This window comes from Psychromonas aquimarina ATCC BAA-1526 (genome assembly GCF_000428725.1).
GTDB lineage: Bacteria > Pseudomonadota > Gammaproteobacteria > Enterobacterales > Psychromonadaceae > Psychromonas > Psychromonas aquimarina.
The window spans coordinates 1-50,813 of sequence record NZ_AUAM01000034.1; the positions used below are offsets into that span (position 1 = coordinate 1).

At 41.1% G+C, this 50,813-nt stretch carries 46 protein-coding genes and 1 tRNA gene; 25 read left to right on the top strand and 22 right to left on the bottom strand.

Annotated elements, in window-relative coordinates:
- Positions 1 to 1,373: transketolase (gene tkt / locus G337_RS0113205; protein ID WP_028864310.1), on the bottom strand; the 1,373-nt coding region annotated here is incomplete at its 3' end.
- A gap of 216 nt (positions 1,374 to 1,589) precedes the next feature.
- Here tkt and G337_RS0113210 point away from each other — a divergent pair.
- Positions 1,590 to 2,846, top strand: coding sequence for a chloride channel protein (locus tag G337_RS0113210; protein WP_084605383.1), 1,257 nt, complete (start codon positions 1,590 to 1,592; stop codon positions 2,844 to 2,846).
- A gap of 9 nt (positions 2,847 to 2,855) precedes the next feature.
- Here the strand turns inward: G337_RS0113210 and G337_RS0113215 are convergent, their stop codons facing one another.
- Together G337_RS0113215 and glpE are read right to left on the bottom strand one after the other, a co-directional pair.
- On the bottom strand, positions 2,856 to 3,206 hold the full coding sequence (locus G337_RS0113215; protein WP_028864312.1) for a DUF6572 domain-containing protein: 351 nt from the start codon (positions 3,204 to 3,206) through the stop codon (positions 2,856 to 2,858).
- 62 nt (positions 3,207 to 3,268) lie between these two features.
- Positions 3,269 to 3,580 (bottom strand): thiosulfate sulfurtransferase GlpE, encoded by a 312-nt coding sequence (gene glpE / locus G337_RS0113220; RefSeq protein WP_028864313.1) that lies wholly within the window; start codon positions 3,578 to 3,580, stop codon positions 3,269 to 3,271.
- Positions 3,581 to 3,798: 218 nt separating this feature from the next.
- Here glpE and rfaD point away from each other — a divergent pair, with 218 nt between their 5' ends.
- The 3 genes from rfaD to waaF all read left to right on the top strand — a co-directional run bounded on the left by rfaD (position 3,799) and on the right by waaF (position 7,836).
- Positions 3,799 to 4,734 carry an ADP-glyceromanno-heptose 6-epimerase gene (gene rfaD / locus G337_RS0113225; protein ID WP_028864314.1) on the top strand — a complete coding sequence of 312 codons (936 nt, stop codon included), beginning with the start codon at positions 3,799 to 3,801 and terminating at the stop codon, positions 4,732 to 4,734.
- 79 nt (positions 4,735 to 4,813) lie between these two features.
- Positions 4,814 to 6,580 carry a bifunctional glycosyltransferase family 4 protein/polysaccharide deacetylase gene (locus tag G337_RS0113230; RefSeq protein WP_028864315.1) on the top strand — a complete coding sequence of 589 codons (1,767 nt, stop codon included), beginning with the start codon at positions 4,814 to 4,816 and terminating at the stop codon, positions 6,578 to 6,580.
- A gap of 206 nt (positions 6,581 to 6,786) precedes the next feature.
- Positions 6,787 to 7,836: a lipopolysaccharide heptosyltransferase II gene (gene waaF / locus G337_RS0113240; RefSeq protein WP_028864317.1), complete on the top strand. Its 1,050-nt coding sequence runs from the start codon at positions 6,787 to 6,789 to the stop codon at positions 7,834 to 7,836.
- Between the two features lie 284 nt (positions 7,837 to 8,120).
- Here the strand turns inward: waaF and G337_RS0113245 are convergent, their stop codons facing one another.
- Genes G337_RS0113245 through G337_RS0113255 form a run of 3 tightly spaced genes read right to left on the bottom strand, consistent with a single transcriptional unit; the run spans position 8,121 to position 10,975 of the window.
- On the bottom strand, positions 8,121 to 8,945 hold the full coding sequence (locus G337_RS0113245) for a glycosyltransferase (RefSeq protein WP_037027483.1): 825 nt from the start codon (positions 8,943 to 8,945) through the stop codon (positions 8,121 to 8,123).
- A 4-nt stretch (positions 8,946 to 8,949) separates the two neighbouring features.
- A complete protein-coding gene (locus tag G337_RS0113250; protein ID WP_028864319.1) occupies positions 8,950 to 9,768 on the bottom strand; it encodes a glycosyltransferase in 819 nt (272 codons plus the stop codon).
- The gene (locus G337_RS0113255) at positions 9,761 to 10,975 is read right to left on the bottom strand and encodes an O-antigen ligase family protein (RefSeq protein WP_028864320.1); all 1,215 of its coding nucleotides are present in this window, start codon (positions 10,973 to 10,975) and stop codon (positions 9,761 to 9,763) included. The genes G337_RS0113250 and G337_RS0113255 overlap by 8 nt, the downstream gene beginning before the upstream one ends.
- 490 nt (positions 10,976 to 11,465) lie before the next feature.
- Here G337_RS0113255 and waaA point away from each other — a divergent pair, with 490 nt between their 5' ends.
- Positions 11,466 to 12,731 (top strand): lipid IV(A) 3-deoxy-D-manno-octulosonic acid transferase, encoded by a 1,266-nt coding sequence (waaA, locus tag G337_RS0113260; RefSeq protein WP_211235808.1) that lies wholly within the window; start codon positions 11,466 to 11,468, stop codon positions 12,729 to 12,731.
- Positions 12,732 to 12,744: 13 nt separating this feature from the next.
- Here waaA and G337_RS0113265 read toward each other — a convergent pair whose 3' ends face one another.
- Positions 12,745 to 13,446 (bottom strand): 3-deoxy-D-manno-octulosonic acid kinase, encoded by a 702-nt coding sequence (locus G337_RS0113265; protein ID WP_028864322.1) that lies wholly within the window; start codon positions 13,444 to 13,446, stop codon positions 12,745 to 12,747.
- A 106-nt stretch (positions 13,447 to 13,552) separates the two neighbouring features.
- Between G337_RS0113265 and G337_RS0113270 the strand changes: the two genes are divergently transcribed.
- The gene (locus tag G337_RS0113270) at positions 13,553 to 14,599 is read left to right on the top strand and encodes a glycosyltransferase family 9 protein (RefSeq protein ID WP_028864323.1); all 1,047 of its coding nucleotides are present in this window, start codon (positions 13,553 to 13,555) and stop codon (positions 14,597 to 14,599) included.
- 4 nt (positions 14,600 to 14,603) lie between these two features.
- A complete protein-coding gene (locus tag G337_RS0113275; protein WP_028864324.1) occupies positions 14,604 to 15,383 on the top strand; it encodes a glycosyltransferase family 2 protein in 780 nt (259 codons plus the stop codon).
- Positions 15,384 to 15,468: 85 nt separating this feature from the next.
- On the opposite strand, the gene G337_RS0113280 is transcribed toward G337_RS0113275, so the two are convergent.
- Complete coding sequence (locus tag G337_RS0113280; RefSeq protein ID WP_028864325.1) at positions 15,469 to 16,494, bottom strand: glycosyltransferase family 9 protein; 1,026 nt, start codon at positions 16,492 to 16,494, stop codon at positions 15,469 to 15,471.
- Between the two features lie 234 nt (positions 16,495 to 16,728).
- On the opposite strand from G337_RS0113280, the gene G337_RS0113285 reads away from it, so the two are divergent.
- Positions 16,729 to 17,769 (top strand): glycosyltransferase family 9 protein, encoded by a 1,041-nt coding sequence (locus tag G337_RS0113285; RefSeq protein WP_028864326.1) that lies wholly within the window; start codon positions 16,729 to 16,731, stop codon positions 17,767 to 17,769.
- Between the two features lie 96 nt (positions 17,770 to 17,865).
- Here G337_RS0113285 and pgi read toward each other — a convergent pair whose 3' ends face one another.
- Positions 17,866 to 19,518, bottom strand: coding sequence for a glucose-6-phosphate isomerase (pgi, locus tag G337_RS0113290; protein WP_028864327.1), 1,653 nt, complete (start codon positions 19,516 to 19,518; stop codon positions 17,866 to 17,868).
- Between the two features lie 290 nt (positions 19,519 to 19,808).
- Here pgi and ubiE point away from each other — a divergent pair, with 290 nt between their 5' ends.
- The 8 genes from ubiE (at position 19,809) to hemB (ending at position 26,306) form a co-directional block, all read left to right on the top strand.
- A complete protein-coding gene (gene ubiE / locus G337_RS0113300; protein ID WP_019615992.1) occupies positions 19,809 to 20,564 on the top strand; it encodes a bifunctional demethylmenaquinone methyltransferase/2-methoxy-6-polyprenyl-1,4-benzoquinol methylase UbiE in 756 nt (251 codons plus the stop codon).
- A gap of 27 nt (positions 20,565 to 20,591) precedes the next feature.
- The gene (locus tag G337_RS0113305; protein ID WP_028864328.1) at positions 20,592 to 21,197 is read left to right on the top strand and encodes a ubiquinone biosynthesis accessory factor UbiJ; all 606 of its coding nucleotides are present in this window, start codon (positions 20,592 to 20,594) and stop codon (positions 21,195 to 21,197) included.
- Positions 21,198 to 21,244: 47 nt separating this feature from the next.
- Positions 21,245 to 22,885, top strand: a complete 1,641-nt coding sequence (ubiB, locus tag G337_RS0113310; protein WP_037027486.1) for a ubiquinone biosynthesis regulatory protein kinase UbiB — start codon at positions 21,245 to 21,247, stop codon at positions 22,883 to 22,885.
- A 68-nt stretch (positions 22,886 to 22,953) separates the two neighbouring features.
- Complete coding sequence (tatA, locus tag G337_RS0113315) at positions 22,954 to 23,187, top strand: Sec-independent protein translocase subunit TatA (protein ID WP_028864330.1); 234 nt, start codon at positions 22,954 to 22,956, stop codon at positions 23,185 to 23,187.
- Positions 23,188 to 23,213: 26 nt separating this feature from the next.
- A complete protein-coding gene (gene tatB, locus G337_RS0113320) occupies positions 23,214 to 23,612 on the top strand; it encodes a Sec-independent protein translocase protein TatB (RefSeq protein WP_028864331.1) in 399 nt (132 codons plus the stop codon).
- Complete coding sequence (tatC, locus tag G337_RS0113325; protein WP_028864332.1) at positions 23,609 to 24,391, top strand: twin-arginine translocase subunit TatC; 783 nt, start codon at positions 23,609 to 23,611, stop codon at positions 24,389 to 24,391. The genes tatB and tatC overlap by 4 nt, the downstream gene beginning before the upstream one ends.
- Before the next feature lie 27 nt (positions 24,392 to 24,418).
- Positions 24,419 to 25,198 carry a TatD family hydrolase gene (locus tag G337_RS0113330; RefSeq protein WP_028864333.1) on the top strand — a complete coding sequence of 260 codons (780 nt, stop codon included), beginning with the start codon at positions 24,419 to 24,421 and terminating at the stop codon, positions 25,196 to 25,198.
- Positions 25,199 to 25,298: 100 nt separating this feature from the next.
- Positions 25,299 to 26,306, top strand: a complete 1,008-nt coding sequence (gene hemB / locus G337_RS0113335; protein WP_037027488.1) for a porphobilinogen synthase — start codon at positions 25,299 to 25,301, stop codon at positions 26,304 to 26,306.
- Positions 26,307 to 26,495: 189 nt separating this feature from the next.
- Here the strand turns inward: hemB and tsaD are convergent, their stop codons facing one another.
- On the bottom strand, positions 26,496 to 27,515 hold the full coding sequence (gene tsaD, locus G337_RS0113340) for a tRNA (adenosine(37)-N6)-threonylcarbamoyltransferase complex transferase subunit TsaD (protein ID WP_028864335.1): 1,020 nt from the start codon (positions 27,513 to 27,515) through the stop codon (positions 26,496 to 26,498).
- 270 nt (positions 27,516 to 27,785) lie between these two features.
- Here tsaD and rpsU point away from each other — a divergent pair, with 270 nt between their 5' ends.
- The 5 genes from rpsU (at position 27,786) to G337_RS0113365 (ending at position 32,577) form a co-directional block, all read left to right on the top strand.
- Positions 27,786 to 28,001: a 30S ribosomal protein S21 gene (gene rpsU, locus G337_RS0113345; protein WP_015464331.1), complete on the top strand. Its 216-nt coding sequence runs from the start codon at positions 27,786 to 27,788 to the stop codon at positions 27,999 to 28,001.
- A gap of 20 nt (positions 28,002 to 28,021) precedes the next feature.
- Positions 28,022 to 28,465, top strand: coding sequence for a GatB/YqeY domain-containing protein (locus tag G337_RS0113350; protein WP_028864336.1), 444 nt, complete (start codon positions 28,022 to 28,024; stop codon positions 28,463 to 28,465).
- Between the two features lie 129 nt (positions 28,466 to 28,594).
- Complete coding sequence (dnaG, locus tag G337_RS0113355; protein ID WP_028864337.1) at positions 28,595 to 30,346, top strand: DNA primase; 1,752 nt, start codon at positions 28,595 to 28,597, stop codon at positions 30,344 to 30,346.
- 95 nt (positions 30,347 to 30,441) lie between these two features.
- Entirely contained in the window at positions 30,442 to 32,292 is a 1,851-nt protein-coding gene (gene rpoD / locus G337_RS0113360; protein WP_028864338.1) for an RNA polymerase sigma factor RpoD, read from the top strand.
- A gap of 208 nt (positions 32,293 to 32,500) precedes the next feature.
- Positions 32,501 to 32,577 (top strand) — tRNA-Ile (locus tag G337_RS0113365).
- A 76-nt stretch (positions 32,578 to 32,653) separates the two neighbouring features.
- Here the strand turns inward: G337_RS0113365 and glgC are convergent.
- From glgC to G337_RS0113390, 5 genes are all read right to left on the bottom strand, one after another.
- Positions 32,654 to 33,928, bottom strand: coding sequence for a glucose-1-phosphate adenylyltransferase (gene glgC, locus G337_RS0113370; RefSeq protein ID WP_028864339.1), 1,275 nt, complete (start codon positions 33,926 to 33,928; stop codon positions 32,654 to 32,656).
- Between the two features lie 294 nt (positions 33,929 to 34,222).
- Positions 34,223 to 35,641 (bottom strand): siroheme synthase CysG, encoded by a 1,419-nt coding sequence (cysG, locus tag G337_RS0113375; protein ID WP_028864340.1) that lies wholly within the window; start codon positions 35,639 to 35,641, stop codon positions 34,223 to 34,225.
- A gap of 142 nt (positions 35,642 to 35,783) precedes the next feature.
- Entirely contained in the window at positions 35,784 to 36,191 is a 408-nt protein-coding gene (locus tag G337_RS0113380) for a CBS domain-containing protein (RefSeq protein WP_028864341.1), read from the bottom strand.
- A 90-nt stretch (positions 36,192 to 36,281) separates the two neighbouring features.
- Entirely contained in the window at positions 36,282 to 37,235 is a 954-nt protein-coding gene (mdh, locus tag G337_RS0113385) for a malate dehydrogenase (protein ID WP_028864342.1), read from the bottom strand.
- Between the two features lie 164 nt (positions 37,236 to 37,399).
- The gene (locus G337_RS0113390; protein WP_028864343.1) at positions 37,400 to 38,155 is read right to left on the bottom strand and encodes a transporter substrate-binding domain-containing protein; all 756 of its coding nucleotides are present in this window, start codon (positions 38,153 to 38,155) and stop codon (positions 37,400 to 37,402) included.
- Positions 38,156 to 38,394: 239 nt separating this feature from the next.
- On the opposite strand from G337_RS0113390, the gene argR reads away from it, so the two are divergent.
- Positions 38,395 to 38,847 carry a transcriptional regulator ArgR gene (argR, locus tag G337_RS0113395; protein ID WP_028864344.1) on the top strand — a complete coding sequence of 151 codons (453 nt, stop codon included), beginning with the start codon at positions 38,395 to 38,397 and terminating at the stop codon, positions 38,845 to 38,847.
- A gap of 418 nt (positions 38,848 to 39,265) precedes the next feature.
- Complete coding sequence (locus G337_RS0113405) at positions 39,266 to 39,664, top strand: type IV pilin protein (protein WP_028864345.1); 399 nt, start codon at positions 39,266 to 39,268, stop codon at positions 39,662 to 39,664.
- Between the two features lie 34 nt (positions 39,665 to 39,698).
- Here G337_RS0113405 and G337_RS0113410 read toward each other — a convergent pair whose 3' ends face one another.
- From G337_RS0113410 to G337_RS0113430, 5 genes are read right to left on the bottom strand one after another with little or no spacing between them, the layout of a single operon-like run.
- Complete coding sequence (locus G337_RS0113410; RefSeq protein WP_028864346.1) at positions 39,699 to 41,624, bottom strand: transglycosylase SLT domain-containing protein; 1,926 nt, start codon at positions 41,622 to 41,624, stop codon at positions 39,699 to 39,701.
- 38 nt (positions 41,625 to 41,662) lie between these two features.
- The gene (locus tag G337_RS0113415; protein ID WP_028864347.1) at positions 41,663 to 43,255 is read right to left on the bottom strand and encodes an ABC transporter ATP-binding protein; all 1,593 of its coding nucleotides are present in this window, start codon (positions 43,253 to 43,255) and stop codon (positions 41,663 to 41,665) included.
- Positions 43,252 to 44,301: an ABC transporter permease gene (locus G337_RS0113420; protein ID WP_028864348.1), complete on the bottom strand. Its 1,050-nt coding sequence runs from the start codon at positions 44,299 to 44,301 to the stop codon at positions 43,252 to 43,254. Before G337_RS0113420 ends, G337_RS0113415 begins: the two co-directional genes overlap by 4 nt.
- Positions 44,301 to 45,392, bottom strand: coding sequence for a microcin C ABC transporter permease YejB (locus G337_RS0113425; protein WP_028864349.1), 1,092 nt, complete (start codon positions 45,390 to 45,392; stop codon positions 44,301 to 44,303). Before G337_RS0113425 ends, G337_RS0113420 begins: the two co-directional genes overlap by 1 nt.
- A complete protein-coding gene (locus G337_RS0113430; RefSeq protein ID WP_028864350.1) occupies positions 45,392 to 47,107 on the bottom strand; it encodes an extracellular solute-binding protein in 1,716 nt (571 codons plus the stop codon). Before G337_RS0113430 ends, G337_RS0113425 begins: the two co-directional genes overlap by 1 nt.
- A gap of 421 nt (positions 47,108 to 47,528) precedes the next feature.
- Between G337_RS0113430 and hpf the strand changes: the two genes are divergently transcribed.
- On the top strand, positions 47,529 to 47,939 hold the full coding sequence (hpf, locus tag G337_RS0113435; RefSeq protein ID WP_028864351.1) for a ribosome hibernation-promoting factor, HPF/YfiA family: 411 nt from the start codon (positions 47,529 to 47,531) through the stop codon (positions 47,937 to 47,939).
- 74 nt (positions 47,940 to 48,013) lie between these two features.
- On the opposite strand, the gene tyrA is transcribed toward hpf, so the two are convergent.
- Both tyrA and G337_RS0113445 read right to left on the bottom strand, forming a co-directional pair.
- A complete protein-coding gene (gene tyrA / locus G337_RS0113440; RefSeq protein WP_028864352.1) occupies positions 48,014 to 49,141 on the bottom strand; it encodes a bifunctional chorismate mutase/prephenate dehydrogenase in 1,128 nt (375 codons plus the stop codon).
- 9 nt (positions 49,142 to 49,150) lie between these two features.
- Positions 49,151 to 50,218 (bottom strand): 3-deoxy-7-phosphoheptulonate synthase, encoded by a 1,068-nt coding sequence (locus tag G337_RS0113445; RefSeq protein ID WP_028864353.1) that lies wholly within the window; start codon positions 50,216 to 50,218, stop codon positions 49,151 to 49,153.
- Positions 50,219 to 50,592: 374 nt separating this feature from the next.
- On the opposite strand from G337_RS0113445, the gene G337_RS28220 reads away from it, so the two are divergent.
- The coding region (locus G337_RS28220) for a helix-turn-helix domain-containing protein (protein WP_157619314.1) at positions 50,593 to 50,813 on the top strand (221 nt) is incomplete at its 3' end.

Genomic DNA, 50,813 nt, shown 5'->3' on the forward strand with positions numbered 1-50,813 from the left:
ACCTGAATAGCACGCTGCTTCATTAATGCAGACATACGTAAACCGTTACGTGCGTATTCCATAAACATCAGGAATGTTGCGCCGTAAGGAACAAAACCTTTATGCAGTGCCATACCATTAATGATTGCTGACATAGCAAACTCACGTACACCGTAATGCAGGTAGTTACCAGATGCATCATCAGCTGTAATGGCTTTAGTACCAGACCACATAGTTAAGTTAGACGGAGCTAAATCCGCAGAGCCGCCAAGTAGTTCCGGCAGCATAGGTGCAAATGCTTCGATACAGTTTTGTGATGCTTTACGTGTTGCGATATTTGCTGAATCAGCTTGTAAATCAGCAATGTACTGAGTTGATTTTTCAGCCCAGTCGCTTGGCATTTCACTGTTAATACGGCGCTTGTATTCAGATGCTAACTCAGGGAAAGCAGATGCATAAGCGGCAAATTTCTCATCCCAAGATGTTTCAGCAGCCTGACCGCCTTTTTTATTATCCCAGTCAGCGTAAATATCAGCAGGAATTTCAAAATCACCGTAGTTCCAGCCTAATGCTTTACGTGTTGCAAGAATTTCATCTGCGCCTAATGGAGCACCGTGACAGTCATGCGTGCCCTGCTTATTAGGTGAACCAAAGCCGATAGTTGTTTTACAACAGATAATCGTTGGTTTAGTTGTTTCAGCTTTAGCTGCGGTAATTGCAGCTTTAATTTCTTCGCTGTTATGGCCGTCAACAGCAATAACATGCCAGCCGTATGCTTTGAAACGTGCCGGAGTATCATCAGTGAACCAGCCTTCAACTTCACCGTCGATAGAGATGCCGTTGTCATCCCAGAATGCAATCAGTTTACCAAGACCTAGAGTACCCGCTAAAGAACAAGCTTCGTGCGAAATACCTTCCATCAGACAGCCGTCGCCTAAGAAAGTATAAGTATGGTGATCAACAATATCGTGACCTTCACGGTTGAACTGCGCAGCTAAAGATTTTTCAGCAATCGCCATACCAACAGCGTTAGTAACACCTTGCCCTAGAGGACCGGTTGTTGTTTCTACACCTGGTGTGTAGTCATATTCCGGGTGACCCGGTGTTTTAGAATGCAGCTGACGGAAAGATTTAAGATCGTCAATTGACAGCTCGTAACCCGATAAATGTAATAGAGAATAGATCAGCATTGAACCGTGTCCGTTAGACAGAACAAAGCGGTCGCGATCTGCCCACTGCGGGTTAGTAGGGTTATGCTTTAAGAAATCACGCCATAGGACTTCAGCGATATCAGCCATGCCCATTGGTGCGCCTGGGTGACCTGAATTGGCTTTTTGAACGGCATCCATACTTAAGGCTCGAATTGCGTTAGCTAGCTCTTGACGAGAAGGCATCTGTATCTCCTGATTTGGTTTAGTTACGTATTAACAGCGGGTATTAAGTGCGCGAGATTATCCCAAATGAACAGGGGCAGATGCAATGAAAAAATTGCAAATACATCACATATTTTTACAAATATAAGCTCATTTTCCAGCTAACAGCTAAACTAGCTCTTTGTTCAGCAGATAGTGTCCTATCTTTAGCGTAAGACTCCTTAAAAATAAAAAATCATGAGCCATCCGCAATACACAGTCACTAAATTATTACCCTTGGTGTTATTAAGCACCTGTTTCAGTATGGCCAGTGTTTACGGCTTCCGCTTAATTGTACTTAACCCTGTTTATCCGGATATGCACAGTTTAAGCAGCGAACTGCTGCCTCCGCTGTCAGGTGCCGTGTTATTAATCATTCTTTTTTACCTGTTTGCTAAGCATCTAAAATCCGGCCTGCCGCATGTTGTTTTAGAGTTTCATATCGGCCTGGGGAGACTGCCTTTTTTAAATCTTCTTTTCCAATTTCTAAGTGCCAGTGTCGCTTTAGTGACCGGCTTTGCTATCGGAGCAATTGGTCCGGCAGTGCATATCGGTGCAGCTAGTTCAAATCTGGTCGGACAGTTTTTCATGGTTCGTTCCCACACACTGCGGGTATTAACAGCCTGCGGTGCGGCTGTCGGCATCACAGTTATGCTTGATACACCATTTATGGCGATATTATTTACCTATGAAACAATCATTCGTCAGTTTAGATGGCGGACTTTACTGCTGGTCACAGCGGCCACACTGTTTGCACAGTGGTCTGCACACCAGCTGGGCATTTACGCCTTTATTATTACAGTAGTGCCTTTTTCTCTTTCTTTATTACTGCTGGCAAAAATGCTGCTGTTTGGTGCGCTCTGCGGCCTGCTTTCCTCTTCATTTTTAAACTGCATCGATCTCTTAACCCGGAAAATCCGCGGCAGCTACTGGCAGAAACTACTGCTGGCCGGACTCATAACCGCAATATTCTCCTGGTTCTCCCCGGAAACTATCGGACTGGGCTATGGATTATTAAAAGATCTGTTTTATGAACCGCAGACACTCACACTTATCACACTCTGGCTGATTATTCGTTTTATCAGCTCAGCTGCAGTCATCGCCTTAGCGGTACCAGGGGGGGCGCTGGGGCCAAGCCTTATTTTAGGGGCTTTATGCGGTGCTCTGTTCTGCAAATTATTTGCAGTAAACGATAGTCAGCTTTTTATTATTGTCGGTATGGGGGCACTGTTAGGCGCTGTATTGCATGTACCGCTGGCGGGTATTTTATTTGTTTTGGAAAGCACTAATGACTTAAACCTGTTACTGCCTTGCTTAGCAGCCGGTTACAGCGCTTATTTTATCCACCAGCATTTTAGTAAACAGAACAGTTTAATCGAGTTATTATTAGTCCGGCAGAATGTTATTCTGCGCAGCGGTTCCTTAAAGAAAAAGCGGCTAACGTCGCCCCTTTAAAAGCAGCGGTTAACTCTGCTGCTCTGCATAACCTGTTTCTTTATTCGGTCCGAACACAAAAACAATGCCTTTATCCAGCAGAATCTGCGAGGTTTTATCAAAAAAACTGACCGCTTCTTCACTTGGCATATGTTTTAAAATCAACTCAATGGCAATATCAAAACCCTCTGCATCCGGCAGCGCTTTAATTAACTCTCCTGATTCAATAAAAAACAGATAAGTGTTTATCTTCTCCTGCAGAGTATAAAGATGTACATTTTGATCATCCCAGGCCAGCGCATCAATAATACTTAAAAATACACGGCGCGCTTGTTTTTCCAAACCGATAGCATCAATACTATCTGTATCAATTACACTCATTTTTTCCCTTATAATATATTGAAAGCAAATAAACCGGCAGAGCTTTGGCTGCGCCCTGATAATTATTCATGCGGATGTACAATTCGCCAGTCAGTGAAACCGCCCTCAATACTGTAGACATCTAAATATCCCTGATCACAAAGATACTGCGCAACACCTTTACTGCTGTTGCCATGATAACAGATTACAAATATAGGGGTATTTACATCTACTTCCTTCATAAACTTAGCCACACTGGCATTAGTCAGATGAAAAGATCCTTCAACATGATCTGCCTTGAATGATTTATCATCACGAATATCAACTATCTTCACATCTTCATTTAAAGAGCGCTGCTTTGCATCATGTGCATTAATTAAATGGAACGTCGGCATAATATTTCCTTATTAGATATCGCCTTTCCCCCCTCAATTTAGCAAACACATTTGAATTTATGCAACATTTCATTTACGTATTGATAAATATTTAACCGCCGGATGCTGAAATAAAAAGTTAGCACCGAAGCGGACTCTAGGCGTATAATCGCGCGTAGCAGCTGATTAATATTCAGCAATACTCATTTTAATATCGTATCTATTTTAGAGGTGAATGCATGTTTATAGTTACAGGCGGCGCAGGTTTTATCGGAAGTAATATCGTCAAATCACTTAATGAGCGCGGCATTACAGATATTCTGGTTGTTGATGATCTTACTGACGGCACCAAATTTGTAAACTTAGTTGATCTGCAGATTACTGATTACATGGACAAAGATGACTTTATTACGCAGATCGTATCCGGCCAGGATTTTGGTCAGATAGAAGCTGTTTTCCACGAAGGTGCCTGCTCTGCAACCACTGAGTGGGACGGTAAATTCATGATGGAAAATAATTATGAATATTCAAAAGACCTGCTTCATTACTGTATCGAGCGTAATATTCCGTTTCTATACGCCTCTTCTGCAGCCACTTACGGCGGCAATGATACTTTTAAAGAAGAGCTTAAATATGAAAAACCGTTAAATGTCTACGGCTACTCCAAATTTCAGTTTGACCAGTACGTACGTGGTATCTGGAAGGATGCTGAAGAGCATGGCGAAAAACTGCCGCAGATTGTCGGCTTCCGTTACTTCAATGTTTACGGGCCGCGCGAGCAGCACAAAGGAAGCATGGCAAGTGTTGCTTTCCACCTGAATAATCAGCTTAATGCCGGTGAAAATGCCAAGTTATTTGAAGGTGAACACAAACGTGATTTTGTTTATGTGGGTGATGTCTGTAAAGTAAACCTATGGTTCTTCGATAATAATGTTTCAGGAATTTTTAACCTGGGTACCGGTCAGGCAGAATCATTTCTTGAAGTGGGCAAAGCAGTTGTTGCATACCATCAGAAAGGTGAAATTCAGCGCATCCCCTTCCCGGACCATTTAAAAGGCCGCTACCAGAGCTTCACTGAAGCCGATTTAACTAACCTGCGCGCAGCCGGATATGATGCTGAGTTCAAAACAGTTGCACAGGGCACGGTAGAATATATGGCAATTATTAACAAATAAAGCCGTTACCTTAACCGTTGAAAAAGCAGTAATGAGTTATTACTGCTTTTTTATTTTAATTTCTAAATGAGATAGTTAGATGAATATATTGATGGCGCTTTCGCAGCTTGAAGTAACAGGTGCGGAGGTTTATGCAACAACCGTTGGCAACCAGCTAAGCCGGAGAGGACATCAAATTTTTTATGTCTCAGATACATTAACTAAAAAGCATAACGGCCCTTTTTTTAAACTGCGCTTTAATAAACGCAGTGTGCCGAGACGCTTCTGGCATGTTTTTTACTTAATCTATCTTATTAAAAAACACAATATTCAACTGGTACATGCACACTCCCGCGCCTCAAGCTGGAGCTGCCACCTTGCCTGTAAACTAACCGGCACTCCTATGGTCACGACGGTACACGGGCGCCAGCCTGTACATTCATCAAGTAAAAAATTCCATGCCATGGGCGACAAAGTTATTTGTGTCTGCGAATCGATTCAGCAGCAGATAGTAACTGAACTTGGTGTCGATATGCAGAAAACGGTGGTCAGCCGTAACGGTATTGAATGTAACGATTTTAAGGTACAGGCAGCACCAGATAATAAGAAAAAGATAATCTCTATTATCGGACGGTTAAGCGGTCCTAAAGGTGATGTTTGTTATCAGCTGCTTAATCAGTGTATCGATTTAGATAAATACCAGGTACGCATTATCAGCGGTACACAAGTGGATAAACGTTTTGAACCGTTTAAAAAGCAAGTAGAATTCAGCGGCTACAGTAATGATGTGCAGACTATTATCGCGCAGTCCGATTTAGTTATTGGTGCCGGCCGTGTTGCTATGGAATCCCTGCTTTGCGGGCGCCCTACTTTTGCCATCGGCGAAGCAAGCTCTATTGGTGATGTCACCCAGGATAATATCCAGCAGGCGATGGCCACTAATTTCGGCGATATAGGTAAAAAAGGACTCAATGTAGACTTCTCTCTATTAAAACCGCAGATAGAAAAAGCACTGCAGCAGACAAGCTGCGCACCTGCAGTGACTGAAGTAATTAAACAAAATTATGATTTAGAGAAAATTGTCGATCAGCTTGAAGTGATTTATCAGGACACCTACGTTGAAAAGCGTTCTCAGGAAATCCCAATTATTATGTATCACCGTTTTATTAAAGACGAATCTGAAAAAGGGGTACACGGGACTTATCTTGATATCAAGATGCTGGAAAAACATTTCAAATTATTAAAGCGTTTAAATATCGAAACCTTAACCTTTGCAGATTTAAAAGAAGCAGGCACTGTGTCTAGGCTACAGCCGGGGAAACGTTATGTTATTATCACCGTTGATGACGGTTATAAAGATAACTATGAATTACTGTTACCTCTACTGAAAAAGTATAACTTTAAAGCCGTAGTGTACGCAGTTACCGGTGAATCATTTAACCGCTGGGATGTTGAACAAACAGAGAATCCGGAAAAGTCTGTAGAATTAATGTCAGCAAAGCAGTTAAAAGTATTAAGCGAGTCCGGCTATGTTGAAATCGGCGGGCATACTTTAACTCATCCCAAGCTGGATACTTTATCCTATGAACAGCAGTTCAAAGAGATCAGTGAAAACAAAAAACAACTGGAAGCCATTACCGGTAAACCGTTAATCTCCTTTGCTTATCCCTTTGGCATTCACAATCAAGATTCAAAAGATATCGCAAAAGAATTAGGTTATGATTTTGCACTGGCAACTAACAGCGGTCCGCTGGCCATGCATCAGGATTTATACCAGATCAGGCGTATAGCGATTTTCCCGCGCACCGATGTTTTCGGATTATGGCGCAAGATTCGCGGTAATTATGTATTTAGAAAAGCCAAGTAATATAAATAAAATGAGTGTTTCAGCAAAAGACAAAAGCAGGTTAAGTGATTTATTCTCTTTAAGCGAAGTATTATTACAAGCTAATTTTATCAGTGCTTTTTATACATTTATGCAGGCTCGATTGATGGCTTTAGCTATTAGTTATCAGAAACAGAAGCCAGCACTATGACTCCTATTTTCCCATCTCTGCAGCAGGATACTAAATAATGAAGATATTCATTGTCAGCCCGTCATGGGTCGGTGATATGGTAATGACCCAGTCATTATACATCACTCTAAAAGAACAATACCCAGAGTGCACCATTGATGCATTAGCTCCCAAATGGTGTCTGCCTATCTTAGAAAAAATGCCACAGATAAACAAAGCCATTGAGATGCCTTTAGGACATGGAGACCTTGATTTTAAGCTTCGCTACCAGTTAGGAAAATCATTACGAAATGAAAATTATGATATAGCCTACATTTTGCCTAATTCAGCTAAATCAGCGCTTATCCCATTCTTTGCTAAAATCCCCAAACGAATCGGCTGGAAAGGTGAAATGCGTTATGGTTTATTAAACGACTTACGCAATAATAAAAAATCATTTCAATATATGGTTGAGCGTTATGTATCCCTTGCTTACCCTAAACATGAAATGACAGGCTCAGGCTGTTTGGGAGAGATACATTCTTTACCAAAGCCAAAGCTGGAAATTAATGAGCAGATCAAAAACACCATTTTAGAGAAGTTTAACCTGTCACTAAATTCGCCAATAATCGGCCTTTGTCCCGGCGCCGAATTTGGCCCGGCAAAACGCTGGCCCGAGGAGCACTACGGCACTATTGCTCAGGAGCTCATCAGTTTAGGATATCAAGTATGGTTATTCGGCTCAGCAAAAGACAGAGTGACAACCGACAAAATAGCATCTCTGGTTGATGAAGCGGCTCAAGACAGGATTATTAATCTCGCTGGTGATACCAGTTTAAATGAAGCTGTTGACTTACTGTCCTGCTGCCATACGGTTGTCAGTAATGACTCTGGATTAATGCATGTTGCGGCAGCTGTCGGCTGTAATATTGTAGGTATTTACGGCTCAAGCTCACCTCAATATACACCGCCGTTATCTAAGCATGTTGAAATAGTGCACACCGATATTGAATGCCGCCCCTGCTTTAAAAAAGAATGTCCATATCAGCACCTAAAATGCCTTAAAGATCTAAAGCCAGATACGGTAATGCAGCGTATTCAAAACTTTATCAAAAAAGAGAAAACATAGTGACTAAATATCATATGAAGCATCTATTCATACCGAACAGATGCTCTTATGTTAGTCTTTCCGGAAGCCAAATTTAGTGTAAGCTGAATTTTCCTGCCTTACTTGATCAAATAAAGCCTTGAAGATCTTTAACTGCATCGTTAAAGTTAAATTTACTTGCCATGTGTCATTCCTGTTTTGCTATATTTTACTGAAATGACACAGATTTTTGAAAATCTACCTTATAAAAAACGTTCAGTGTCGTTTGCCGGACGCTTACATATCGACAGCTTTTAGATTGGAGTTTATTTTAGGTATTTATCAATACCGTTTAGTGTGTAAAATTGCTTATTCTTAAGTGATTCAGCAGTAATTTCCTTGTTTTTCTCAGAACCTTGACGGTTGACTTTATGATTAAGATGATAGGTTGGGGTTATGAATTTTACACTTTTCTCTGATTTCCCCATTGCTCTTAATCGGATTGCTAAATCATCATCCTCGGCTCCCGGACCGACCAGGTTTTCATCATAACCGTTTACATCCAACATATCCTGCATTGACAGAGAGAAATTACAGCCGACGATGCTGACATGCCGGTGCTTGGCTCTTTTATGGAGAAGATAACTTCGCAGCCCCAATTCGTAACATTTTACTTTGTCGAGGTGTAAAGGAATGATAGCTAAAAGATAAAGGAAACGGTTTTCAATATAATTTAAGATATCCGGATTCTGTCTAGTCCACTTTGAGAAAAATGGCCCTAGATAAACGCGTCTGCCGGTTAGGATCTTACCTGGCTCTTGCTGTGCTAGATGTGTCTCAACATGACGGCTATGGGGAATGCAGTCACCATCAAGGAAAATAAGGTATTCAGACTCTGCTTTGGCGACAGCTTTATTAACAGCGGACATTTTTCGCCAGCCGTTATCTTCCTGTGTAGTGTGTTTTATCTTTAAAGATGGGAATGGTGTAACTCTCAGATATTCGGCAACTTCGCTACTCTCACCATCTTCAGCAATAATAACCTCAAAGTTTTTTTCTGTTTGTACATTCAAACGTGAGAGAATAGCATTTAAAGCGACAGTATCTTTGTATATTGAAATTATGATTGATGCTTTGCAAAAGGGGATCATTTATTTATCCTTTAGTGATGCCGTATGGCGTGAAATACTGTTGCTGTTCTTGTACTTGACGAAATAAAGACACATTAAATTCAGAACGGGGTAATTCCTTATGATAAAGATGGATTTGGTTGGCCATAAAGAAAATATTATTTATTTGAATATCAGCCTGACGTAGACGAAATTCAATATCACTATCTTCTCCGATTCCAGGGGCTTCATAACGTTCATCAAAACCATTGATCTTTAATATATCTTCTTTATGAGCTGAAAAATTACAGCCAACTAGTCCTTTGTCTTTACGGTTGAGGAATTTTGAAAGTGGAAGCCAAGTGATACGCAGTCCCTTTTCAATATTTTTACCTCGACTTAATGCGTAATCGGCTAAGATCGCCAGCATATGTGACTTGAACAGATTATTAGGGTGAGGCGTATTTTCTTGACGAATAATATCGCTAACCTTTGGTGATAGATCGGCTCTACGCCCATTGAGGCAAACATTTTTTTCTGCATGAGTCAGGTGGTCGACGACAAACTGATCTTGAGGGATACAATCACCATCAATAAAAATTAGGTACTCATTGCTTGCCGCCATAATGGCTTTATTGAGGATCTTGTTTTTCCTAAACCCCTTATCCTCATGCCAAACATGATGAATATCAAAGTTGTAATCTCTGGAAAGCGCCTCTACTTGGGTAACGTTCTCTTCTGCCGAACCATCATCAGCAATAACAACCTCAAAGTTATTTTCATATTGATTATTCAAAGCGGTTAATATCATCTTTAAACTTGTTACATTATTATAAAAAGCAATAATTATGCTGGCTTTAAGCATGAGCTTTCTCCTGCAGGCTTGGTAGGGAAATAGATATAAAATAGAAAAAACAAATGGTTTGATACTCAAGCTGATTAGTATAGAACATACCAATAATGAAAAAGGCAACGATGACACTTAACCCCGAATATTTTATGTTGGGGCTAGCTTTCATAATTTGTCTAGTGATGAGTACTATTAGTACTAAGAACATTAATTCATAGACAATACCAAGTTTATTTGTCGCATCCAGAATACCATTGTGGTTATCGCGAAAAGAAAAGTCAGGATAGTCACTCAGTATATTATCATTTAAACTATTGATATATATACTGTACTCTCTTTCGAAATCAATAAGCCCAGTGCCAAAGAAGAAGGTGGTTGGATTATTTTTCAGGTTATCAACAGCAAATAAATAGCCGGACTCCCACATTTTAATTCGTGCTGAGTTAGATCCATCTGTTGTTGTATTTGCGATACTTGCTATTCTGCCTTCTACGACATTGACTGTTGATGGAAAGATAAACATCAATAGTGGCAATACGATTAATAAAATTGCGGATAACTTCAATAACACATATCGTTTGTAAATGACAAGGTATAATACCGTTACGATGACAGTAGCCAGCATCCCACCTCGTGAGCCACTTAGGATAAGACAGGCATATCCAATGATTATCAATAATAGGTATAGAATTCTTTTCTGTTTTTTCTCCTTGGCATCTAATAGTAGAGGTAATAGAAAGACTAGGAAGTAGGTAAGCATTTCTGACCAGCGACCAAGATCAAAAAAGCTAGTGACTCTTTCTCCATGCCAGGCACCAAGGTGATATGCCTGATAAGCAACATTAACAGCAGCTACCATAAATCCGGCACATACTGAATTTATTGCTAGGCTCTTGTTCTCTGCATCCATGTTGAGTATAAACAGACAAGGAATGACTAATAAAAAAGCAGCTTTACGGGCAAAATAAATCGTATCCGCTAAGTTAGAGGGGTAGACGAGCGTTGACAGCAGACCAATAATATACAACGAAATAGATAAAAGAAAGATCTTGTTATTCGCCATTTGTGTCCAATAATTTTTATCACTAATGAGCTGATAAAAAAAGAGGATAAAGAGCAGTACGACTGATATATTCAGCCCCGCTTTTGACGTAAAGACAGAAAAACCAAAGAAAATAATAATGGCTTTTTCAAGACTCTTGATTTTTATTAGGTGTTTCATTGCTTTTTATGTGCCTTCGTGAGTTTTTCTAGACTGTCAGCATGCATCTCTGCACTAAAGTGAGACTCGTCCTATCTTTTAAACCTTGTGCCAGCAAGCTGAAATCTTTGAATATCATTATCAGCTTGATAATTTGATACAAAATGTCCTTTATGTTGAACGCTGAACATAGAGTATTGATAATCATATCTTCAATTTCCCACCATACCTTGAAAACAATTGATTTGACATTAAATTAATCAACAATATTATTCAGGGAAAGAATATCACAACTATCCATAAGAGTACTTTCTTTGCAGTCCTATTAGCATTTTCCAAAAGCTAACCTTTTCAGAGACATTGTATCCTGAAAAACTCAGATAATCTCGCCTGTAAACTTATTCGTTATATTCTCCCTTTTAAGTCGTAGATAAAATCCATTTAAACAGTAAAATAAAATATATAAAAAACAGGTATACTACTGCTATACAGCTTGAAATGGTTAATTTTTATGTTTTTTATTTACAATCTACTGCTTACTTTAATATCTCCCATATTTATCTACACCTTATATCGACCAAAAGAAGGCAAACCACCCTTCGGGCCACGCTGGAAAGAGCACTTTGGTTTTTCCTCGCCTTTAAACTCAGCTGCCCCACCGGTCTGGATCCACACAGTATCTGTTGGAGAGGTTATTGCGGCTACTCCCCTGATAAAAAAAATCAAAGATGCACATCCCGAGCTGAGTATATTAGTCACCACGACCACCAGCACCGGTGCAGAGCAGGCTGCTAAATTAGGCTCGTTAGTCGAACATAGATATATGCCACTGGATTTTAGCTTTGCAGTAAAACGTTTTATCAAAATAATACAGCCTCAGCAGCTTCTTATTATGGAAACAGAGCTATGGCCGAATACACTTAGTGCGGCGGCAGAAGCCGGCATTCCAATTACTATTGTCAATGCACGATTATCCGAGCGCTCCTGTTCCCGTTACGCCAAAGTACAAGGGGTTTTTAACTTATTATCAAAAGATATTACTCAGATTTTGTGTCAGACAAAAGATGATTCTTTACGTTTTCAAAAATTGGGTATTGAAAGCAGTAGAATCAAAATCACCGGCTCTATCAAGTTTGATATCAGCATCTCAAAGGAAGATATAAATAAAGGCTTTGAACTTAGAAAACAGATCGGCAGTACACGGCCGGTATGGATTGCGGCAAGCACTCACCCGGGTGAAGATGAACAACTCTTCAATGCGCATAAATCATTATTAACTACACAGCCTGAAGCACTGCTTATTCTTGTCCCAAGACACCCAGAACGTTTTACTTCGATGTTTAAGCTAAGTGAAGAAAGCGGCTTTAATACCGTCTGCCGTTCAAATAATGAGCCTGTAGAAAAAGTAACACAGGTTTATCTAGGTGATACAATGGGCGAGATGCTGAGCTTAATTCAAGCTGCCGATATCTGTTTTATGGCGGGCAGTTTAATCGGAGATAAAGTCGGCGGACATAATGTTCTTGAACCCGCCGCACTGGCAAAACCAATATTGACCGGCCCGAGTTATTATAATTTCACCGATATTACCAGGGAGCTTGTTAACAATAAAGCCTGTACAATCTGCGCAGACAGCGGGCAAATAACAGCCCAACTGCAGAAACTATTTAGCGCTCCAGAATTACGAATGCAGCAGGGAGAAGCTGCTGTTCATGTGGTTAACAGCAACAAAGGCGCCATCAAAAAATCGATTGAATTTTTACCCGCCTTTGTTTGAAGAAAAAACACCATTAAGACTGGCTCTGATACCCCTGCATTAAAGTCATCCAGTCTGTTTCCTGCCAGTTTAAAGTGTTGTTAATATTTTTCTCTTTACGAAACGAACGTAACAAACGCTCCAGTGTTTGATGTTTCCAGCCCCCGTTTTTCCGTTGTTCGCATTTATCAAAATCAATTAACCAGACTTTATCTGAATTATCCAGCATAATATTGTGGCTGTTCATATCGCTGTGGTAAATATTATTATCATGAAATAAACGAATTACCCGGCCGATTTCTAACCACTGCAACTCACTGATTACTTGTCGACTTAAAACAGCAACTAAATCCTCTGCACCTTCAATCAGTTCAATAATCAAATCCGCCTGATAAAACAGGGCTTTTTTTGTAATACGGCCGGCATAGGGTAATGGGATAGGTAAACCTAATTGCGACATCTTTTCTAATAAAGAGAACTCTTTATAAGCACGTGTATTTTTCAAACCGCAATACAGGAAATTATCCGGATTAATTCTGCCGATTAAACCGCCGCGATAATAATGGCGTAACACATACTTTTTCTGTTGGTGCTGAAAAAACCAGGTTGTACCGCGTCCGACAGAACTGCCTGTTATCAGATTATTAGCCTGCAGGTAATCATGTTCAAAAAGCGAAGCAGAAAAAGTATCGTCGTTAAAAAAACAGGTTTGTTTGTTTAATTTATTAATTTTCACATTTATGACTTTATTTGGATAAATGAAGGTCTGTTATTTTACATTAGCAATCGTCCTTTGCATAATGTCGCACTTGTTCCTCATATTTTCTTTTAATAGGTTTTTTATGCCCTTATTCACCTCCGCACCTAAATCAATCTGCATTTTGCGCCTTAGTGCAATTGGGGATGTTTGTCATGCAGTTGCCTGTGTGCAGGCAATTCAAAGACAATGGCCGGAAACTAAAATAACCTGGGTAACGGGAAAATTAGAAGCACAGTTACTGCAAAACCTCGCAAATATTGAAGTGATCAGTTTTGATAAGAAATTAGGCTGGAAAGCTTATTTTCAGTTACGAAAACAGTTAAAAAATCATCGCTTTGACGCCCTGCTGCATATGCAGGCGGCTTTACGTTCCAGCCTAGTCAGTTTAATGATTAAAGCTAAGATTAAACTTGGATTTGATAAAGCACGAGCGAAAGATAGTCAGTGGTTGTTTACTAACAAAAAAATCGATACAGCTAAATCATCGCATGTACTGGATGGTTTTATGGCTTTTGCTGAAAAACTTGGTGTACAGGATTTAACGGTAAAATGGGAACTGCAGTTACCGCCAGAAAGTAAACAAAAAGCGGCGCACCTTATTAATAATAAACCGACCTTTATTATCAGCCCGGCAGCCAGTAAAGCTTATAAAAACTGGACAGTTGAGGGTTACAGCGCGGCTGCAAACCATGCGCTCAAGCAGGGGTATCAGGTTTTAATCTGCGGAGCACCAACTGCACTGGAAAAAACATTAGCAGAGCAGATTGTTAATAATACTCAGCAGCAGGCTAAAAACTTAATCGGCCAAACCACCTTGATTGAGCTTGTTGCATTAATCAGACAGGCAGATATTTTACTGGCGCCGGATACCGGCCCTACTCATATGGCAACCATGGTTAATACCCCGGTTATTGGTTTATACGCCCACCACAACCCTAAACGTACCGGCCCCTACACACAGTTAAATCATGTTGTCAGTGTTTATGAGGAGCTGATCACCAGACAGACCGGTAAAACCATTAGTGAGCTTCCATGGCGGGCACGGGTAAAAGATGCAGATGCAATGCAGCTGATATCCATTGAGTCAGTTACCAGAATGTTTGATCAGATAATTACAGAGCAGGAATAGATAAATGTCAGAAAATAAAATCAGCGCGATTATCATCACTAAAAATGAACAAAACAACCTTCCCACATGTTTAGATTCTTTAACCTGGGTTGATGAGATTATTATTGTCGACTCGGGAAGCCGCGATCAGACAGAAAATATTGCTGAAAAGTACGGTGCTAAATTTTACTCTCATACAAACTGGCAGGGTTTTGGTAAACAAAAACAGCTTGCGCAAAATTATGCCAGCAGCAAATGGATTTTAGCCATTGATGCCGACGAAGTTGTTTCACCGCAATTACAGCAGTCAATTCAGCAGCAGATCAGCAAAGCTGATACGAACACTGTTTTCAAAATACAGCGTAAAACCTGGGTCTTCGGGCGCTTTCTAGAGCACTCCGGCTGGGTTGACAAAATCATCCGCGTTTATCCGAAAAATATCGCACGCTATAACGATGCGCTTGTTCACGAAAAAATTGTCACAAATGATAATGTAAAAACAGTTCAATTAGACGGCGATCTTTTTCATTACTCCTACGGTGACATGGAAAATTACTTAGTTAAATCAGCCAGTTACGGAAAAGCCTGGGCAGACGGACGACAAGCAAGAGGAAAAAAATCCAGCCTGACACAAGGTTTTACCCATGCGCTAGGCTGTTTTGTAAAGATGTATCTGTTAAAACGCGGCTTTTTAGACGGTAAACAAGGTTTACTGATTGCTATACTTTCAGCGCACTCTACCTTTATCAAATACGCAGATCTTTGGATTCGCAATAACGATTCAAGAGCAGATAAAAACAACTAGCCCAGCATATATACTGTTACCAGTCGAAATGCATTTTGAATGATAACGGGTATAAAGGGAGCATTTCAGTATGCTCCCATCTAGATTAGTTAAAACTATGGCCTTGTAAGAAAACTGATAACTCTTTCATTACCAGATTAATATCAATCGACTGCATATTCTCCTGACTTTTATCATTACTGGCAGGAATAAAAGCGATATGCCGCCCTTCACCATTTAAAGGTTTCCAGCGAAGCGGTGTCGCGCTGCGTTTAGCCGGGAAGAAACCAGCCGTTAATACATCGGCCGCTCCGGCAATATGCAACGGCCCCGTAGAGCCTGCAATAAACAGATCTGCACAGCTGATTGTCTGACAGAATGAAGTTAAACCTAAAGTAGACTGATACGGATAAGAAGGTATATCTGCTTTTAGTAAATTCTGCAGTTGTCCGGCCTGCTCTTCTTCTCCCGGTCCGGCAGTTAATATAAAGCCGATACCCGAGAACTTTTCATGCAGCAGCTGAATTAACTGCGCATACTGCTGCAGCGACAAGTTATTTGCACTGCCACCGCTGCCCGCATGAATAAAACACAACTTATTAACTGTTGCGGGTAATTTTTCTAACAGTGAGTTTCTTAACTCTTCTTTTAACTGCAGGTCAGTATTTAAAAATGGAGCATCACCTTCTACTGGAGAGATATTCTTTTTTTGCAAAAAGTGGCGAATAAGATCCAGGTTATACTCGGACTCCGGCTTTGCCGACTGTGAACGGCGCTGCTTTAAGCGATCGGTAAATAAAAACTGCGCCCATTTTGTCGCAGGCGCCAGGCGATAGGAAATTCCAGCTTTTCGCCCTAACTGTGCATTACGGGTAGTGGAAAAGAGGCAGATATAATCACTGTAGTTTTCAGCTTTTATCTCTTTTATCAGTCTGCTTTGTTGTGATTTACAGGCATCATCAATAATCACATTATCTATCCACGGACAAAGCTCTGCTAAGGGTTTTGTATAAGCAGGCACTAAAGCATCAATCTGCATATCGGGCATCGACTTTTTAAGCATGGCAAAACTTGGCCATGCCAGCATAAAATCACCGATTTTATCATTGCGTACAACAAGTATTTTAGACATCACTTATTCTATTTCTCCTTAATTAGCTATACATTGTACTGTATTTTTAAGATTCTTGAAATTAGCTGTGAAGACAAGCGCTTTATTGACGACTGCATTACGAATATGTTTGTACATAAAATAAAAGAGACTTAAACTGCATGGTTGATATTCATTAATGAGTGAACATTAGAGTTATTAAATTCAATTGATCGTCATTTAATGAAATTGGCTATTTTAATTCAAAGGTACTCAATGAAGGTCTTAATAATTCGCTCAGGCGCACTTGGTGATACTGTTTTTGCAAGTGCAGCGATATCAGCAATTCAACAAAATTTACCTAAAAGTACGCAGATTAACTGGCTGGGAACACCTTTAGCTCACTCTCTTTTTAAACATGATCCGCGGATTCATGATGTCTATTCAATCAAACATAAAAAAATCCCCACTTTATTCAACTCTGATAAAAAGCGTATCATTTCCGACAGCCAGTCCAGCCCATATGATCTTATTATCAACTTAGAAAACAGCCCGTATTTTTTCTCTTTAATGAAGAAAATAAATGCTCAACATAAAGTTGGACTACCATATACCGAAGGTCCTGTAGAACAAAATAATGAACATGCTGTCCAGGCAATGCTGCGTATTGTTAAATTAGGACTAGGTAAACTCAAATCTAATTGTAATGTTGAACAATCAGCACCAACTTTAACCGGCAGTGATTTTCCTCCTTTACAAAAAAAATTCAATTTAACAAGACCTTATATTGTACTACACCCTGGGAACAGCCATGTAGGGCGTTCAAATCCAATAAACTACCGAGCCTGGCCGTCCAGTCATTGGCAGACTCTAGCTAAAAGCTTAACTGCCCAATACAAAGAAACGCATCAAATTATTTTAATCGGCAGCCCAGAAGAAAAAAACTTAGCTGATGGGATTGAAAAAGAAGCGAACAATAATAACGCACTGAATTTATGTGGAAAAACCACTATTAGTGAACTGATCACACTGATCGAGCATGCCGATTGCGTAATAACAACAGATACCGGTCCATCACATATAGCATCGGCAGTGAATACCCCGGTATTCGCTATTATTGGTCCAAATGATTATCGACAAACAGGGCCCTATGCACATTCAGACAACCAGGTTGAAATAATTTCACTAGCTCTTCCATGCAGCCCATGTTTACCAGACGGCAGTATTAAACAATGTACAAATAATATCTGCATGCAGAAACTACAACCTGAACTAGTCATGCAGAAAATAAGCAGACAGCTCGATGAGTCTAAATAGAAATTTTATTTACAATAAGCATTAAGACTCACATACAAAAAAGCAGCTGATAAACAGCTGCTTTTTTATGCCAGCAATAAATTATTTGTTAATAACTTATTTCCAGGCTTTCCACGCATTGATCAGACCGTTTGTTGAACTGTCATGGCTTGCTACCGCTTCATCATTAGTTAGCTCAGGTAAGATTTGACCAGCAAGCTGCTTACCAAGTTCAACGCCCCACTGATCGAAGCTGAAAATGTTCCAGATAATGCCCTGAGCAAAGATTTTCTGTTCATACATAGCAACCATCTGACCTAATGTTTTCGGCGTGATTTTATTAACTAAAATCGAGTTAGTTGGTTTATTACCAGCAAACACTTTAAACGCTACTAAAGCCTCCATCTCTTCTGCTGTTTTACCAACAGCAGTGAACTCAGCTTCAACCTGCTCTTTGCTTTTACCAAATGCTAACGCTTCAGTCTGTGCAAAGAAGTTAGACAGCAGTTTAGCATGGTGATCGCCGGCTGGATTATGACTTACAGCAGGTGCGATAAAGTCACAAGGGATCAGTTTAGTACCCTGGTGAATCAGCTGGTAAAACGCATGCTGACCATTTGTTCCCGGCTCACCCCAGATAATTGGACCAGTCTGGTAGTCAACTAGATCGCCGTTACGGTCTACACATTTACCGTTTGATTCCATATTGCCCTGCTGGAAATATGCAGGGAAACGGTGCATATACTGATCATAAGGTAAAATAGCTTCTGACTCTGCGCCGTAAAAGTTGTTATACCAGATACCGATAACCGCTAAAATAACAGGGATGTTATCGGCAAATTCAGTTTCCGCAAAATGTTTATCCATTTCGTGCGCACCTTCAAGCAGCGCTTCAAAGTTATCGTAACCAACAGTTAGTGCAATTGATAAACCAATAGCAGACCAGATTGAATAACGGCCGCCTACCCAGTCCCAGAATTCAAACATGTTTTCTACATCGATACCAAACTCAGCAACTGATTCGGCATTGGTTGATAAAGCAGCAAAGTGTTTTGCAACATGCGCTTGATCTTGTGCAAAATTCAGGAACCAGTCACGCGCGCTATGAGCGTTAGTCATTGTTTCCTGTGTAGTGAATGTTTTTGATGCGATTAAGAACAACGTAGTTTCAGGATCAACTTTAGCTAACGTTTCAACAACATGTGTACCGTCAACATTAGAAACAAAGTGTGTTTCAATGCCTTCAACTTTATAAGCACCTAATGCTTCAGTCACCATGTACGGGCCAAGATCTGAACCACCGATACCGATATTCACGATATCTGTAATACGTTTACCAGTGTAACCTTTCCATTCACCCGAATGTACTTTGGCACAGAATGCTTTCATCTGTTCCTGTACTTTATTAATTTTCGGCATAACATCTTCGCCGTCAACCATCACCGGAGTATTACTGCGGTTACGCAATGCACTATGTAATACCGCACGGTTTTCAGTAACATTAATCGTTTCACCGGCAAACTGCGCTTTAATTGCACCTTTTAAATCAACTTGTTCTGCTAACTGTAGAAGCTTATCGAAAATTTCTTGAGTAATTAAATTTTTAGAAAAATCGATTAACAGATCATCATTAAATGAGCGAGAGAACTGCTTAAAACGCTCCGGGTTACTGCTGAAAAGTGTAGATAATTCCATATCAGCATGAGTATCAAACAAAGCCTGTAGTTCAGACCAGGCTGCAGTTTGCGTAGGATTGATATTTTTTAGCATAGATAGTTTCCAGAAGGTAAGGTTTAAAATACTAAATTGTTATATTTTATAAACAATAACGGACTTAACAAACGGATGTTAGCCCGCTTTAAAAGAGCTGTGATCGTTCGCAAAATTTTATTTTTTATTAAAGGAATTCTAAAGTAAAGTCAGCAATTCTACCGTAACAAAAAGTAACATAAACAAATTTTACACAATCACTTGTTTGCCGAATAAGATTAATGATCCTATTTTCAACAAAATCAGGTATTATCTCCGCTCTCATTTTTACCACAAACAAAGAGAAAACCATGAGTAATGCATTAGAAAATACCACACATTTTGGCTTTAAAACCGTAGAAGAAGATAAAAAAGCAGATTTAGTTGCCGAAGTTTTTCACTCTGTAGCGGCTAAATATGATGTGATGAATGATGTATTGTCTATGGGTATTCACCGAATCTGGAAGCGCTTTACGATTGACTGTTCAGGTATTCGTAAAGGCCAGAAAGCACTGGACCTTGCCGGCGGTACCGGTGATTTAACCGCAAAATTCTCTCGCGTAGTGGGTAAAACCGGTCATGTTGTTTTGGCCGACATCAACGATTCAATGCTTAAAGTAGGCCGCAGCAAGCTCCGCGATATGGGCATCGCCGGCAACGTCGATTACGTCCAGGCAAATGCTGAAGAACTGCCTTTTCCAGATAATCACTTTGATTTAGTAACCATTGCTTTTGGTTTACGTAATGTCACCGATAAAGATAAAGCCTTAGCCTCTATTTATCGTGTTTTAAAACCCGGCGGGCGTTTATTAGTATTAGAGTTTTCAAAACCTCTTTATCAGCCGGTGAGTAAATTTTACGACTTTTACTCATTTAACATTCTGCCTAAACTGGGCAAGATCATTGCAAATGACAGCGAAAGTTATCAGTATCTGGCTGAAAGTATCCGCATGCACCCTTGTCAGGACACATTAAAAGGGATGATGGATAATGTCGGTTTTGAAGGGACAGAATACTTCAACCTCAGCGCCGGCATTGTGGCGTTACACCGTGGTTATAAATACTAATTAACCATTAATTAAATAGAGAAAATTATGCCATTAGACAACCTGCTTTGCGGCTTACTTGAAAGCGGAGTGAATAAACTACATCAGCTGGATACAAGTGCACAACAAAGACGTAAACAACTTGACGGTCTGATTATTAGTGTGACCTTAAAAGAAATTAACAAACCACTCTATTTTGTAATCAGTACACAGCAGATTGATATTCTGGCCAAATATGAAGGCCAGTCGGACTGCTTTATCCGTCTAAATATCTCAGCTTTAAAAGAGCTGCAGAATAATCATCAGCTCACTCGTCTGATCAAAACAGAACAGCTTGAAATTGATGGTGATATCCAGATAGTACAGCAGTTTGCACAGCTGCTGACTGAAATGGAGATTGACTGGGAAGAGCAGCTTTCAGCAAAAATCGGCGATGTATTAGCCCATAAGTTCTGCTATCACCTTAAGCAGTGCCACAAAGGTACTGTCAAACAGCTCCATAAAATTGAAAAACACAGCGCAGAGTACATTACAGAAGAGCTAAGACTTGCACCGGGCCCATTAGAGGTGATGTACTTCTGTGAACAGGTAAATGATCTGCACAAACAAACTCAAGCATTAGAAAAACGAATTGAGCAGCGCTTCAGCAGCTGACTCTAAAAGCATTTTAAGCACCTTTATAAGTTCACGCGGAACATCTAATGATAAAATTAAAAGAACTATCCCGCTTATATCAAATAAATAAAACCGTTATAGAATACGGGTTAATTGAACTGCTGCCTAAAGAGCACATTCCCTTATCTTACCGTTTGATGCGCCTGACGCTTTTCTGGTTAAAAAACAAACACAAAAATACAGATCTGGCACAGCGTTTACGCCTAAGTTTACAGTCACTGGGGCCGATTTATATTAAACTGGGGCAGATGTTATCAACCCGCCGCGATCTTCTTCCGCCGGTTTATGCGGATCAGCTTGCTCATCTGCAGGACAATGTGCCGGCATTTTGCGGTGAGCTGGCCATAAAACAAATTGAGAAGTCATTTAACCGCCCCGTTAAAGCGCTTTTTGATAACTTTGATAAAACCGCCCTTGCCTCAGCCTCAATTGCACAAGTTCATACAGCAACATTAAAAGAAGACGGCCGTGAAGTTGTCATAAAAGTCACTCGACCGGGTATTGAAAAAACTATTTATGCCGATCTGCAGCTGATGAAATGGCTGGCGGCACTGATGCAGCGTTTCTTAAAAGATGCTGAACGACTGCGCCCGGTTGAAGTTGTACAGGAATATGAAAAAACCATTATTGACGAACTAGATCTGATGCGCGAAGGTGCCAATGCAATTCAGCTGAGACGCAATTTTTTAAACTCTAAAGTACTCTACGTTCCGGAAATATACCCTGATTACTGCACAAAAAATGCGTTAGTCATGGAACGTATCTACGGTATTCCCGTTTCTGATATCGAGTCGCTGAAAGCACAGAATACCAATCTAAAACTGCTTGCAGAACGCGGTGTAGAAGCCTTTTTCACCCAGGTTTTCCGCGATAGCTTTTTTCATGCAGATATGCACCCGGGAAACGTATTTGTCTCCTATGAACACCCGGAAGATCCGCTGTGGATAGGCATCGACTGCGGCATTGTCGGTACACTCAATAATGAAGATAAACGTTACCTTGCTGAAAACTTCTTAGCCTTTTTTAACCGCGATTACCGCCAGGTTGCGCAGCTGCATGTCGACTCAGGCTGGGTTCCGCCGGAAACCCCCGTCGAAGAGTTTGAATTTGCAATCCGTGCCGTTTGTGAGCCTATTTTTGAAAAACCACTTTCAGAAATCTCCTTTGCCCAGGTTCTAATCAACCTGTTTAATACCGCACGCCGATATAATATGAAAGTGCAGCCTCAGTTAGTCTTATTACAAAAAACCCTGCTTTATATCGAAGGTTTAGGGCGTCAGTTATATCCGCAGCTCGACTTGTGGGATACCGCAAAACCGTTTTTAGAAAACTGGATGAAAGAGCAGGTCAGCCCTAAAACATTAATGAAAAAAATGCAGCAGAAAGCCCCGTTCTGGTTAGAAAAACTGCCGGAGCTGCCGGAGCTGGTTTATCACAACTTGTCGCAGTCTAAAAAACAACAGCAGCAGTTGAGCTTGTTAACAGAATCAATTAATAGACAGCAGCGCAATAACAGTAAAAGTTATTTTTATATTGGCGCAGGTTTCACTTTCAGTATAATTTCTGCGCTGGCATATATGAAACCAGATCAAGATTTAGCTTTATTCTTTGCAGTACCGGCATTTTTTTCCTGGTTACTGGCATGGAACCATACCAATAAGGGCTAAACTTTGTTATAAAACGTTACAAGCTTTTAACCGTTTAATAAAATAATAGAAAGAGAAGGAAATAAATTATGGGTGGTATCAGTATCTGGCAGCTGGTCATTATTGCAGTGATCGTAGTTCTACTTTTTGGTACGAAAAAATTACGCGGCATTGGCGGTGATTTAGGCGGCGCAATAAAAGGCTTTAAAAAAGCGATGAAAGATGAAGAGTCTACTCCTCCAAGCGTTGATGACAAATCAGAAAAAAGCGCAGCAGACGAACAGAAGCTCAACGAAAAAACTAAACACAAAGATCAAGCATAGCCTTGAGCTAAAAGGTTTATATTTAAATGTTTGATATCGGATTCTGGGAGATGGTTGTTATCTCCGTAATAGGTTTAGTAGTGCTCGGTCCCGAGCGCTTACCCACTGCTATCCGTAGTGTTCTGCGCTGGGTAAATACTGCCAAAGGCATGGCTAACTCTGTCAAAAGTGAAATATCTCAAGAGTTAAAGCTGCATGAAATAAACGAGAATATGATCAAGGCGAGCAAGCAGGGTCTTAGCGATCTTGATCCGGATCTTAAAGAATCAATTGATGAAATGAAAAAAACGGCACAGGAAATTACCCGCCCGTATCAGAACAGCAATGAAGAGTTAAATTCATCAGCTATAAACACAGAAAATAACGGTGAAAATAGTATTCTGAACAAGTCTGCAGCGCCAATTACACAGGATAAAAGTGAATGAGTTCAAGCGAAACCAGCGATACGCAGACAAAACACAGCTTGCCCTTAATATCTCATTTATTAGAACTTCGCGACCGCTTATTACGTGTTATTGCCATCGTTATGGTTCTATTTTTAAGTCTGGTTTATTTCGCTAATGATATTTATCACTACTTAGCAATCCCGCTTACCAGCCAGCTTCCAGAAGGCTCAAGCATGATTGCAACCGGGGTAGCGACGCCGTTTTTTACACCGATCAAGCTGACCATTGTACTGTCCATTTTTATTGCAATTCCAGCTATTTTGTATCAGGTATGGGCATTTATTGCGCCGGGTTTATACAAACATGAACGTAAATTAATTGCACCTTTAGTGGTCAGCAGCGCCCTGCTCTTTTATTTAGGTATGGCATTCTCTTATTATGTGGTTTTCCCCTTAGCCTTTTCCTTTTTCACCAGTACAGCGCCGGAAGGTGTCACCATAGCAACCGATATCAGCAGTTATTTAGACTTTGTCTTAAAACTGTTTTTTGCCTTTGGTTTAGCTTTTGAAATCCCAATAGCAACTTTAGTATTATGCTGGACCGGGGCAACAACACCTGAAAAGTTAAAAGAGAAACGCCCTTATATTGTGGTCGGCGCATTTGTCTTCGGCATGTTATTAACGCCGCCGGATGTTATTTCTCAAACACTACTCGCTGTTCCAATGCTTATTTTATTTGAATTAGGTTTACTGTTTTCACGTTTTTATGTGCGCAAAGACAATGATCAAGATGAAAACGAAGAAAAACTTCAAGACTGAATCAGCGAAAATCACAGAGTTTTTTAAATGATAGATATCGGTGTAAACCTGACCAGTAAACGTTTTGAAAAAGACTTGTCTGATGTTATTTGTAACGCCAGACAAGCAGGTGTGACAAATATGATTATCACCGGAACTTGTTTAAAAGAAAGTGAAGCGGCTCTGCAGCTCGCTTTATCCGAACCAGATTACCTGTACTGCACTGCAGGCATTCACCCTCATGATGCAAAAACCTTCGATTCTACAAGCCTGTCTCACCTTAAAAATTTGGCATTAAACAAGCAGGTAAAAGCCATTGGAGAATGTGGTTTAGACTTTAACCGTAATTACTCCACACCAACAGAACAGGAATACGCATTTGTGCAGCAGCTGGAATTAGCTGTTGAACTGCAGCTGCCGGTATTTATGCATGAGCGAGATGCCAATAAACGTTTCATTGAACTATTAAAACCTTATATCAAGCAGCTTCCTAATGCTGTTTTACACTGTTTTACAGGTAGCCGGGCTGATTTGGAGCGCTCCTTAGCCATTGATCTGCACATTGGTATTACCGGGTGGATTTGCGACGAACGTCGTGGGGGAGAGCTTTTAGAGCTGGTAAAGCTTATTCCTGGCAGCCGTTTAATGATTGAGACGGACAGCCCCTACCTGCTGCCGCGTTCAATGCGTCCAAAACCCAAATCCAGCCGTAATGAACCTAAGTATCTGCCCTTTATTGCACAGACAATTGCAGAAGCTCGTTCGCAGAGCACTGAACAGCTTCTTATAGAAACAAGCGCGACAAGCCGCGCCTTTTTTAATATATAAATTTAGTTTTATAAAGTACATAGTTTATAACACTGAATTCAGACAAAAGAACAACCATCCAACAAGTTGCTTTTTATTTACAGACTTAATAGGAATATTAATGACTACTTCTCAAAGTTTCCCTGCACGACGTTTACGTCGTTTACGTAAGCATGATTTTTCTCGTCGTTTAGTTGCTGAAAATCAGCTTTCAGTAAACGATCTTATTTACCCTATGTTTGTTCTTGAAGGTAAAAACCGCCGCGAAAGTATCACTTCTATGCCCGGTGTTGAGCGCCTTTCGGTGGATCTGTTAATTGAAGAGGCCAAAGAGTTAAGCGCATTAGGTATTCCGGCTATCGCACTGTTCCCTGTTACACCAGATGAAATAAAAACACAGATGGCAGAAGAAGCTTATAACGCAGAAGGCCTTGCACAGCGCGCCGTAAGAGCTGTCAAACAGGCTTGTCCTGAATTAGGCGTTATTACCGATGTAGCGCTGGACCCCTTCACCACACATGGTCAGGACGGAATTATTGATCAAGAAGGTTATGTATTAAATGACATAACAACCGAGATATTAGTCAAGCAGGCACTTTCTCACGCACAGGCCGGTGCAGATATTGTTGCGCCTTCAGATATGATGGACGGCCGTATCGGCGTAATTCGTAAAGCATTAGAAAACGCAGGTTATATCAATACACAGATTATGGCCTACAGCGCAAAATATGCATCAAACTATTACGGTCCTTTCCGTGACGCCGTCGGCAGTGCAGGTAACTTAAAAGGCGGCAATAAATCCACCTACCAGATGGATCCGGCAAATAGTGACGAGGCAATTCATGAAGTGGCATTAGATATTCAGGAAGGTGCGGATATGGTCATGGTTAAACCGGGCATGCCCTATTTAGATATTGTCCGCCGCGTTAAAACTGAACTGCAGGTACCGACATTTGCCTATCAGGTCAGCGGCGAATACGCAATGCATAAAGCAGCTATTGATAACGGCTGGTTAAAAGAAAAAGAGTGTGTTTTAGAATCATTACTCTGCTTTAAACGCGCCGGTGCCAACGGTATTTTAACCTACTTTGCCAAACAGGCGGCAGTCTGGCTGCAGGAAAAAAAGTAAAAATAAAGCGATAAAATTGGAGCAGACAGCTCGTTTGCTCCTCTAACTAAAGGTATTTTTTAATATGACGCGAATTATATAACCTTAAAGCGTAAATAATACAATCTCAGCTTATTTCCCCTCCTAGCCCTGCATTTTCATTTTTGACAGCTAAAGTCCTTATAGACAATAGGATTTCGCCGTTTAAGTTTACCCTGCCACACTTAACAGTTTCTCTATCGGCCAGCGGGGTTTAGCTTCAATTTCCAAATTTTCAAAATGACCGGCTTTAAGACGCTGCATGCCGGCATAGGCAATCATTGCACCGTTATCGGTACAAAATTCATTACGCGGATAAAAAACTTCACCGCCTCTGGATTTCATTAATACCGCTAATTGCTTACGTAATGACTGGTTAGCACTTACGCCGCCGGCAACAACTAAGCGTTTTAGTCCGGTCTCTTTTAACGCACGTTTACATTTAATAGCAATGGTATCAATAACCGCATCCTGAAATGCAAGGGCAATGTCCGCCTGTGTCTGCGCATCTTTGCCTTCTTTCTGAATAGTAACTGCAGTAGATGTTTTTAAGCCACTGAAACTAAAATCAAGGCCTGGTTTATTGGTCATTGGCCTTGGAAACACAAAACGCCCGGGAACTCCGCCTTCCGCCATTTTAGCTAACCGCGGTCCGCCGGGATAATCTAAACCCAGTAATTTTGCTGTTTTATCAAATGCTTCACCGGCAGCATCATCAATACTTTCGCCTAATACCTTGTATTCACCGATATTATCAACCTGCACCATAAGGGTATGGCCGCCGGAAACCAATAAAGCTAAAAATGGAAATTCGGGGCGGTTTTCTTCAAGCATTGGGGCAAGCAGGTGGCCTTCCATATGATGCACTGCAATGGCCGGTTTATTCCAGGCAAACGCAATACTGCGTCCGATACATGCCCCGACTAACAATGCACCAACTAAACCTGGTCCAGCGGTGAAGGCAACAGCATCAATATCATCCTTAGTACAGCCGGCAGAAGCTAAAGCTTCTTTGATTAACGGGATGGTTTTACGGACATGATCACGGGATGCAAGTTCGGGCACAACACCACCGTAATCCGCATGCAGTTCGACCTGACTGTATAATTGATGTGATAACAAACCTAATTGATCATCATAAACAGCAATACCAGTTTCATCACATGATGTTTCAATACCTAAAATACGCATATGATAAATGCCCCTTTAATAAAATAATTCTGCTGAAAAAAGTGCGCTAGTTTAACGTAAAAAATAGAGTAACAGTGTTTTTTTTCACCTGCTTATCAGCAATAAACTTATTGACAGTTAAACAAAGCCAGGATCTTAAGGATCTTTGCATTTATTTCACTATATTTAATACACTAATCCTTTACTTTCTGACCCAAATAGGATTAAAATCTCGCACCATTTTAAATGAACTGGTCAATATACGACCGTAACCATAAAGGTAATAGGCACATGCCAGTAATTAAACTTCGTGAAAACGAACCATTTGACGTAGCACTTCGTCGTTTTAAACGCTCTTGCGAAAAAGCAGGTATCTTAGCTGAAACACGTAAACGTGAATACTTTGAGAAACCTACTACAGTACGTAAACGCGCTAAAGCAGCTGCAGTTAAACGTCACTTGAAAAAACTTTCTCGTGAAAACGCACGTCGCGTTCGCCTTTACTAATTATTAGATAAAGGTTAATTATGTCTTTAAAAGCAAGATTAAAAGAACAACAAATACTCGCAATGCGGGCGAAGGACAAGGTCCGCCTGGGCACTGTTCGTATGTTGCTCGCTGCTATCAAACAAATTGAAATCGATAATAAAGTTGAGCTGAATAATGATGAAGTTACGGCTGTCATCATTAAATCAGTAAAACAGCGTAAAGATTCAATTACTCAATTTGAAAAAGCGAATCGACTTGATCTTGCTGAAGTTGAAAAGACAGAACTTGCTATATTGCAGGAGTTTCTTCCACAAGCACTGACCACAGATGAAGTGAAAGCTTTAGTCGAGCAGGCGGTTGTATCTTCGGGTGCAAACGGTATGCAGGATATGGGGAAAGTGATGGCAGTACTCAAGAAAGATATTCAAGGACGAGCTGACATGGGTGAAGTAAGCGCACTTGTAAGAGCCTGCTTAGCTTAACTCTGACACTCGTTAGATAAAAAAGCCCCACGCTTAGCAATAAGCTTGGGGCTTTTTTGTTTCTAAAGTACACTTAACAGCAGTTCCGAATAACGGATTAATTTAATAATTTACTAAATGGTTTAATAGATGGCTGGACGCATTCCTCGAAATTTTATTGATGATCTTATCGCCCGTACCGATATTGTTGACTTCATTGACAGCCGCGTAAAATTAAAAAAGAAAGGCAAAGACTACCGCGCCTGCTGCCCTTTCCATAACGGTAATAACAACTCCTCTTTTTCTGTCAGTGCCGATAAACAGTTTTATCACTGCTTTAACTGCGGCGCGAGCGGTAATGTCCTGTCTTTTGTTATGGAATATGACGGCATTGAATTTGTTGATGCTGTTGAAACACTAGCAGAGCAGCTGTCAATTGAAGTGCCGCGAGAAGAAAACGGCTCATCAGCATCACCACAAAACAGTTATATTGACCGTAAAGATCTTTATCAGTTAATGGCTGATATTACTGTTTTTTATCAGCAGCAGCTGCGTTCCCATAAAAACAGTAAACAGGTGATCAACTACCTTAAAAGCCGCGGTTTATCCGGTGAAACCGTCAAATATTTTAAAATCGGCTATGCGCCGGACGGCTGGGATGAAGTACGCAAACGCTTTGCTGTTTCGCCAGATTTAGAAAAACAGCTGATTGATGCCGGTATGCTGATCCCCAAAGAAAAAAACGGCAGCTACGATCGCTTTCGGGACCGCTTAATGTTTCCCATTCATGATCAGCGCGGCCGCGTTATCGGATTCGGCGGGCGCGTTTTAGGTGAAGGTGAGCCCAAATATTTAAACTCTCCAGAGACACCGATCTTTCATAAAGGTAAAGAGTTATACGGTTTATATCAGGTTAAACAGAGCTATAAAGAAATTCAACGCATTTTAGTCGTTGAAGGTTATATGGATGTTGTTGCGCTTGGTCAATTTGCTATTGATTATGCGGTTGCATCTCTTGGCACCAGCACCACAGCAGATCACATTCATACTCTTTTCCGTCACAGCAGTGAAGTTATATGCTGCTTTGACGGCGATAAAGCAGGAAGAACAGCCGCCTGGCGCGCGCTGGAAAATGCACTACCTTATATACAGGACGGTCGAACATTACGCTTTATGTTTCTTGCCGATGGTGAAGATCCGGACAGCTTAGTACAGAAAGAGGGAAAGGAAGCCTTTGAAAAACTGATCGAGCAGGCAGTTCCATTATCTGACTTTCTTTTTCAGCACTTGTTAAGTCAGGTCGATATGAGCATTGCGGACAGCAAAGCCAAACTGGCGCAGCTGGCAATTCCGCTGATCAGTAAGCTCCCTGAAACCGTATTTCGGCAAATGATGGAAGAAAAATTAATTCAGTTACTGGGCATTGAAAAACAAGGTTTGAAGAAACTGCTGCCTGAAGCGGCGAAAACAACTAAGCCAGATAACAAACAGAAAGTAACACCAATGCGCTTAGCCATTTCTGTGCTGCTGCAGCACCCCGGCATGGCTTACGGTCTGCCGGAGTTTCCTGAATTTAAGGAGATGAATTTACCCGGCTTAACTTTATTAAACTCGTTACTTGAAATTTGTCGAGTCAGTCCCAACATAACTACAGGACAGTTACTTGAACACTGGCGGGAAAAACCAGAAAGTAAGCAGCTGAATAAACTGGCGGTATGGCAGAATGATGTTGAAGAAGAAAATTATGAAGCTGTTTTCTTAGATATATTAGAAAATTTTCTTAATCTTCACATCAGTCAAAAAATTGAATATTTAAAACAAAAAGCCCGTACAGGGCAGATATTAACTAGCGAAGAAACGCTGCAGCTTGCGCAGCTTCTCGTTGAACAAAAACAAAATTAATGAAACTGGAAAAATTTACAATATAAGCGTATAATCGAGCGCTTGTATTTTTTTCAATTACATATCCTATTTGCACTCTATTTTGGACGGTATCTATGGCTCAAACACCTCAGTCACAGCTCAAAGAGCTTATTATAAAAGGTAAAGAAAAGGGTTTCTTAACCTACGCAGAAGTTAATGACCACCTGCCGCAAGATATTGTTGAATCAGAACAGGTTGAAGACATAGTTCAAATGATCGGCGACATGGGGATCCGTGTCGTTGAAACTGCACCAGATGCAGATGAAATGATGTTAGGCGGAGATGACAGCGATACTCCCGATGAAGATGCAGTAGAAGCTGCAGCTCAAGTTTTGGCAACGGTTGAATCAGAGATCGGCCGTACAACAGACCCTGTGCGTATGTATATGCGTGAAATGGGCACCGTTGAGCTGCTGACACGTGAAGGCGAAATTGTTATTGCCAAACGTATCGAAGAAGGTATTAAAGAAGTACAGACTTCAGTTTCTGAATATCCGGCAACCATCACCGGTTTATTAGACAACTGGGACAGCTACGAAGCTGAAGAGATGAAACTGACTGATTTAATCAGCGGCTTCGTTGATCCGAATGATGAAATGACCCAGGCAGTCAGCGCGACACATATCGGCTCTGAATTAACAGACAGTCAGTTAAAAGATGAAGATCTGCCTGATGATGAAGAAGCAGGTGAAGATGAAGAAGAAGGGCCAAAAGGTCCTTGTCCTGAAGAAGCTGCTGAAAAATTTGCAGAACTTCGCAAACTTAATAAAGTTGTTGAAGATTCAATAGCCAAAAATGGACGCGGTCATGCCGAGACCCGTAAGGCTATTAATGAACAAGCAGAATTTTTCCAGCAGTTTAAACTGATCCCGAAACAGTTTGACCGTATGGTTAAAGCTATCCGCTCTTCAATGAATACAGTGCGGGTTCAGGAACGTCTTGCTCTGAAAATCTGTGTCGAACAGTGTAAAATGCCTAAGAAAGAGTTCATCTTCATATTCAAAGGCAATGAAACTAATAAATCATGGATAGAAGCAATTCTTTCCAGCGGTACTGATTACGCAAAACGTATTAGTGAATTTGAAGAAGACTTACACCGCTGTTTAAGAAAAATGCTTTCAGTTGAAGAGCAAAGCGCGCTTACCATCAGCAACTTAAAAGAAATTTCACGCAATATGAGCATCGGCGAAGCAAAAGCACGCCGCGCTAAAAAAGAGATGGTAGAAGCCAACCTGCGTCTGGTTATCTCTATCGCTAAAAAATACACTAACCGTGGTTTACAGTTCTTAGATTTGATTCAGGAAGGTAATATCGGTCTGATGAAAGCAGTTGATAAATTTGAATACCGTCGTGGTTACAAATTCTCAACTTACGCAACCTGGTGGATCCGTCAGGCAATTACCCGCTCTATTGCTGACCAGGCGCGTACTATTCGTATCCCGGTACATATGATTGAAACGATTAATAAACTTAACCGTATTTCTCGTCAGATGCTGCAGGAGATGGGGCGTGAACCGCAGCCGGAAGAGTTAGCAGAACGCATGATGATGCCGGAAGATAAAATCCGCAAAGTGTTGAAAATTGCTAAAGAGCCGATCTCAATGGAAACACCGATTGGTGATGATGAAGATTCACACCTAGGTGATTTTATCGAAGATACAACCATTGCTCTGCCGGTTGACTGTGCGACAAGTGAAAGCCTTAAAAATGCAACTAACGATGTATTAGAAGGTTTAACTGCACGTGAAGCGAAAGTCCTGCGTATGCGTTTTGGTATCGATATGAATACCGACCATACTCTTGAGGAAGTTGGTAAGCAGTTTGACGTAACACGTGAGCGTATCCGTCAGATTGAAGCGAAAGCATTACGTAAACTTCGTCATCCAAGCCGAAGTGAACAGCTGCGCAGCTTCCTGGACGAATAATTCGTCTAGAGTACTGACAAAAAAATCCTGCATCAGCAGGATTTTTTTTAACTGAAAAGTGATAATTAACTTAGTTTGTCGACTAACAGCAGAAAGAACGTTTAATTAATAGGCAAACAACTTACATATGCTAGACAGATATAAGTGAAGCTTATATAATCGCGTTTCAAATTCAGCACCTTAGCTTTAGCTTCGAGTGTAAAAATTCGGCCCCTTAGCTCAGTTGGTTAGAGCATACGACTCATAATCGTCAGGTCCCGTGTTCAAGTCACGGAGGGGCCACCATATTAAAAAAGGCTTTTGATTAATATAATCAAAAGCCTTTTTGCTATTTATAGCAGCTGAAATTGTAAATCTTCTTTCAGACAGACTTTTTTTTAGCTAAAGCTTTAAGCATATCTCTAGTAACCAGGGTGATTCCTTTTTCAGTCACACGAAAGCCGTTTGCTATATCCTGTTGTTTATCATAACCAATAGTTAAACCCGCCGGGATCCTGCATTTACTGTCGACAATAACGCGGAATAATTTACAGTGCTCACCAACATCACTGCCGTGCATTAATACCGATTCTTCAATAAGACTGTAAGAGTGCGTGTGAACATTCGAAAATAACAATGACTTGCGAATTGTTGAGCCAGAAATAATGCAGCCGCTGGAAACAGTTGAGTCAACCGCCATGCCGCGCCGCTGCTCATTATCAAAAATAAATTTTGTAGGAGGAAGCGGCTCTTGATGCGACCAGACTGGCCAGTCTTTATTATATAAATTAAGTTGCGGCTGAGGAGCAACTAACTCCATATTGGCCTCCCAGTAGGAATCTAATGTACCGACATCCCGCCAGTAAGGCTGTTTCGTACTTCCCGGCTCCTGAAAAGCATAGGCAAAGACATTATGCTTTTTAATGATTGACGGAATAATATCCTGGCCAAAATCCCGGCTGGAGCCTTCTTTAGCATAATCTCTTAACAGCTGTTCAAATAAGAATTCACTATTAAAAACATAATTACCCATGGAAGCTAAGCACAGCCCAGACTTACCGGGTACTTCATTAGGCTGCGCCGGTTTTTCATTAAATGCAGTCACTTTATTATCACTGTTTACGGTCAGTACTCCAAAGCTTCCGGCGGCCTCCTGTACAGGCACCTCAAGACAGCATACGGTCATATCTGCACCGCTTTTCACATGCTCAGCTAGCAATAGTGCATAATCCATGTGGTAGACATGATCGCCTGATAAAATCAGAATATATTTAGGACGCTCAGAACGAATAATATCCATGTTCTGATAAACTGCATCAGCGGTTCCCTCGTACCAGTCATCACTATAACGCTGTGATGCCGGCAGTATTTCAACAAAGCCGGATAATTTTGCCTTTAAATGTCCCCAGCCACGGTTAAGATGACGGATTAATGAGTGTGATTTGTACTGCGTTGCAATACCTATATGATGAATACCTGAGTTAATACAGTTTGATAACGGGAAGTCGATAATACGGAATTTACCACCAAAATAAACTGCAGGTTTGGCACGCCAGTCCGTCAGCTCAAATAAACGGCTGCCGCGGCCGCCTGCTAAAATTAAAGCGTAAGTATCACTGGTCAAGGTACGGCTATGCTTATTAATTTTGTGCAGCATAAGTAACTTCTTCTATATGTGAATTTGAAATTGTATTTATCGTATATACAAAAATTTGAATAAAAAATATTACAGCTCAACAACCATATAATCTAAAAGGAGTAATAATTAATTATAGTGCAGACAGGTAAAAATAAAGTACTTATTGAGAAAAATTAGCAGAGGCTGACAGGGGAAGGACAGATAAACTCAGGAGTGATGCTCTTCCTAAAAATACTAAAAGGCTGACAAATATCAGCCTTTTTATCAGCAGAGCATTGTATCCAGCTTAACAACACTCTTAATAAAAAACTATCAGGCCAGATTCACTAAAAAAGGATCACGAGAAAGTTTCTGATTACTTTCAGGTTTATACCAGGCAAGCTTCTCCGCCAGGCTAACGACCTCACCTATAATCATCAGAGTGGGGCCTGCCAAACCACCGCCAAGCAGCACTAATTCCGAAAGTTTTCCAATCACAACATGCTGCTGTGAACTTGTACCTTTATTAATTAAAGCAACTGGCGTATCAGGGCTTCGTCCATTAGCGATGAGTTGTGTCTGAATCTCTTCAGACTGAATTAGCCCCATATATACAACTAGTGTCTGATTACTGATAGAAAGCGCCTTCCAGTTTAACTGCTCACCATTCGCCTTGCGGTGGCCAGTTACAAAGGTCACTGACTGTGCAAAATCCCTATGGGTTAACGGAATACCGGCATATGCACTGCAGCCCGAAGCAGCCGTAATACCGGGAACAACCTGAAAAGCAATACCAGCTTCAACAAGCTCTTCCAGCTCCTCACCGCCGCGGCCGAAAATAAATGAATCACCGCCTTTTAGGCGCACCACTTTCCTGCCCTGCAACGCATATTCCACCAGCATCTGATTAGTTCGTGACTGCCCGACTTCATGATTACCGGCTTCTTTTCCCACAGAGATTAAATCAGCATCACGGCGCACTAAGTCTAAAATCTCAGATGAAACCAGACGGTCATACAGGACAACATCAGCCTGCTGCATCAGCTGCAGCGCTTTTAGCGTTAGTAAAGACGGATCTCCAGGTCCGGCTCCAACTAATGCAACATCACCGCGAGCCACATCTTCAGTTAAACTGCTTTCCATCAACTGCACAGCTTTATCTGTCTGCCCTTTCTGGAGCAGGTTAGCTAACTCGCCATTACCAAATAATTTTTCCCAGTAGCGTCTGCGCAGAGAGACATTTTTTATGACCGCTTTTACACGGTGACGAAACTCTCCGGAAATAGAAGCCAGACGCCCTAAATGCATAGGTAATAACGCCTCTAAACGCTCTCGTATTAAGCGTGCTAATACCGGTGCTTTACCGCCGCTGGAAATTGCAACCACAATGGGTGAACGATCCACAATGGAAGGCATAATAAAACTAGACTGCTCCGGGCTGTCAACGACATTTACCAGTACCTGCAGCTGATCCGCCTTATCAGCCACCAGCTGATTTATCTCTTTATTATTAGTAGCGGCAATCACCAGCCATTTATTATTCAGCAGTTCCGGGGTAAAAGCCTGCTTCAGCAGCGTTATTTGTTGTGCATTACCTTTTTCCAATAACGATGAATGAAACTGAAGAGCACAGACCGTGACTTCCGCACCGGCTTTAAGCAGTAAATGCACTTTGCGTAAAGCAATACTGCCGCCTCCAACAACAAGGCACGGGCGGTTTTCTAGTTTGGTAAAAATTGGTAGGTAGTCCATAGCAGCACTCTATTATTATCGATAGAAGAACACTATAAAGAAATATCTCCCCTAGTTAAAACATTAAAAAGTGATTAATTATTTCATTTTATGATATTGCCGATAAACACAGGCGCAGCGTTATAGTTATTAGCCAGACGATTTATTCATCCAGTAAAGCACGTACACCATCATGCCAGGTAAAAATCCCTCGGATCTGACCGTTTTCCAGAACAGGCAGGCAGCCTATATTTTGGTCTAACATAAGAATTAAAGCGTCTCTAACTAACAGATCTGCATTAACAGTAACAGGGCTGCGCGTCATCACCTGGTGAGCACGCTGCTTGATTGTCGCGGTATCACGTACAGATTCTGCACCGGTGCCTATAAACGGGCTTAAGCAGCGTAATAAATCACGATCACTAATCACTCCCTGCAGCTGCTCATCTTCAATAACTAACAGATGGCGAAAAGGTGCGCAGTCAAGAATTTCTTTAACAACAGTTAAACGATCATCCATTTCTACAGTTACTACACGTGTTGTCATCACTTCCGAAACTTTCATTTTTATACCTTGTTAACAAGTAGTTAGGTATAAAGTATAGCTATAAAAAAGCCGGCATATGCCAGCTTTTTAAAAATATTAGTCAGAAGGCATTAATTACGCATTATTTTTTACAAAATCAATGCCTTTCTCAATATCAGCATGTAAAACGGCTAACATTTTTTCTTTTATTTCTTCTTCAAAAGCGCTTAATTCACCAAAAGGTAATACCCGCTCAATACCTTTTTTACCTAACAGCAGCGGCTGAGTGAAAAATGGTGAGCATGAGTTACCACCGTCTACATAAGCATTTTGAATAATCCCCTGCTTGCCCTGCAGGGCCTGTACCAGGTTAATACCAAAAATAGAAGCTGCGCGGGCCATTGATAATGTCGCAGAGCCGCCGCCTGCTTTGGCATTAACGACTTCTGTACCAGCATTCTGAATACGATCTGTCAGCTCAATAACCTCCTGTTCCGTAAACTCGACACCTTGTACTTGTGAAAGTACCGGAAGGATAGTTGTACCGCTATGGCCGCCGATAACATTCACACGAACATGCTCCGCCGGCAGACCTTTCTTCTCAGCAACAAAATCCTCAGCGCGAATAACATCTAATGTGGTGATACCGAATAGCTTACTTTTATTGTATACACCCGCTTCTTTAAGTACTTCCGAAGCAATAGCTACAGTTGTATTAACCGGGTTAGTGATAATACCGATACAGGCTTCGGGGGCAACCTGTGCGACTTTGCCGACAAGGTTTTTGATGATACCGGCATTAATATTGAAAAGATCGGAACGGTCCATACCTGGTTTACGGGCAACACCAGCTGAGATAAGTACTACGTCAGCCCCCTCAAGAGCAGGTGTCGGATCATCACCAGCATAACCTTCTACCTGTACACTGGTAGGAATATGGCTTAAATCTTTTGCTACACCGGGAGTAACGGGGGCGACATCATAAAGTGATAAAATTGAATTTTCAGGTAAATCAAGTTTTAGCAATAACGCGAGTGCCTGACCAATACCACCAGCGGCACCAAGAACAGCAACTTTTACAACTTTCATAATGATCTCCAAAATAGTTATTAAGGTAATAATATCTAAGAGATTTTAATCAAAAATAATAGCTAATGTGAAAAATGTTAAAAAATTGTGAGCGATGTAAAGGTGCATGACAAAATAAGTGAATTTAAAGAGAGCTGACGCTTATTTTATATAATAAACATTTGCTAAAAATACAGGTCATATATTTTTTGATAAGTGCCGTTTTCAATGATTATTTTTAAACCAAGATTTAACCGTTCCCGTAATTGATCATTACCTTTTTTCACAGCAATACCGTACCCTTCCGAAAACTTACGCATAAACATATCTTCGATACGGCGAATAGAAAAATATTTTTCATTATCTTCCTGTTTTAGAAAGTCAGCTACGACCGCATGATCGGCAAAAGCACCGTCTATTTTTCCATTTTTTAAATCAATCAACGCATCAGATACCGTCAGATAGGAGATAATAAAACTGTCTTCTTTGGCATAGCGGATTAAATAATTCTGATTAGAGGTATTAGCTTTTACACCGATAAATTTACCCGCTATTGAAAAATCATCTGAAGACGATTTTTTACTCACAAAAACCGGCGGGTTTTTATAATAACTATCAGAAAAATCGACTTTTTCTTTTCTTTCATCGGTAATATCCAGAGCCGCAATCACCGCATCGAAACGGCCGAACTGCAGCGTTAATAACAAGCTGTCAAAGCTTTGCGGATGAAAACTGCAGGATAAATTAACAGCCTGACATATTGCATTGGCAATATCGATATCAAATCCCTGGAGTTCCTGCTTCTCATTTAAGTATTCAAAGGGGTAATAATTGCTTTCAGTGGCAAAGCTAACCGTAAGAGGTTCATTCGGCTCGGCAGCTGATAAATATGAAGAAGACAATAAACACAGGCAAAATAAACTAAGGCGTGATAAAAACATAATGTTTAACTTCCAATAAGCACGGCATACAAAAGAGATATTCATGGTAAAATTTTAACTATCTAGAACAAAAATTCGCCATTATAACAATCCTGAAGTTTATAAACTATCTATTTACAAGGTATAGCTCAAAAACGCATAATTATGCACTTATTTTGACAATTAAGTTGTTGATAATTGCCCAATATAACTTATCATTGCCCATTATTTTCAAAGTAATTAAATGAGTAATTTTTAATATGAAACAATCAACTGAACTAATGGATTTCTTTAAAGCCTTATTAAAAAAAGAGCGCCTAAGCTCACAAGGTGAAATCGTCGAAGCATTACAGCAAGCTGGTTTTCATAATATTAACCAATCTAAAGTCTCACGGATGTTAAGCAAAACAGGTGCAGTACGCACCCGTAATGCCAAAAGAGAGATGGTCTACTGCCTGCCGGCTGAACTTGGTATTCCAACAACAACCAGCCCGTTAAAAAACCTGGTATTAGATATTGACCGCAATGACAGCCTGATTGTTATTCGTACCAGCCCTGGCGCCGCACAGCTGATTGCACGACTGTTAGATTCAATAGGCAAAGCTGAAGGCATATTAGGCACCATTGCCGGCGATGATACAATTTTTATCACCCCGAGTAATAGTAAAAAAATCGATGAAACCCTGACTGTGGTCAAACAATTATTTGAATAAAATGAAGCCTGCAGACAGACAGTAAACAAATACATAAATCAGCAGCGCTATGCACTTTGACAGCAGTGTTAAATTGATATAATCATCATAAATAACGGCAGCGGTATCACAGCAGCCGGGCACGCGGCGACTATACAAAAGAGTAACTTAACACAACACAAGCAAGCCGTTTCCTAAGCTGTTATTAACGAATAGCAGCTTGTACAAAGGCACTCAGCTCATCAGTTAATTCACAACGATGCAACTCCATTACACTAAAAACGTTTATAAACGATTGATTAAGAAACATATAACTGCCTTAGCTGCGCTGTCGGTAAATATGCATTCAGCGTAAAAACAGATGCGGCTTTTAAAATAAAGACCTACACTAATCAAAAACAACATAAATAAACAGCAGTCACGGCATAAAGGTTATTATATGAAAAAAAACCAGGGGCTCACATTAATTGAACTTTTAATTGTTGTTGCAGTTATCGGTATATTAGCCGGCATTGCCTACCCCTCCTATCAGTCACATCTGATTACGGCTCGCCGCGGAGACGCAAAAGCAGAGTTAATAAAAGCACAGCTAAAACAGAGCGGACTGCATATATTAAACCCGAGCTATTCAACCGATAAAAGCGAACTCGGACTGGAAGACAACGATTATTATACTTTTACTCCGGTTTCTGCCGGGGCCAGCACTTATTTAATAAAAGCAGTCGCCAAAAACGGCACAAGCCAGGCTAATGATGAAGCGCAGTGCAGGTCATTATTCATAGATCAAGACAGCAACCATACCAGTAATGGTACAACCAATAATGATCAGTGCTGGTAATGACCGGCAGACAGGTCTGGCGCAGTCACATCAGTTAATAGCGGGCATTAAGCTCTTTGGCATTAAAAAATTCCAATGGTTTATCTAAAATATGCTGATAAATAACGTTATAAGCTAAAACATTTTTTACATAGCGCCGGGTTTCATTATAGGGGATCGTTTCTATCCAGCTGTCCATGGCAAGTCCCTGCACCGCCCTGCCTTTTTTCTTATCGCGCCAGCGATCCACACGATGAGGCCCGGCGTTATAAGCAGCTGTCGCTAAAATTCGATTACCTTCATAACGCTTAAGCAGCATATCGAAATACGCGCTGCCTAACTGAACATTAATTTCTCCCTGAGTTAACTGCGCTTTTTTCTTATATTCTTTCAAACCTATTTTTCTAGCTGTTTCCTTAGCGGTCTGCGGCATCAGCTGCATATAACCACGCGCTCCGACAGGGGAATTTGCATACTCATCAAAAGAGCTTTCCTGACGAGTAATGGCATAAAGGTAGGTAGAATCTAGCTGATATTTATCTGCATTAGCTAAAAACAGCTCAGGTTTAACTTCAGGAAAACGAATATTTAAAGCGTCCCAGCTTTTTGAACGGATGCTTGCAAGTACAGACAAATGCGCCCAGCCTTTCTGAAAAGCATACAGACCTAACTGCTGCTGCTGCCTGCCGCCTCGGCGTTTAAGCAGAGCTTCCCATTCTCGTTTTAATAAGGAGTTATGTTTGTTAAATACCAGTTCCTCAATATGTGCGAGTTCAGCCTGCAGATAACTCAAGCTCTGCAGCTGATCCATTACTAACTGCGCATTAAGCTGATAAGCAACACCGAGTTTTTGAGCGGCCAGAAAACCGTAATAAGTTCGTTCAGCTGCAATTTTCTGATAAAGCTTATTCGCCTGAACATATTGCTTATTATTTTCCAGTACCCGCGCCTGCCAGTATATCCATTTTTGATGCTGTTTTCGGGCCGGCGGCAGCTTAGTTAACCAGTGTTCAATATCTTTCCAGCTATTAAACTTAATGGCGTAACGAATACGGCGTTCAATTAACGAGCTGTCCCCTATATTAATCAGCTCAGTATCTAACCAGGCAAAATGCTTAATTTCATTACGGCTTAAAATAAGTGATGCGAGATATCTCTTTATTTTAATCTCTTCCTGCAGGCTAAAGGCCGCCTTTTTCTGATAGATAGAAAATGCCTGCAGCCCTGAACTCACCTCTTTTCTTGCGAGTCTTTTGATACTCGTTGCTAAAAAAGCAAAACTTTTCTGCTGCCTGTTTTTAAATAACTGCGAATTTAATAATTTTTCAGGATGTTTATTAAGCGCGTATAATTTTTTAGCTAAAGCTTTATCCTCGGCTTCCATTAAACTGATCAGATAAGACATTATGCCTTTATTATTATTTAAATAGGCTAATTCAAAGCGTTTCCAGATTAGTTTTGCAGATATCTTTTTATTGCTTTTGTAGTGGTCAAAAACCTCATCGCAGGCATTAGGCTGGGAAAATCCGCTTAACCAGACTTTTCTTGCCGCCGGCCAGATTTTCGCAGAAGCTCCTTGTTTTATCTGCGCTTTAATATGGGAACATTTCAACGAGGGAGTGTTAGGCAGTTTAGGGTAAAAAGAGAGGAACTCATTCCAGTATTCATTCTTAGCCAGGTAATACAAATAATCGCGCTGCAGATCATCACTGATCCGCCGGTTAGGATACTGTTTAAGATAAGCACGTACGGCCGCCAGACTGCTCTTGGTAAAACTTGCTTTCAGCTGATAATAATCAAGAAGATAAGTCAAAGGATAATCAGGGATCAACTTGGCCTGTGCCTGCGCTTTAGACCATTTCTGCTCTTTTTGTAAATCTCTAGCCTGCGAGTAAATTTCTCTCTGCTGATCCAGAGAAAAAGAAGCTGCCAAAGCAGATATTGAGAAAAAATAAAGACATACAATAAATATTTTATTCATAGCAACCTACTTTATAACAACAAAAAGTATTTATAACATCATAAGGCTGCTGAAGATAATAGTATCTGGGTATATTTTTCCTGCGCATGCCCAAATATTTCGCTGGTCAGCCCCTGCTCGATAATTTTCCCGGCCTGCATTACCACAACACGATGGCTGACTGCCCGCACTACAGATAAATCATGACTGATAAAAATATAGCTTAATGAAAACTCTTTTTGCAAATCAATTAACAATTCTAAAATTTGTTTCTGGATCGTACGGTCAAGTGCCGAAGTAGGCTCATCTAACACGATTAATTTAGGCTTTAATATCAGTGCCCTGGCAATGGATATACGCTGTCTCTGACCGCCTGAAAATTCATGCGGATAACGTTTTCCACTGTTTTTATCTAAACCTACCTTAGCTAAAACCCGCTGCACTTCAAGTTCAATTTGTGTTTCATCCATAGCACTATGCACACGCAGACCTTCAGCAACAATTTCATGCACCGACATGCGCGGACTTAAACTGGCAAAAGGATCCTGAAAGACAATCTGCAGTGAACTGCGAATTCGGCGCATCGCACTGTTTTTCAACTGATCGATACGCTGTCCTAAATAAACAACTTTGCCTTCACTGTCATTGAGCTGCAGTACAGCTTGTGCGAGAGTGCTTTTACCTGCACCGCTTTCACCAACAATAGCAACCGTTTCGCCCTGGTGAACCTGCAGACCGGCATTTTTAACCGCATATAACTTAGAGGTTACTTTTCCCCAAAAGTTCTTGCTCAGTGGAAATGAAACATTAATATTTTCTGCACTTAAAATAAGATCGTGTCTCTGCAGTGCAGGCATCTGTCCCTGCGGCTCCGAAGATAATAATTTTTTTGTATAACTCTGCTGCGGTGTAGTGAATAAACTTTCTGTCTTATTGTATTCAATCTGCCTGCCGTCACACATAACAACCACATCATCGGCAAAGTTACGCACAATATGCAGGTCATGAGTTATCAGCAGAATCCCCATATTAAGGCGTTTCTGCAGAGATTTAAGCAGCTCTAATATCTGTTTTTGAATGGTGACATCTAATGCGGTCGTCGGTTCGTCTGCAATTAACAGCTCAGGTTCATTCGCTAATGCCATGGCGATCATAACCCGCTGGCGCTGACCACCAGAGAGCTCATGAGGGTAAGAAGATAAACGGCTTTCAGCATTATCTAATCCCACTAATTCCAGCAGCTCAATAATTCTTTTAGTCGCTGGTTTTCCTGTTAAGCCCTTATGCAGTAGGAGTGCCTCTGCAATCTGCTTCTTTATCGTATGCAAGGGATTAAGCGAGGTCATCGGCTCCTGGAAGATCATACTGACTTTATTACCGCGGATCGCCTGTAAAACTTTATCCCCCTTGCCTACCACCGCCTGGCCTGACAAGTAAATTTCCCCCTGCTCATGATGCGCGTGCGGATATGGCAGCAGCTGTAAAATAGACAGCGCAGTAACCGACTTTCCGGAGCCGCTTTCTCCAACCAGCGCCAAGGTTTTGCCACGCTGCAGTTCAAAATTAAGGCACTCAACCACCTTCAGCTGTGCAAAACTAACTGATAGATCCTGCACTTTTAATAAAGGCAGGCCCGCATTATCTAAGCTCATAAAATTTTCCTAGGATCAAATGCATCACGAACAGCTTCGCCAATAAAAACCAGCAGTACAAGAATGGTAGAAAGGGAGATAAAGGCACTGGTCGCAAGCCAGGGAGCATGCAGATTGTTTTTCCCCTGTGCGACCATCTCGCCTAATGAGGCAGAGCCTAAAGGTAATCCAAAACCAAGAAAATCCAGAGAGGTTAACGTTGTTAATGCTCCGGTAAACAGATAAGGCATAAATGTCAGCGTAGCAATAAGCGCATTGGGTAGAATATGACGGAACATAATCTGATTATCCGAAACACCAAGCGCTCTTGCAGCTTTAACGTATTCTAAATTACGCCCGCGTAAAAATTCAGCCCTGACAATGCCCACTAACCCCGGCCAGCTGAATAAGATCATTAAGCCTAATAACCACAGAAAAGTCGGTTCAACAAAGCTGGCTAAAATTATCAGCATAAACAGCATAGGCAGGCCTTCCCAGATCTCCAGCAGCCTCTGCCCGAAAAGATCAATACGCCCGCCATAATAGCCGTTAACGGCACCAACAAAAACGCCGATAAGCGAACTGCACAGAGTCAGCGCCAGAGCAAAAAATACAGAAATTCTAAAACCGTAAACCAGACGGGCAATCACATCCCGGCCCTGATCATCGGTGCCTAAATAATTAATATGATTAGGTGCAGAAGGGGCTGACTCAGTTAATTCATAATTAATGCTGTCGTAATAAAAAGGAATTAACGGCCAGAGTATCCAGCCCTCCTTCTCTATCTGCTCAACCATATAAGCATCATGATAATCCGTGCTGATATCAAAATCACCGCCGAGCTTATTTTCCGGTACATCTTGAATAATTGGAAAGTACCACTGTTCCTGATAGGAGATCATTATCGGTTTATCATTTACCCATAACTCCCCCAGTAAACTGAGTAAAAACAAGCCTGAAAATATCCACAGAGACCAGAATCCGCGCCGGTTTCTTTTAAACTGCTGCCAGCGTTTTTCATGGATAGGGTTACTGCGCATCCGCTGCCAGGTTTGTAATAGTGCCATTAGGAGTGCGCCTCAAAGTTAATACGAGGGTCGATAAGCGTGTAGGTAATATCACTGAGCAGTTTCAGCAGCAGACCGACTAGGGTAAAAATATACAAGGTCGCAAAAATCACCGGATAATCCCGGTTAATAACCGATTCAAAACCTAATAAGCCTAGGCCGTCTAAAGAGAATATAACTTCAATTAACATAGAGCCGGTAAAAAATATGCCGATTAGCGCTGCAGGCAGCCCTGCCAGCACAAGCAGCATAGCATTGCGGAAAATATGCCCGTATAAAACACGCATTTCCGAGCACCCTTTGGCTCTTGCTGTTACCACATACTGTTTATAAATTTCATCAAGAAAGGAATTTTTAGTGAGCATGGTTAATGTTGCAAAGCTTGCTAGAACCGAAGCAAAAACCGGCAGAGTTAAATGCCAGAAGTAATCTTTAATCTTGCCCGGTAATGATAACTGTTCAAAATTATCCGATGTCAGTCCGCGTAAAGGAAACCAGTCGTAATAGGAGCCGCCGGCAAAAAGTACAATCAGCATAATCGCGAGAATAAATGCCGGGATCGCATAACCTATGGTAACAATGGTACTGCTCCAGATATCAAAACGGCTGCCGTGTGATGTTGCTTTTTTTATACCTAAGGGAATCGAAATCAGATACGCCAGCAGGGTTGTCCATAGACCCAGAGAGATAGAAACCGGCATTTTCTCAATAATCAGATCCGTAACTTTCGCATTACGGTAAAAACTCTCGCCAAAATCAAACTGAATATAACGCCCCAGCATAATAAAGTATCGTTCTATAATGGGTTTATCAAAGCCGTACAACTTTTCCAGGGCGGCAATATATTCAGGGTCCACCCCCTGCGCGCCGCGATATTTACTGTGTTCCGACCTTCCCTGAGTTTGTTTTATTTCGCTGTCTGTCCCGGAAGCAATACGGCTGCTGCCGGAGGCATCAATGCCCTGATACTGGGCAATGGCCTGTTCCACCGGACCGCCGGGAGCAATCTGCACGATAAAGAAATTAAGGGTCATAATGCCGAGCAGCGTAGGGATAATAAGCAGCAGTCTGCGAAGAATATAATGATACATTACAGCTCCTCTTGTGCATCAGTCTCAGCGCCAGTTAACCACCAGGTCTCTAAGCCCAGCTGATAATAAGGCTGTATCTTAGGGCGGGAGAATTTATTCCAGTAGGCAATACGGTAAGCAGAAAGGTACCAGTGAGGGATAACAATATACTGAGAAAGCAGAACCCGATCCAGTGCACGTGTCACATCAACTAACTGCTCCCGGGTATCCGCCATAATCAGAGTGTCGATCAGCTTGTCAATAACCGGAGAGCAGATACCCGCCCAGTTTGCCGTACCCGGCTGCATCACGCTGTCACACCCCCAGTAGCCTGACTGCTCATTACCGGGAGAACTTGACTGACCTTTACGCAGCGAGACAATATCAAAATCAAAATCATTTAAGCGGGTCACAAATTGTGAAATATCCACTAAACGAATAGTCGTTTTAATACCGATACGCTGCAGATTACGCCGGAAAGGCTGTACAACACGTTCAAAGTCTTTACTGTAAAGTAAAAATTCAAAAGTAAACTGCCTGCCGTTTTTATCCTGCATTTTACTGTCTTTAAGTGTATATCCTGCCTTCTCAAAAAGGGCAACCGCCTGCCTCATCTGCGCACGGTTATTGCCGTCAGTAGCACGCTCAGGAATCACAAGCGGCTGAAAAACTGAATCCGGGAGCTGATCTTTATAGGGCTCAAGTAAAGCGAGCTCCTTCCCCTGGGCTTTACCTGCCGCAGCCAGCGGTGAGCCGGAAAAAAAGCTGTTAATACGCGAATACGCCCCGTAAAAAAGGTTTTTATTCGCCCATTCAAAGTCAAACAGCAGACCAACTGCCTGTCTAACGTGTACATCTTTAAACTTATCTTTACGTAAATTAAACCAGAATCCCTGCATCCCCTGCGGATTATTATCTGCTAATTTTTCAAAACGAATATCACCAGAACTGAAACGGCTGCTTTTATAAGAGGTTGCCCAGCGTTTCGATGACGTCTCCATACGATAATCAAAAGCACCGGATTTAAATGCTTCAAAAGCGACACTGTCATCCCGGTAGTATTCATAAACTAGCTTGTCAAAATTATGCATGCCTTTATTAACCGCAAGATCTTTTGCCCAGTAATCGTTAACCCGCTGATAAATTATCTGTTTTCCGGCTTTATAGCTCGCCACTCGATAGGGCCCCGAACCTAACGGAATGGTTAAATCGGCTTTAGAGAAATTTTTATCCTTCCAGAAATGCTCAGGCAGAATAGGCAGCTGCCCTATGATCAGTGGCAGTTCACGGTTATTTTTTTCATTAAAATAAAAACTAACCTGCTGCGGGTTATCAGCAGTCACATGATCCACACCTGAATAATAAGAGCGGTAGTGAGGTGCCCCCTCGCTGATTAACAGCTCAAAACTAAATTTTACATCCGATGCTGTAATCGGCTCACCATCATGAAAGCGGGCAGAAGGATTAATTTTAAAGCTGACAGAGCTATAATCTTCAGCCACACGTACCTGCTGCGCAATCAAACCGTATAAACTAAAGGGCTCATCTGCGGCTTGTTTTAATAACGTATCATAAATACTGGCGATCCCCGATGCGGCCCGGCCTTTTACAATATAAGGGTTCAATGAATCAAAACTGCCGATGGTCGCCTGTTTAAAACTTCCGCCCTTAGGGGCTTTGCTATTTACATATTCAAAGTTAGTGAAATCAACAGGATACTTTAAGTCTCCATACATGCTGATGCCGTACTGCCAGGAAGAGGAAAAAGAGCTGGAACTCACAGAGCAAAAAAAGATAAAGATAATAAAATGAAGTCGTCGCAATACTATGTTTTTTGGCATTGAATAGGCTACTTTTATATAGAGAGCAAAATACAAGGAGGCATAATAAAAGAATATAGGTAATTCAGAATGAACAAAAGTGTTTTTAAAGAAAAAAGAGAGGTAAAAGCAAGGAACTTATCCATTTAAGAATGCCCTAACTTTTGTAATTCAACAAGCAATAAATTAATTTATTTGAAGAAAATATAGTTGGGTCAAAAAACGGTTTTCTTAATTACAAAAGCCGGATAAACGTGATCATGATCACTTTTAAAATGTGCAAAAAAGCCTAATCTATTTATGAACACAATGAGTGTATAACCAAAAGGTGTCTTATATGAGAATTGAAATTACTAGCAAACAAATTACTATCACTGACACAATGCGCACCAAAGTAGAGGAACGTTTCCAAAGATTAGAAAAACTGCAGATTCCTTTAATCAAACCACACTGCATCATTACAAAAGAGCCTAAAGGCGTAAAAATAGAAGCAACGATCGGTGTACCAAACGGCAAAATTTTTGCCCATGCAGAGCACGATGATTTATACACAGCCATCGGCCAATTATTCCAGAAAATCGAACGTCAACTGAATAAATATCTTCACAAGTCTGAAGCGACTCGCGCTAAAAACCACGGCAAAGATATGTGCCGCAATGGTGAAATTTCAGGTCAGCCTATGGAAGAGCCGGAAGTTGAAATTGAATCTGATGCAGAAATCAAAATGAATAAAGAATTTGCTGCATAAACCAGATAAATAGATAAATAACAGGCAAAGAAAAAGGAGGCTAATAACCTCCTTTTTCTTTGCCTGAAGATAAATTATTTATCTTCGTAGTGACGGTTATCATGAGCCTGCTGCAGCAGTATGCGGCTCTCATTCAAAAACAGCGTGGAATAGTCTCCCATCCAGTTAGTCACTGATTTAAAACGATTGATAAATGCCTCTCTATCAACATTTTCCAGCAGCTCAATGGCCTCGGCAAAATGCTGATGATAACGTTTAATCATAGCCAGATTATTCTTCTGCGACAGAATAATATCAGCATACAAAGCCGGCTCCTGAGCAAACAGACGGCCGACCATGGCTAATTCTAAACGGTATATAGGCGAGCTTAAATCCAGGAGCTGTTCCAGATCCGCATCGACCTCCTGCAGGTGCACACCATATACAAAACTCGTAAAGTGACGTAAAGCCTGAATCAGGGTCATCGACTCATCATGAGTGGCTGCATTTACATTATATAAATGTGCTCCCCATATCTTCATCTGCTCAATTAACCAGGCGTATTCTTCCTCACCGCGGCCGTCACAATAAACAATAACCTGTTTAGCGAAGCTGCTGATATCCGGGCCAAACATAGGGTGCAGACCAACAACCGGGCCTTTATGCACATCCAGCATTGCCTGCAGAGGACCGTCTTTAACACTGGTAATATCCGCTAAAATGCAGTCATCGGGTAAAAAGCTCAGCTGATGAATAACCGATTCAGTCACATCAATTGGAGAGCCGACAATAACCAGCCCCGCTTTACTGCAGATCTGCTCTGCCTGCTCCCAGTTAGCACGCCCGAGAATATCAACCTGATAACCAGAGAGTTCAAACATTTCAACAAAGCGTTTACCTAATAAACCGTTACCACCGATAATAACAATTCGTTTCATCGCCGGGTTAACCGTTTTAAAGCCGGTATCATTTTCACTGGCGTAAGACTCACGCATGGTGCGGCGTAAAATATCTTCGATTAAATCAGCCGGAACACCTTTAGATTCAGCCTCTGCGCGTCTTTTCGCCAGCATAGCGGCTTCACGCTCAGGCACATAGATAGGTAAACCGTGTTCAGTTTTTACTTCGCCGACTTCGCCCACTAAACGCAAGCGCTCTGCCAGCAGATCAATTAACTGCTGATCAACAGCATCAATCTGATCTCTTAATTTACTTAAAGGCATAGTCTCTTCTTACCTGTTCTTTAATGTGTCTTTTAATAAAGATACGGCATCTTCTAATAATACCGTTGTAGTTTCCCAGTTAATGCAGGCATCCGTCACCGATACTCCGTATTTCAGCTGTTCAGCAGGAAGGTCAACAGACTGATTACCTTCATTAATATTACTTTCCAGCATAATACCGATAATAGATTTATTGCCTTCAATTACCTGATGGAATACATCTTTAGCAACCAGCGGCTGCAGCGTGTGGTTCTTATTAGAGTTTTCATGACTGCAGTCAACAATCAGAATGTCATCAACTTTCGCTTTTGCAAGTGCCTGTTCAGCAAGGGTCACATTAAGTGAATCATAGTTCGGTTTACCGCCGCCGCCGCGCAGAATAACATGACCGTCCTGATTACCTTCAGTTTGTAATAAAGCACTCTGGCCTAACTGATTAATACCCATAAAGCGGTGCGGAGATGAAGCAGACTGCATGGCATTTACCGCTGTTGATAAACTGCCGTCAGTGCCGTTTTTAAAACCAACAGGCATAGACAGGCCGCTGGCCATTTCACGGTGAGTTTGTGATTCTGTAGTACGGGCGCCAATAGCCGCCCAGCTGAACAGATCCCCTAAATACTGCGGGCTGATAGGATCAAGTGCTTCGGTCGCAATCGGCAGTCCAAGCTCTGAAATCCATAACAGAAGTTCACGCGCACGCTTTAAACCGGTTTCGATATCAAATGAATCATCCATATGCGGATCATTAATCAGACCTTTCCAGCCGACCGTAGTACGAGGTTTTTCAAAATACACGCGCATTACGATATATAAAGTATCTTTATACTGATCATGAAGCTCTTTCAGTCTAGCGGCATACTCTTTTGCGGCTTCAATATCATGAATAGAACAAGGGCCACAAATGACTAAAAATCGCGAGTCATTTTTATGAACGATGTTAGAAACCACTTTTCTAGAATCGTTAATGAATTGATAAACACTTTCAGATGCCGGCAGTTGTTTTTTTAATTCTGCAGGTGTAATTAATACTGTTTCTGATTGAATGTGGATATTTTCATTTTGTGGGGTAGTCATTTTAGTCTCAGTTGCATGTTAATCGTGCAAACATCATAACATAGCGGGAAAATAGATCATGCGAATAACAATTCAAATTGTTAAATAGGCAGATCTGCATGCATATTCTTATATAGTGCATAAAACAAAAACACGGAAAGCTGGAATATTATGGAATAGAGATAGTGTTTTTGTGCAGGCGTGAAACTTTAAGGGAAAATTCATGTGTTGCTTATAGAGAGCAAGCTTGGCGATGGCCAGGACTCGCAGAGCTCCTCCGCTCGTGACACTGCGCTGTCGCCAAATCTCCAGGGCACGCAGAGCTTATACCATTCCGCCTAATTATGTGATCTAATAGTATTATTATTTTAAATAATTAAATACTACTGGTGATTATGAAAAAAGATGACTTTAATTTATTAGCTAAAACTCATCAAAGTGTTCGGATGAGACTTCGTTTTATGGCTTTAGCTCATTTCCAAGAAGGACACTCACGTTATGCAATCGCTAAGTTTTTAAAAGTAAGCAGAACCAGTGTAAATAAGTGGATCTCACAATATCACTTGGATGGGATAGACGGATTAACTGATAAAAAAACAACTGGTAGACCTTTTCG

What these genes read in the sequence shown, in the direction of transcription:
- G337_RS0113420 (WP_028864348.1), bottom strand. Translation starts at nt 44,301, where the DNA reads ATGGCACTATTACAAACCTGGCAGCGGATGCGCAGTAACCCTATCCAT.
- hpf (WP_028864351.1), top strand. Translation starts at nt 47,529, where the DNA reads ATGAGAATTGAAATTACTAGCAAACAAATTACTATCACTGACACAATG.
- G337_RS0113405 (WP_028864345.1), top strand. Translation starts at nt 39,266, where the DNA reads ATGAAAAAAAACCAGGGGCTCACATTAATTGAACTTTTAATTGTTGTT.
- ubiB (WP_037027486.1), top strand. Translation starts at nt 21,245, where the DNA reads ATGATAAAATTAAAAGAACTATCCCGCTTATATCAAATAAATAAAACC.
- rpoD (WP_028864338.1), top strand. Translation starts at nt 30,442, where the DNA reads ATGGCTCAAACACCTCAGTCACAGCTCAAAGAGCTTATTATAAAAGGT.
- rpsU (WP_015464331.1), top strand. Translation starts at nt 27,786, where the DNA reads ATGCCAGTAATTAAACTTCGTGAAAACGAACCATTTGACGTAGCACTT.
- G337_RS0113330 (WP_028864333.1), top strand. Translation starts at nt 24,419, where the DNA reads ATGATAGATATCGGTGTAAACCTGACCAGTAAACGTTTTGAAAAAGAC.
- G337_RS0113350 (WP_028864336.1), top strand. Translation starts at nt 28,022, where the DNA reads ATGTCTTTAAAAGCAAGATTAAAAGAACAACAAATACTCGCAATGCGG.
- ubiE (WP_019615992.1), top strand. Translation starts at nt 19,809, where the DNA reads ATGAGTAATGCATTAGAAAATACCACACATTTTGGCTTTAAAACCGTA.
- G337_RS0113255 (WP_028864320.1), bottom strand. Translation starts at nt 10,975, where the DNA reads ATGAAACACCTAATAAAAATCAAGAGTCTTGAAAAAGCCATTATTATT.
- waaA (WP_211235808.1), top strand. Translation starts at nt 11,466, where the DNA reads ATGTTTTTTATTTACAATCTACTGCTTACTTTAATATCTCCCATATTT.
- G337_RS0113390 (WP_028864343.1), bottom strand. Translation starts at nt 38,155, where the DNA reads ATGTTTTTATCACGCCTTAGTTTATTTTGCCTGTGTTTATTGTCTTCT.
- hemB (WP_037027488.1), top strand. Translation starts at nt 25,299, where the DNA reads ATGACTACTTCTCAAAGTTTCCCTGCACGACGTTTACGTCGTTTACGT.
- G337_RS0113430 (WP_028864350.1), bottom strand. Translation starts at nt 47,107, where the DNA reads ATGTATGGAGACTTAAAGTATCCTGTTGATTTCACTAACTTTGAATAT.
- G337_RS0113245 (WP_037027483.1), bottom strand. Translation starts at nt 8,945, where the DNA reads ATGATCCCCTTTTGCAAAGCATCAATCATAATTTCAATATACAAAGAT.
- G337_RS0113250 (WP_028864319.1), bottom strand. Translation starts at nt 9,768, where the DNA reads ATGCTTAAAGCCAGCATAATTATTGCTTTTTATAATAATGTAACAAGT.
- argR (WP_028864344.1), top strand. Translation starts at nt 38,395, where the DNA reads ATGAAACAATCAACTGAACTAATGGATTTCTTTAAAGCCTTATTAAAA.
- tatB (WP_028864331.1), top strand. Translation starts at nt 23,214, where the DNA reads ATGTTTGATATCGGATTCTGGGAGATGGTTGTTATCTCCGTAATAGGT.
- G337_RS0113280 (WP_028864325.1), bottom strand. Translation starts at nt 16,494, where the DNA reads ATGTCTAAAATACTTGTTGTACGCAATGATAAAATCGGTGATTTTATG.
- G337_RS0113270 (WP_028864323.1), top strand. Translation starts at nt 13,553, where the DNA reads ATGCCCTTATTCACCTCCGCACCTAAATCAATCTGCATTTTGCGCCTT.
- tsaD (WP_028864335.1), bottom strand. Translation starts at nt 27,515, where the DNA reads ATGCGTATTTTAGGTATTGAAACATCATGTGATGAAACTGGTATTGCT.
- G337_RS0113215 (WP_028864312.1), bottom strand. Translation starts at nt 3,206, where the DNA reads ATGAGTGTAATTGATACAGATAGTATTGATGCTATCGGTTTGGAAAAA.
- mdh (WP_028864342.1), bottom strand. Translation starts at nt 37,235, where the DNA reads ATGAAAGTTGTAAAAGTTGCTGTTCTTGGTGCCGCTGGTGGTATTGGT.
- G337_RS0113285 (WP_028864326.1), top strand. Translation starts at nt 16,729, where the DNA reads ATGAAGGTCTTAATAATTCGCTCAGGCGCACTTGGTGATACTGTTTTT.
- tatA (WP_028864330.1), top strand. Translation starts at nt 22,954, where the DNA reads ATGGGTGGTATCAGTATCTGGCAGCTGGTCATTATTGCAGTGATCGTA.
- G337_RS0113445 (WP_028864353.1), bottom strand. Translation starts at nt 50,218, where the DNA reads ATGACTACCCCACAAAATGAAAATATCCACATTCAATCAGAAACAGTA.
- glgC (WP_028864339.1), bottom strand. Translation starts at nt 33,928, where the DNA reads ATGCTGCACAAAATTAATAAGCATAGCCGTACCTTGACCAGTGATACT.
- G337_RS0113230 (WP_028864315.1), top strand. Translation starts at nt 4,814, where the DNA reads ATGAATATATTGATGGCGCTTTCGCAGCTTGAAGTAACAGGTGCGGAG.
- G337_RS0113425 (WP_028864349.1), bottom strand. Translation starts at nt 45,392, where the DNA reads ATGTATCATTATATTCTTCGCAGACTGCTGCTTATTATCCCTACGCTG.
- G337_RS0113305 (WP_028864328.1), top strand. Translation starts at nt 20,592, where the DNA reads ATGCCATTAGACAACCTGCTTTGCGGCTTACTTGAAAGCGGAGTGAAT.
- waaF (WP_028864317.1), top strand. Translation starts at nt 6,787, where the DNA reads ATGAAGATATTCATTGTCAGCCCGTCATGGGTCGGTGATATGGTAATG.
- tyrA (WP_028864352.1), bottom strand. Translation starts at nt 49,141, where the DNA reads ATGCCTTTAAGTAAATTAAGAGATCAGATTGATGCTGTTGATCAGCAG.
- cysG (WP_028864340.1), bottom strand. Translation starts at nt 35,641, where the DNA reads ATGGACTACCTACCAATTTTTACCAAACTAGAAAACCGCCCGTGCCTT.
- G337_RS0113275 (WP_028864324.1), top strand. Translation starts at nt 14,604, where the DNA reads ATGTCAGAAAATAAAATCAGCGCGATTATCATCACTAAAAATGAACAA.
- G337_RS0113210 (WP_084605383.1), top strand. Translation starts at nt 1,590, where the DNA reads ATGAGCCATCCGCAATACACAGTCACTAAATTATTACCCTTGGTGTTA.
- G337_RS0113415 (WP_028864347.1), bottom strand. Translation starts at nt 43,255, where the DNA reads ATGAGCTTAGATAATGCGGGCCTGCCTTTATTAAAAGTGCAGGATCTA.
- tatC (WP_028864332.1), top strand. Translation starts at nt 23,609, where the DNA reads ATGAGTTCAAGCGAAACCAGCGATACGCAGACAAAACACAGCTTGCCC.
- rfaD (WP_028864314.1), top strand. Translation starts at nt 3,799, where the DNA reads ATGTTTATAGTTACAGGCGGCGCAGGTTTTATCGGAAGTAATATCGTC.
- dnaG (WP_028864337.1), top strand. Translation starts at nt 28,595, where the DNA reads ATGGCTGGACGCATTCCTCGAAATTTTATTGATGATCTTATCGCCCGT.
- glpE (WP_028864313.1), bottom strand. Translation starts at nt 3,580, where the DNA reads ATGCCGACGTTCCATTTAATTAATGCACATGATGCAAAGCAGCGCTCT.
- G337_RS0113410 (WP_028864346.1), bottom strand. Translation starts at nt 41,624, where the DNA reads ATGAATAAAATATTTATTGTATGTCTTTATTTTTTCTCAATATCTGCT.
- pgi (WP_028864327.1), bottom strand. Translation starts at nt 19,518, where the DNA reads ATGCTAAAAAATATCAATCCTACGCAAACTGCAGCCTGGTCTGAACTA.